Source organism: Streptomyces sp. ASQP_92 (assembly GCF_025399895.1).
GTDB lineage: Bacteria > Actinomycetota > Actinomycetes > Streptomycetales > Streptomycetaceae > Streptomyces.
In genome coordinates this window covers 1-51,886 of sequence record NZ_JAODUA010000030.1, presented here as the reverse complement: position 1 = coordinate 51,886, position 51,886 = coordinate 1, and the positions used below count along the sequence as shown (strand labels likewise).

The 51,886-nt window shown below is 68.1% G+C and carries 46 protein-coding genes and 1 pseudogene; 21 read left to right on the top strand and 26 right to left on the bottom strand.

Annotation, left to right across the window (positions count from 1 at the left end):
- Positions 1–293: 293 nt before the first annotated feature.
- The 5 genes from N4G70_RS34575 to N4G70_RS34555 all read left to right on the top strand — a co-directional run bounded on the left by N4G70_RS34575 (position 294) and on the right by N4G70_RS34555 (position 7,017).
- The gene (locus N4G70_RS34575; protein ID WP_261716744.1) at positions 294–968 is read left to right on the top strand and encodes a hypothetical protein; all 675 of its coding nucleotides are present in this window, start codon (positions 294–296) and stop codon (positions 966–968) included.
- 496 nt (positions 969–1,464) lie between these two features.
- Positions 1,465–4,974, top strand: coding sequence for a DNA polymerase III subunit alpha (locus N4G70_RS34570; RefSeq protein WP_261716743.1), 3,510 nt, complete (start codon positions 1,465–1,467; stop codon positions 4,972–4,974).
- An 8-nt stretch (positions 4,975–4,982) separates the two neighbouring features.
- Positions 4,983–6,038 carry a DNA polymerase thumb domain-containing protein gene (locus tag N4G70_RS34565; protein WP_261716742.1) on the top strand — a complete coding sequence of 352 codons (1,056 nt, stop codon included), beginning with the start codon at positions 4,983–4,985 and terminating at the stop codon, positions 6,036–6,038.
- Positions 6,039–6,048: 10 nt separating this feature from the next.
- Positions 6,049–6,531 carry a hypothetical protein gene (locus tag N4G70_RS34560; protein WP_261716741.1) on the top strand — a complete coding sequence of 161 codons (483 nt, stop codon included), beginning with the start codon at positions 6,049–6,051 and terminating at the stop codon, positions 6,529–6,531.
- A gap of 222 nt (positions 6,532–6,753) precedes the next feature.
- Positions 6,754–7,017: a hypothetical protein gene (locus tag N4G70_RS34555; protein ID WP_261716740.1), complete on the top strand. Its 264-nt coding sequence runs from the start codon at positions 6,754–6,756 to the stop codon at positions 7,015–7,017.
- Between the two features lie 47 nt (positions 7,018–7,064).
- Here the strand turns inward: N4G70_RS34555 and lexA are convergent, their stop codons facing one another.
- Positions 7,065–7,754, bottom strand: coding sequence for a transcriptional repressor LexA (gene lexA, locus N4G70_RS34550; RefSeq protein WP_261716739.1), 690 nt, complete (start codon positions 7,752–7,754; stop codon positions 7,065–7,067).
- Positions 7,755–8,082: 328 nt separating this feature from the next.
- Positions 8,083–8,778, bottom strand: a complete 696-nt coding sequence (locus N4G70_RS34545; RefSeq protein WP_261716738.1) for an HNH endonuclease family protein — start codon at positions 8,776–8,778, stop codon at positions 8,083–8,085.
- Between the two features lie 387 nt (positions 8,779–9,165).
- Here N4G70_RS34545 and N4G70_RS34540 point away from each other — a divergent pair, with 387 nt between their 5' ends.
- Positions 9,166–9,486 (top strand): hypothetical protein, encoded by a 321-nt coding sequence (locus N4G70_RS34540; protein WP_261716737.1) that lies wholly within the window; start codon positions 9,166–9,168, stop codon positions 9,484–9,486.
- Between the two features lie 1,324 nt (positions 9,487–10,810).
- Here N4G70_RS34540 and N4G70_RS34535 read toward each other — a convergent pair.
- From N4G70_RS34535 to N4G70_RS34520, 4 genes are all read right to left on the bottom strand, one after another.
- A complete protein-coding gene (locus N4G70_RS34535; RefSeq protein ID WP_261716736.1) occupies positions 10,811–11,569 on the bottom strand; it encodes an A24 family peptidase in 759 nt (252 codons plus the stop codon).
- A gap of 132 nt (positions 11,570–11,701) precedes the next feature.
- Positions 11,702–12,613, bottom strand: coding sequence for a hypothetical protein (locus N4G70_RS34530; protein ID WP_261716735.1), 912 nt, complete (start codon positions 12,611–12,613; stop codon positions 11,702–11,704).
- The gene (locus N4G70_RS34525; protein ID WP_261716734.1) at positions 12,610–17,172 is read right to left on the bottom strand and encodes an SNF2-related protein; all 4,563 of its coding nucleotides are present in this window, start codon (positions 17,170–17,172) and stop codon (positions 12,610–12,612) included. The genes N4G70_RS34530 and N4G70_RS34525 overlap by 4 nt, the downstream gene beginning before the upstream one ends.
- A 302-nt stretch (positions 17,173–17,474) precedes the next feature.
- Positions 17,475–18,215, bottom strand: coding sequence for a hypothetical protein (locus N4G70_RS34520; RefSeq protein ID WP_261716733.1), 741 nt, complete (start codon positions 18,213–18,215; stop codon positions 17,475–17,477).
- A gap of 204 nt (positions 18,216–18,419) precedes the next feature.
- Here N4G70_RS34520 and N4G70_RS34515 point away from each other — a divergent pair, with 204 nt between their 5' ends.
- Together N4G70_RS34515 and N4G70_RS34510 are read left to right on the top strand one after the other, a co-directional pair.
- A complete protein-coding gene (locus N4G70_RS34515) occupies positions 18,420–18,920 on the top strand; it encodes a hypothetical protein (protein WP_261716732.1) in 501 nt (166 codons plus the stop codon).
- Positions 18,921–19,047: 127 nt separating this feature from the next.
- Positions 19,048–20,214 (top strand): hypothetical protein, encoded by a 1,167-nt coding sequence (locus tag N4G70_RS34510; RefSeq protein ID WP_261716731.1) that lies wholly within the window; start codon positions 19,048–19,050, stop codon positions 20,212–20,214.
- A 1,140-nt stretch (positions 20,215–21,354) separates the two neighbouring features.
- Here the strand turns inward: N4G70_RS34510 and N4G70_RS34505 are convergent.
- The 6 genes from N4G70_RS34505 to N4G70_RS34480 form a co-directional block, all read right to left on the bottom strand.
- A complete protein-coding gene (locus N4G70_RS34505) occupies positions 21,355–21,549 on the bottom strand; it encodes a hypothetical protein (RefSeq protein ID WP_261716730.1) in 195 nt (64 codons plus the stop codon).
- Positions 21,550–21,857: 308 nt separating this feature from the next.
- The gene (locus N4G70_RS34500; RefSeq protein WP_261716729.1) at positions 21,858–22,145 is read right to left on the bottom strand and encodes a hypothetical protein; all 288 of its coding nucleotides are present in this window, start codon (positions 22,143–22,145) and stop codon (positions 21,858–21,860) included.
- Between the two features lie 446 nt (positions 22,146–22,591).
- Positions 22,592–24,490, bottom strand: coding sequence for an Hsp70 family protein (locus N4G70_RS34495; RefSeq protein WP_261716728.1), 1,899 nt, complete (start codon positions 24,488–24,490; stop codon positions 22,592–22,594).
- A 772-nt stretch (positions 24,491–25,262) separates the two neighbouring features.
- Positions 25,263–25,970: a glycoprotein gene (locus N4G70_RS34490; RefSeq protein ID WP_261716727.1), complete on the bottom strand. Its 708-nt coding sequence runs from the start codon at positions 25,968–25,970 to the stop codon at positions 25,263–25,265.
- Positions 25,970–26,479 (bottom strand): RNA polymerase sigma factor, encoded by a 510-nt coding sequence (locus tag N4G70_RS34485; RefSeq protein ID WP_261716726.1) that lies wholly within the window; start codon positions 26,477–26,479, stop codon positions 25,970–25,972. Before N4G70_RS34485 ends, N4G70_RS34490 begins: the two co-directional genes overlap by 1 nt.
- A 47-nt stretch (positions 26,480–26,526) precedes the next feature.
- Positions 26,527–26,712 carry a hypothetical protein gene (locus tag N4G70_RS34480; protein WP_261716725.1) on the bottom strand — a complete coding sequence of 62 codons (186 nt, stop codon included), beginning with the start codon at positions 26,710–26,712 and terminating at the stop codon, positions 26,527–26,529.
- Positions 26,713–27,053: 341 nt separating this feature from the next.
- Between N4G70_RS34480 and N4G70_RS34475 the strand changes: the two genes are divergently transcribed.
- The 4 genes from N4G70_RS34475 to N4G70_RS34460 all read left to right on the top strand — a co-directional run bounded on the left by N4G70_RS34475 (position 27,054) and on the right by N4G70_RS34460 (position 29,673).
- Positions 27,054–27,863 (top strand): SAM-dependent methyltransferase, encoded by an 810-nt coding sequence (locus N4G70_RS34475; protein WP_261716724.1) that lies wholly within the window; start codon positions 27,054–27,056, stop codon positions 27,861–27,863.
- A gap of 647 nt (positions 27,864–28,510) precedes the next feature.
- Positions 28,511–29,068, top strand: a complete 558-nt coding sequence (locus tag N4G70_RS34470; RefSeq protein WP_261716723.1) for a hypothetical protein — start codon at positions 28,511–28,513, stop codon at positions 29,066–29,068.
- A gap of 123 nt (positions 29,069–29,191) precedes the next feature.
- Entirely contained in the window at positions 29,192–29,401 is a 210-nt protein-coding gene (locus N4G70_RS34465; RefSeq protein ID WP_261716722.1) for a DUF6207 family protein, read from the top strand.
- Between the two features lie 125 nt (positions 29,402–29,526).
- Positions 29,527–29,673, top strand: coding sequence for a hypothetical protein (locus N4G70_RS34460; protein ID WP_261716721.1), 147 nt, complete (start codon positions 29,527–29,529; stop codon positions 29,671–29,673).
- A gap of 6 nt (positions 29,674–29,679) precedes the next feature.
- Here the strand turns inward: N4G70_RS34460 and N4G70_RS34455 are convergent, their stop codons facing one another.
- A complete protein-coding gene (locus tag N4G70_RS34455; RefSeq protein WP_261716720.1) occupies positions 29,680–29,892 on the bottom strand; it encodes a hypothetical protein in 213 nt (70 codons plus the stop codon).
- A 228-nt stretch (positions 29,893–30,120) separates the two neighbouring features.
- Here N4G70_RS34455 and N4G70_RS34450 point away from each other — a divergent pair, with 228 nt between their 5' ends.
- The 3 genes and pseudogenes from N4G70_RS34450 (at position 30,121) to N4G70_RS34445 (ending at position 31,116) form a co-directional block, all read left to right on the top strand.
- Positions 30,121–30,489, top strand: a complete 369-nt coding sequence (locus tag N4G70_RS34450; protein ID WP_261716719.1) for a hypothetical protein — start codon at positions 30,121–30,123, stop codon at positions 30,487–30,489.
- Positions 30,486–30,749, top strand: a pseudogene (locus N4G70_RS37265) (hypothetical protein); the annotation flags it as partial. The gene N4G70_RS34450 and the pseudogene N4G70_RS37265, both read left to right, overlap by 4 nt.
- Positions 30,750–30,777: 28 nt before the next feature.
- On the top strand, positions 30,778–31,116 hold the full coding sequence (locus tag N4G70_RS34445; protein ID WP_261716718.1) for a VOC family protein: 339 nt from the start codon (positions 30,778–30,780) through the stop codon (positions 31,114–31,116).
- Positions 31,117–31,184: 68 nt separating this feature from the next.
- Here N4G70_RS34445 and N4G70_RS34440 read toward each other — a convergent pair whose 3' ends face one another.
- The 3 genes from N4G70_RS34440 to N4G70_RS37260 form a co-directional block, all read right to left on the bottom strand.
- Entirely contained in the window at positions 31,185–31,478 is a 294-nt protein-coding gene (locus tag N4G70_RS34440) for a hypothetical protein (RefSeq protein ID WP_261716717.1), read from the bottom strand.
- 40 nt (positions 31,479–31,518) lie between these two features.
- Complete coding sequence (locus N4G70_RS34435) at positions 31,519–32,088, bottom strand: Uma2 family endonuclease (protein ID WP_261716716.1); 570 nt, start codon at positions 32,086–32,088, stop codon at positions 31,519–31,521.
- 384 nt (positions 32,089–32,472) lie between these two features.
- Entirely contained in the window at positions 32,473–33,477 is a 1,005-nt protein-coding gene (locus N4G70_RS37260) for a YaaC family protein (RefSeq protein WP_399037870.1), read from the bottom strand.
- A gap of 615 nt (positions 33,478–34,092) precedes the next feature.
- Between N4G70_RS37260 and N4G70_RS34425 the strand changes: the two genes are divergently transcribed.
- On the top strand, positions 34,093–35,025 hold the full coding sequence (locus tag N4G70_RS34425; RefSeq protein ID WP_261716714.1) for a hypothetical protein: 933 nt from the start codon (positions 34,093–34,095) through the stop codon (positions 35,023–35,025).
- Between the two features lie 449 nt (positions 35,026–35,474).
- Here N4G70_RS34425 and N4G70_RS34420 read toward each other — a convergent pair whose 3' ends face one another.
- The 3 genes from N4G70_RS34420 to N4G70_RS34410 all read right to left on the bottom strand — a co-directional run bounded on the left by N4G70_RS34420 (position 35,475) and on the right by N4G70_RS34410 (position 38,030).
- Positions 35,475–36,905: a hypothetical protein gene (locus tag N4G70_RS34420; RefSeq protein ID WP_261716713.1), complete on the bottom strand. Its 1,431-nt coding sequence runs from the start codon at positions 36,903–36,905 to the stop codon at positions 35,475–35,477.
- Between the two features lie 158 nt (positions 36,906–37,063).
- A complete protein-coding gene (locus tag N4G70_RS34415) occupies positions 37,064–37,501 on the bottom strand; it encodes a hypothetical protein (protein WP_261716712.1) in 438 nt (145 codons plus the stop codon).
- 163 nt (positions 37,502–37,664) lie between these two features.
- Positions 37,665–38,030: a hypothetical protein gene (locus N4G70_RS34410; protein WP_261716711.1), complete on the bottom strand. Its 366-nt coding sequence runs from the start codon at positions 38,028–38,030 to the stop codon at positions 37,665–37,667.
- A 708-nt stretch (positions 38,031–38,738) separates the two neighbouring features.
- Between N4G70_RS34410 and N4G70_RS34405 the strand changes: the two genes are divergently transcribed.
- Positions 38,739–39,656 carry a DnaB helicase C-terminal domain-containing protein gene (locus N4G70_RS34405; RefSeq protein WP_261716710.1) on the top strand — a complete coding sequence of 306 codons (918 nt, stop codon included), beginning with the start codon at positions 38,739–38,741 and terminating at the stop codon, positions 39,654–39,656.
- Between the two features lie 364 nt (positions 39,657–40,020).
- Here N4G70_RS34405 and dnaB read toward each other — a convergent pair whose 3' ends face one another.
- The 7 genes from dnaB to N4G70_RS34375 all read right to left on the bottom strand — a co-directional run bounded on the left by dnaB (position 40,021) and on the right by N4G70_RS34375 (position 49,626).
- The gene (gene dnaB / locus N4G70_RS34400) at positions 40,021–41,346 is read right to left on the bottom strand and encodes a replicative DNA helicase (RefSeq protein ID WP_261716709.1); all 1,326 of its coding nucleotides are present in this window, start codon (positions 41,344–41,346) and stop codon (positions 40,021–40,023) included.
- A complete protein-coding gene (locus tag N4G70_RS37255; RefSeq protein ID WP_399037886.1) occupies positions 41,333–41,863 on the bottom strand; it encodes a DciA family protein in 531 nt (176 codons plus the stop codon). Before N4G70_RS37255 ends, dnaB begins: the two co-directional genes overlap by 14 nt.
- 1,027 nt (positions 41,864–42,890) lie before the next feature.
- Positions 42,891–45,374 (bottom strand): hypothetical protein, encoded by a 2,484-nt coding sequence (locus tag N4G70_RS34395; RefSeq protein ID WP_261716708.1) that lies wholly within the window; start codon positions 45,372–45,374, stop codon positions 42,891–42,893.
- Between the two features lie 1,041 nt (positions 45,375–46,415).
- Positions 46,416–47,327 carry an FAD-dependent oxidoreductase gene (locus N4G70_RS34390; protein ID WP_261716707.1) on the bottom strand — a complete coding sequence of 304 codons (912 nt, stop codon included), beginning with the start codon at positions 47,325–47,327 and terminating at the stop codon, positions 46,416–46,418.
- On the bottom strand, positions 47,324–47,908 hold the full coding sequence (locus N4G70_RS34385; protein WP_399037863.1) for an isochorismatase family cysteine hydrolase: 585 nt from the start codon (positions 47,906–47,908) through the stop codon (positions 47,324–47,326). The genes N4G70_RS34390 and N4G70_RS34385 overlap by 4 nt, the downstream gene beginning before the upstream one ends.
- Positions 47,908–49,077, bottom strand: a complete 1,170-nt coding sequence (locus N4G70_RS34380) for an XRE family transcriptional regulator (RefSeq protein ID WP_399037860.1) — start codon at positions 49,075–49,077, stop codon at positions 47,908–47,910. The genes N4G70_RS34385 and N4G70_RS34380 overlap by 1 nt, the downstream gene beginning before the upstream one ends.
- 201 nt (positions 49,078–49,278) lie before the next feature.
- The gene (locus N4G70_RS34375; RefSeq protein ID WP_261716705.1) at positions 49,279–49,626 is read right to left on the bottom strand and encodes a GntR family transcriptional regulator; all 348 of its coding nucleotides are present in this window, start codon (positions 49,624–49,626) and stop codon (positions 49,279–49,281) included.
- 363 nt (positions 49,627–49,989) lie between these two features.
- Between N4G70_RS34375 and N4G70_RS34370 the strand changes: the two genes are divergently transcribed.
- The 4 genes from N4G70_RS34370 to N4G70_RS37250 form a co-directional block, all read left to right on the top strand.
- Complete coding sequence (locus N4G70_RS34370; protein ID WP_261716704.1) at positions 49,990–50,847, top strand: hypothetical protein; 858 nt, start codon at positions 49,990–49,992, stop codon at positions 50,845–50,847.
- A gap of 108 nt (positions 50,848–50,955) precedes the next feature.
- The gene (locus N4G70_RS34365) at positions 50,956–51,081 is read left to right on the top strand and encodes a hypothetical protein (RefSeq protein WP_261716703.1); all 126 of its coding nucleotides are present in this window, start codon (positions 50,956–50,958) and stop codon (positions 51,079–51,081) included.
- 5 nt (positions 51,082–51,086) lie between these two features.
- A complete protein-coding gene (locus N4G70_RS34360) occupies positions 51,087–51,350 on the top strand; it encodes a WhiB family transcriptional regulator (protein ID WP_261716702.1) in 264 nt (87 codons plus the stop codon).
- Between the two features lie 334 nt (positions 51,351–51,684).
- Positions 51,685–51,886 (top strand): DUF5999 family protein (locus N4G70_RS37250; RefSeq protein ID WP_399037855.1); only part of this gene is annotated, 202 nt, incomplete at its 3' end.

Sequence of the window (51,886 nt, the reverse complement as noted above, 5' to 3'; positions counted from 1 at the left end):
ACCGGGGGAGACGCTCGCCCGGATCGAGGCGCTGAACGCCGTGACGTACGAGGACTACCGGCAGGCCAAGAAGAAGCTCGCCGAAGAGAAGGCCGCCGCCGGCTGACCGGCGACGGCAGATGGCACGGGCCCCGAACCAGAGCGCGTGTGGTCGGGTAGCCGGAGACCAGCAATGGTCTCCGGCTACCCGACCACAACTGATGTGACTGAGCGCCGCACTTGGCGGAACGGAGCGCTGTGGTTGGCGGACTCCAAACCGGGCCATGTTCCGGTGCTGGGATGAGACTGGATGTATGGATCCGAGTGCAACCGCCCCAGATGATCAGCCGCCCGTTCACTACGTCAGCGACGATGACCACGCGGTTGGTTCCGACGAAGAGGTCACCGTTGGCAAAGCTGGTCCTGGCGGGGTCCAAGGCATCCGTCATATTCGGAATGGCCGCTCTACCGGTGCTGATATCGATGCGGACGGAACGATTACATGGGAAATCGACGGTCCGCCCACGCCCAAGGCGGAGCGCGAGCTTCGCACCGCCCAGCGACTTGTGGAGCACCTCAACAGCCAGTGCGGCCACTGGGGACCAGCCGAGCTGACATCGTCCGATGCCAGGACCGAAGGCGGCATCGACGCGACGGCTGTCGACGAAAGAGGTGGTCCGCCGCTCAAGATCCAGACAACCGTAGTCGAAAGGGACGCTTGGCAGATCCTGAGCCGGGGCGGCGCTCATGCCTCGGAACAGCAGCTTGAGGCGGCAACGGAAAGTGTCCGGCAGGCAATCCTGCACAAGCAGCATCGTCCGAAGCACGGCATCGTCCTCGCTCTGGACGCCACGGATGCCGTTGCAACGGCCTTGCCCCGGGTCGCGGAGGAGTTCGGAAATCGACACGGAGCGTGGGCTGCAGGGCTCGGCTACGACGCAATCTGGATCGTCGGGCCTCCGTCGTTCGTGACTCCGCTAGCACCCTGATGGGAGCGAACCGGCTGCTCAGAGCGGGCGCGCCCTCGCGCCGATTGGCATGCCGAGCGGGCTGCCAAGAAACGCGCTGACCGTTCTGGGATCCGCCGATGCACACGAATGCGGGCTCATCCCGGACGTCCGTGCTCCCACCTATGAGGACATCACCGATAGGGAGTGGGGTGACGTGGCCGCCCGCCATCAGGGTTGATCACGGCGGCCTTCGGCACATTCCGGTTAGCCTCCCAGCCGGGCGCCGCAATGACAGTTCCCGCGCCCGGGTGACACCTACCCTCGCCTAGTCGCAACACGTCCGTCATCTCAACCGCTCAGTCCCGCCAACTTCGGCGCTCATCCGCCATCTGAAGCACTCAGTCACAACTGACTCCGTGCCGCGGCGGACAGCCCTTACGTTTTGTTCGAACACAGTTTCGATAGTTTGAGTTATGGTGGATATCTGGCCACTGGGACAGAAGGGGCAAATGGGGCGCGAGAGCTGGAGGAGTGGATGGGCGGATTCGTGCATCTGCATGCAGCGTCGGGCTATTCGGCCAGGTACGGCGCCTCTCACCCGGACGCCCTGGTGTCCCGTGCCGCCGAGCGCGGCATGACCGCGCTGGCGCTCACCGACCGGGACACCGTGGCTGGAATGGTGCGGTTCGTAAAGGCGTGCGCCGCTCATGGTGTCCGGCCGGTCCTGGGCGTCGACGTCGCGGTCGCGCCGCACCGGAGCACCCAGCCCGAGGGCCCTATGGCCCGTCGGCGGGCCCCGGTCCGTGGGGGTGCGCACGTGGTGGAGCCCGGGCTGCGGGTCACGCTGCTGGCGCGGGATGCGGCGGGGTGGGCGGGTCTGTGCCGGCTGGTGTCCGCCGCACACGCCGCTGATGGCGGTCCGCCAGTAGTGACGTGGCCGATGCTTCATGCGCACGCCGGTGCGGGGCTGACGGTGCTGCTCGGTCCGGTGTCCGAGCCGGTCCGGGCGCTGTCGGCGGGCCGCCCGGACCTGGCGGCTCTTCTGCTGGCCCCGTGGCGGGAGGTCTTCGGTCCGTCGCTGCGGCTGGAGGCGCTTTGGTACGGGCAGGGCGGCACCGGTCCCGGATCGCTGCGGCTCGCGGGACGCACGGTGCAGCTCGGTGACGAGCTCGGCGTCCAGACGGTGCTGACCAATGCCGTGCGCTACGCGGATTCCGCCCAGTCGCGGGTGGCCGACGTCCTGGACGCGGCCCGGCTGCTGCGCCCCATCCCCTTCCGCCACGCCGACCAGTTGGACCCCGGCGAGCGTTGGCTCAAGGACCCGTCCGCGATGGCGGCGGCCGCCGACCGCATCGCCCAGGCCGCAGGCGCTGGTCCGGAGCGGGCCCGCGCCCTGCTGGCCTCCACGATCGCAACGGCGGAGGAGTGCCGCGTCGACCCCGTGGCGGACCTTGGCTTGGGGCGGGCGCATTTCCCTGAGGCGGAGGCGGTCGGGGCGCGCGGCGATGGGGACGTCGACCGGTTGCTGCGGGAGCATGCGCTGGCCGGGATGGCCAGGCGCCGCCTGGAGAAGGACAGCGAGGCGATGGCGCGGCTGGAGGAGGAGCTGGCGATCATCGCGAAGCTCGGGTTCGGTACCTACTTCCTCACCGTGGCGCAAGTCGTGGCGGATGTAAGGGAGATGGGGATCCGGGTTGCGGCCCGCGGCTCGGGCGCGGGCAGCATGGTCAACCACGCGCTGGACATCGCGACCGCCAATCCGCTCGATCATTCGTTGTTGTTCGAGCGGTTCATCAGTGTCCGCCGTTCCAGCCTGCCGGACATCGACATCGATGTGGAGTCCGCGCGCCGGCTGGAGGTCTATGACCGGATCTTCGAGCGGTTCGGGCCGGAGCGGGTCGCGGTGACCGGGATGCCGGAGACCTACCGGGCCCGCTTCGCGCTCCGCGACACAGGCCTCGCCCTGGGCATCGCGCCACACGAAGTGGACCGGATCGCGAAATCGTTCCCGCACCTGCGGGCCTGCGACATCACCGGCGCGCTCGCCGAACTGCCCGAGCTGCGGGGCCTGGCGGCCGAAGCCGGCCGGTACGGGCCGCTGTTCGAGCTGGCCGAGCAGCTGGACGCGCTCCCCCGCGGCTACGCCATGCACCCGTGCGGAGTGATCCTCTCCGACCGCACCCTGCTCGGCCGTCTGCCGGTGCAGCCCACCCCGGGCGGCAACTACCCCATGGTGCAGGGCGACAAGGAGGACGTGGAGGACCTGGGCCTGCTCAAGCTCGACGTGCTCGGGGTGCGGATGCAGTCCGCGATGGCCCACGCCGTCGCCGAGATCCACCGCACCAGCGGCCAGAGCATCGACCTCGACGATCCCGGCCAGGTCCCGCTCGACGACTTCTGGGCCTTCAAGATGATCCAGAACTCCGACACCGTCGGCATGTTCCAGCTCGAATCACCCGGCCAGCAGGACCTGCTCGGACGCCTCCAGCCCCGCGGCCCCCAAGACGTGATCGCCGACATCTCCCTGTTCCGGCCGGGCCCCGTGGCCGGCGGGATGCCGGCGATCTACATCGCGGCCCGGCACGGAGCGGCCCCCGTCTACCCGCACCCCGACCTCGAGCCCGTGCTCGCCGACACCTACGGGGTGACGATCTGGCACGAACAGATCATCGACATGGTCGCGATCCTCACCGGCTGCGACCGGGCCCTGGCCGAAGTCTTCCGCCGTGCCCTCGCCGACCCGGCCCGGCTGCCGAAGCTGAAGACGTGGTTCGAGCACGAAGCCGGCGCCCGCGGCTACTCCCCCACCGTCCTGGCCGACGTCTGGTCGGTGGTCGAATCGTTCGGGGCCTACGGGTTCTGCCGGGCGCACGCGGTGGCGTTCGCCGTGCCCGCGCTGCAGTCCGCGTGGCTCAAGGCCCACCACCCGGCGGCCCTGTATGCGGGGCTGCTGGAACACGACCCCGGAATGTGGCCGGCCCGCGTCATCCTCGCCGACGCCCGCCGTCACGACGTGCCGATCCTGCCAGTCGACATCAACCACTCCCACACCAGCTACCGCATCGAACGCGCCGACACCGACGGCCGGTTCGGGGTGCGCCTCGCCCTGTCGGCGGTCAAGGGCATCCGTGACGACGAAGCCGCCCGCATCGCGGAAGGACAGCCGTACGGGTCGGTGGCGGACCTGTGGCAGCGGGGCCGCCCCACGCTGCCCACCGCCCAGCGCCTGGGCCAGATCGGCGCCCTCTCCCCCGTCGCCGGCGACGCCTCCCGGCGCGATCTGCTGCTCCAGCTGACCGAACTGCACCGCCAGACCCGCGCCCGCCCCAGCAGCGGACAACTGCCCCTGGACACCCGGCCGCTGGCCCAGGGCGCGAGCGGCCTGCCCGAGATGACCGGCCGCGAGCAGCTGGGTGCCGAGTTGGAGATCATGTCGATGGATGTGTCGCGGCACCTGATGGACTACCACCACCGGCTGCTGTCTGAGCTCGGTGCCATCCCCTCCCGGCGCCTGGCCCAGCTGCACGCCGGGCAGCGGGTCCTGGTGGCCGGGGTGCGGGCCTCGACGCAGACGCCGCCGATCGCGTCGGGCAAGCGCGTGATCTTCGTGACCCTGGAGGACGGCACGGGCCTGGTCGACATCGCCTTCTTCGAGGATAGCCACGCCGACTGCGCTCACACGATCTTCCACTCCGGGCTCCTCCTCATTCAGGGCACCGTGGAGCGGCGCGGGCCGCGGCGCACTGTCGTCGGCCACCGGGTCTGGGACCTCGACGAGCTCGCCGTCGAGCGCCGCGACAACGGCCTCGACGCCGCCCTGGCCCTCATCGGCGCCACCACACCCCAGCCCACACCCGCCCAGCCCCAGCCCGACGGCCAAGACCGGGAGCGGGAGCGGGAGCGCGCTCAGGCTGGCGGGCAGCGGACCTTGGTCAACGGAACGGCGGGAGCGAAGCTGCACCCCTACGCCGATCTTGAGCCTGCGGGAACCCGGTCGGCTGATCTCAAAGCCCTGGGCCACACCAGCCAAGGCAGTGCGGGGTGACCGGCGCCATGAACAACCACAGCGGGGACGGCCGGTGCATCATGCGGGTCTTCTTCCACCCCGGCCCCGAGCGCCAAGACGACCAGGACGCGCTGTTCGGCCAGCTGGTGACGCTGGTGGAGGACTTCACTCCGCGCTTCCAGTCGCGTCCGCAGGACCTCGCCGTCGATCTCGACCTCACCGGCGCACTGCGATACCTCGACCGCACCCCCTACGAGGCGGCGCAAGTCCTGGCGCTACGGGCCCTGGCCCTGCACGGAGTGGCGACGACGATTGGTGCCGGTCCTTCGGTGATGGTCGCGGCGATGGCGGCCGAGCTCACGCCGCCCGGCCGCATCACCGTCATCGACCCCGATCCAGATGCGGTCGAAGCGTTCCTGCGCCCCCAGCCCACCGCCCTGCTTCCAGGGGTCGGGCCGGCGACCGCCCGCACGCTGAAACGCTTCGGGATCCGGTGCGTCGGGGAGCTCGCCGACACCCCGCCCGCCACCCTGGCCCGCATCCTCGGCGCGACTCCCGCCCGCGAACTCCACACTCTCGCGCACGGTGTCGACGAACGGCCCGTCCAGCGTGAAGTCCTCGTCCGCTCCACCACCTGCAGCCACCGCTTCGACACCGACGAACTCGACCCGGCCCAGCACCACCGCGCGCTGCTCGCCCTGGCCGACGAGCTCGGCCAGCGCCTGCGCGCCTCGAACGAGGTGTGCCGCGGCCTGGCGATCGTGGTCCGGTACGCCGGCCATTCCTCGACCACCCGCAGCAGACGCCTGCCCGAGGCAACCGCCCGCACCACCGCCCTCACCCGCACCAGCCTCGACCTCTACTGGTCCCTGGGGCTGCAACGGGCCCGCGTACGGAGCTTCGCGCTGCGCGCCGAAGGCCTCGCCCCCGCCCACGAGGCTTTCCATCAGGTGCTCCTGGACCCCGCCGATGACAAGCAGCGCCGCATCGAAGCCGTCGCCGACGCGGCCCGCCGGAAATTCGGCCCGCACGCCATCCGACCCGCCACCCTCGCCGACCCGCCCGTCACCGCGCGCGGCGCCGGACGCCACCGCACCGTCTGAGGAGCCCCTCGTGCTGGACCGCTTCACCCAGTTCTGCGTCCAGGCCCTGCCTCCCAGCGGCCCGGACATCTCCGCCGTCGAACCCTGGCAGGGCGACGGCGCCCCGGCGTACGGCATCGCCGTCACCTTCTCGTCCGGCAGCCGTCTCTGGCTCCAGATCACCGGAGGCCTGGCACCCGGAACCCCGGCCAGCGAGCCCAGCACCCCCGCGAGCGCCCCCGTGCCCGTGCCGCTGCCCGCCCTATTCGACGAAACGGGCACGGTCAGCCCGCTGCGAGCCGAGGCCTACCTCACCGCTGCCCTCACCCACACCGACAGCACCGAGATCGCCGAGGTCTACGGCTACAGCAACCGCCCTGGCCAGCCCGCCCAGCACCCAGGCCTCGGCGTCATCTTCCACAACGGAGCACGCCTGTACCTGCCGTTCGTCCACACCGCCAAGGCCGGGCAAGACCGCGGACGCAGCCCCTTCCGCCTCCAAACCAGCTTCTGACCTGCCACGGCGAACCCACCCGGCTCCGGTCACTCACTCGGCACGAACTAACCGGCTGCCCACGGCTCGCTACGAGGTCGGACGCGTCCTCGCCACCGACGAGGCCACCAAGTGCACGACCACGAGTCGACGGTCGGCAACTACCAACCGTCGGGCAGCTGCTCGCACATTCTCAAGTGGTATGCCGCCCTCCGCCTCGGGGTTTAGATCTACTCTGCCCACATGGCAGACACCACGATCAGGATCAGCAACGAGGCCCGGGACCGGCTGAAGGCTGTCGCCGCCGAACGAGGCGTCAGCGCACGCGCTCTGGCCGAGAGCGTCTTCATGGAGCTCACTACCCGCACGGAGCGGGGCCAGCGGGCCGAACAAGGCCTCGCCTACGTCCGCGCCCATCTCTGTCACGACCTGTCGCCTCACGATATCCAGGAGGCGGCCACCTGGTATGCCGACATCAGTGCAGGCCGGGTAGGGGAAGTGCATTGATCGTCCACGCTCGGCGAACGGGTCCGGCGAAGGAGGCACTGGCGACCTCAGAGGGCGCGCAGGACGGTCACCACCTTGCCGATGATGTCCGCCTCATCGGCGGACAGGGGCTCGAACTCCGGATTGTGCGGGACGAGCCAGGCGTGGCCGGCCGCATCGCGCTGGAACCGTTTCACCGTGGCCTCGCCTTCTAGAAGCGCGGCGACTATGTTCCCGGGCTCAGCCGTCCTTTGACGGCGGACGACGACGGTGTCGCCGTCGCAGATTGCCGCATCCACCATGCTCTGGCCGATCACCTTCAAGGCAAACAGCTCGCCCTCTCCCACCAGATGACGTGGCAGGGCGTAGACGTCCTCGACTGATTCCTCGGCGAGGATCGGGGTGCCGGCGGCGATGCGGCCGACGAGCGGGACGTGAACCACGTCTGCTGGGGTGGCGGCAGATTCCGGGGGAAGGCGCTCGCTCCAGCGGTGCCGGACGCGGTAGGCGCGCGGGCGGTGCGGATCACGGTAGAGGACACCCTTGTTTTCCAGGGCCATCATCTGGTGCGCGACCGACGAGGTGCTTTTGAGTTTGACCGCCCGGCCGATCTCGCGCATCGACGGCGGGTATCCCTGCCGGGCGACCTCTGCCTCGATGAAGTCGACGATCGCGGCCTGGCGGCTGGTGAGTCCGTTGGGTCCGGTACGGACACCGGGCGGGCGACCGGGTCGGGTCACAGCATCAACGGCATACATACAGTGTCCCCCTTGCGGTGCGTCCCGGGACAGTAGCCCACCAACCACAACAAAGGGAACACCATTTCGACAACCGTCCCCAGACGGAGCTCGGTGCGTCGGCGCTGCGGCCCGCTCGCCCTCTTCGCATGGTGTGCGGCGGCTGCCCGGGCGTTCAGGCGGCCGGTCGCCAACGTGCGGGAGACGACCGGCCGCTCAAGCGCCCTCGGGAGCACTCCGCTTCACGGTAAGGCCGCTCCCGCTCCCCCGCGCGGCGACGAGCGCGTGGCTCCGCACCCGGCGATTGCCCCCGGCCTCCACGGACGACGGCGCTCAACCCGCGGGGCGGTCATCGTGCGAGCGTGACGCGCAGGGGCGTGTTGGGGCAGTCGGCGGACTTGGCGTCCAGTGCGTCGTGTTCGGCGGGGTCGATGGACAGCTGCCAGCGGACCTTGATGGTGATCCAGTCGGTGACGTATTCGCAGGTGTCGCCGGCGAACGGGGGCATCCAGGTGGCGGGGTCCTGGTCGGCCTTGGACCGGTTGGATTTCGCGGAGACGGCGACCAGGGCGCGGCGGTCGCCGAGGTCGTTGGCGTAGGCCTCGCGCTCGGTGGCGGTCCACTGGCCGGCGCCGGAGTCCCAGGCTTCGGCGAGGGGGACGCGGTGGTCGATGTCGAGGGCTCTGGGATCGTCGAGGTACTGGTCGTCGTAGGCGGAGTACCAGCGGCCGCCGGACAGCGTGCACTTGGCGCCCTGCTGCGGGTCGAGGAGGGCGTCGCGCTTGAGGACTTCGGCACGGGTGTTGCAGCCGTCCTTGTCCGCGTCGATCCAGTGCTTGAAGGCGGTGCGCTGGTAGCCGGTCCGGTCCTCGGCCTGCATGGGCAGTGCGGCCAGGGCGTCGCGGGCCGGCATGGTGATGACGTCGCCGGCCTTGCCGAACGGGCCGCCCTGCGGAGCAGCCGCGGCCGCGGGTGCCAGGAGCGTCGTGAGCGAGCTGAGCGCGGCGGCCGTGGTCAGGCTGAACGTCGTGATGCGTACACGCACGGTGTCCCCCGGGAAGATCGACAGTGTCGGGTGATCTTCCTAGCGGGGTTGCGACGGTCGAGTCGAGCTGTTCTCCGCCGTGTTCATTCCGGAGCGTGAGAAGAGTGGTCATCGCACAGGGCCCCGCGTTCGTCTACCAACTGGCGTGCAGCCGCGCCCGAGCCTGGTCTGCGGACGAGGTCGTCGCCGAAGTCCTCATCCGTCTCCGGCTCACGCAGTCGGAGGTCCGCGGTGCGGTGGCGTACAGCCGCGACGGGGACCAGCGGCGTGGTGTGATGATGGCAGTTTCCACACCCAGGAATGAACAGCGCGCCTTCCAGCTCGACTTCACCGCCGCAGCCTCGCTACGAAGGTCCCTCCAGGTTTGTGATCTTTGGAGGGATGAGGGTGCGCACCAACGCTATGCGGACTGTGGGGATTGCCGGTGTGCTGGGGGCTCTCGCGGTCGGGGCAATGGCGTCGTCGGTGGCGGCGGCTTCGGGTGAGGAGCCGTGCCGGATCGACACCGATGCGGCCGTCATCCGCCAGGCGCCGTCAACGTCGGCGGCAAGGATGGGGATCGGGTACCGCGACCAGAAGTGCCGCTTCCACGGCTATACCCGCGATGTGGTCTGGGCGCACATCACTATGAAGGGGTCGGGCGTGGACGGCTGGGTGGACCGGCACTTGATCTCCACGGCCAAGGAAGAACTCGCCCGCACCTCTTGATGCGCATTGTTCGCCTGCTGCCCACCGTGCTGGTCGTGCTGGCCGTCAGCACCGGGTGCGTGACCGTTGCCCCCAAGGCCGTGCCGCCTGCCCGGGAGTTCCTGCCTCGCGGAGAGCGGCTGTCCACTGTGGCTCCGGGGCCGTGGTGGCCGGACCCGGTCCAGGCGCCGGCACGAGAAACCCTGGCCCCCGCCTACGGCCCAGCCCCCGCCACCGCAGCCTCGGCAGCCAGCCCCGAACCGCTGGTCCGGCCCGGGCCGGACCAGCCCCAGCACGAACGCCCCGTCTCCCGGCCGCGGCATCCGCACCGAGCAACCGGTCACCCCCCGGCTGACATCCGGCACTCCTCCCCCACACGCCGCCACCCGCATCAGCCTCCTCCTCCTGCGTATGACGCCGGAGCAGTCTGCTCCTGGGCACAGGGCACCGGCTTCGATCCGTCCGTCGTCCGCGCCTGCCGTCAACAGCTCGGCCGCTGAAGCACCTTCCCGGAGCTTCCTGTGACAGAGGTGCGTGCCCTTGGTCCTGCCTCGCCGTTGGACAGGACGACACGTGGGACTCCCGCCCTCCCCCTGGGGCGGATCGTGTTTCCGGTCCTGACGCCCCTTCCTCCCGGCGTCAGGGCCGACGCGTCTACGGACGACGGGCTCGGGTATCGACGGTGACTTTCCGGTCCCGCGCACGGTTGGACGCAGCATCATCTGCCATTCAGGAGGTTCACTCATGTCGAAGGCTCCGCAGGTTCGCGCGTTAGGGGCTGGGGTGCTGGCTGCGGTTGCTCTTGCCCTGGCGGTAGTCCCGGCCTCGTCCGACTCCTACGTCGATGAGCGCGCCAACACGTGCCACGCCGAGGCCGGCAACCCCTGCGCCTACGGGATGGTCGTCACCTACTGGCACCGCCCCGGCTCCCGACAGCGCACACTGAGCTGGATCTACGCCACCCGCAGCCCCGCCAGACCCCACAACCTCGCCCGCTGGTGGTACCAAGTACCCCGCGGAGCAGCCCGTGTCGGCGGAAGCTGGCGCGGGGGCAAAGTGGTGCAAGACTGGACCGAAATCACGTGGGGACGTGGCCGCCGCGACCGCGTGGGGCCCGACCTTCCCGCGGGTAGCCGGATCTGCGTGGAGTTCAACTACGGGGCCACCAGCAGGCCCTGCATCACCCTCAAATAGACAGCCCCTGCGTCTTCATGGCCGTCATCACGGGCCACCCGTACCAGCGTGGGGCTGCACTGCTGGGGCCGGGGTGAAGAACCCTCGTGCTGTGCCTCGCGCAGGCCGCCACCACCCTGACCAGCACAGGTAACTCGCCGCCCTCCTCTGGTTAGGCTCGGTTGCTCGCGGTGGCCACCAGCATTCCGACCAGGGTGCCGCCGATCAGAAACGGGCCGTAGGGGATAGAGGACTTCATACGGGCCCTGCGCAGGGCTATCAGTGCCAACCCGTAGAGGGCGGCGAGGAGCTGACCGGCGATGGCTCCGAGGACGAGGGTGCTCCAGCCGTGCCAGCCGAGCACGGCACCGAGGGGGAACGCGAGCTTGACGTCACCGAAACCAAGGCTCCTGGGACTGACCAGAAAGAGTATGAAGTACCCGCCGCCCAGCGCGAACGCTCCGCTCAGCGCCGTCGCCCAGGACCCGCCAGCCGTAGGGACGAGTGCGGCAGCGCCGAGCAGAAGCACCGTCAGCGCGGTGAGGGGGAGAGTCACGACATCGGGGAGACGGTGCACGGTGAAGTCGACCAGCGCGAGGAGCAGCAGGGCGGGTGTGATCATCAGCCAGACGGCCAGTTCGGGTCGGGGTCCGGTCGCATAGGCCAACGCCGCGCACACTGTCACGGTGAGCGAGATGACGATCGCGGTGGACGGGCCGAACGCCTCCCCACCAGTAGACCGTGTGGATCCGTCACCGGGGCATGCCCGGCAGTGCGGGATACCGACCCAGGCGGGCACCGGATGGCCCGCCGGGCACAGGTCTCGCCAAGCTTGGTCCGGCGGGACGGCCATCTTGTACACGACTCGCGGCAGGAGCAGACCGGCAAAGACGCCATACACGGCAGCGGCGAGGATCACGAGTATCTGCACGGGCTGAGCCTACGAGCACTGATGACAGACCGGTGGGGCGGCCCGCAGCGGGTGGTGACCTGGCAGTTTCGGATCTGTCAGTAGGCCAGGGCGACTCGTATTTCCCCGCCTACGCCGTCGTGAAGTGTCTGTTCAGCGTCGCAGTGCGGTCGGCATAAATGCGGAGATCTGTTCTCGTAGATCGGCGATGTCGATGCCTAGGTGCTCGGCCACCTCGGGAAGCCGGGCTCCGGGGACCCTGGTGGTCAGGCGGAGTACGTCGTCGTGCCGTGCGCAGTCCAGCCGAGTGGCGTCGCGTAGATATGAGCGTGCCTGGGCTGCGGCGTCATGGACGAGTGCCTGGATCTGCTCCGGCTCTGGTGCTGGTGCGGGAGGGGGCGCTTGCATTGGAAGATCAGGTGGGGGACCGTCGGCCAAGTCGACTGTGAAGGTGGGCAGCAGAGGCGGTTCAACGCCTTCGCGATACCACGCCCATGCGTGGTGGGCGGGGATGTGGACCTTTCCGCCCGGCGTGGTGCGGGTGGTGGTGACCGGCTGGTCCGTGCTGGCGTCGGAGCGCTGCTGCGGCGGGTGTTCGGGGAGCCCGCGCAATAGGGAGAAGTCAGCGGGCCATGTAGCCAGGCGTGCGGTGACGGCGTGGGCGAGGGTGGCGATGTGGCGGCACGGTGAAGTTCCACAATCGCAGCTGAAGGTGATCTCCTCGGGGGCGGGCTGGGTGGGTACGCCACCGGTATGAGCCGGGTTGCTCAGGCATTCGGGAAATTTTCCGGTACGGATGGCCTGACGGTGGCCGCAGCTGGGGGCGGCGGACTGCCAGGTTGCTCTCTGGGTGTCGGTGAGTACCGGCATGGTGATCGTCGGGTGTGCTGGTGTGGTGTGGTGCCGGTCGGTGGCGGTGGCGCATGCACGGCCGCATTCGAGGCTGAGGTGGGTGAGGCCGCCGGCGGACAGGTCGTTGTGACCGGCGAGCCAGAGGGCCTCGTTGTTGACGGCGGCCCGCAGGAGTGTTTCCCAGGTGTGGGTGGCCCATGCGTTCGAGGTCATCGCTGTGCTCCCAGGGCGATCAGGTCGATGATTTGGGCGTCGGTCAGTTCGGTGAGGGCGGAGTAGCCGTCGGCGAGGACCGCCTCGGCGAGGGCCCGCTTGTGGTGGAGGAGTTCGTCGACGCGGTCCTCCAGGGTGTTCTCCGTGATGAGCGGGTGCACAGTGACGGTGCGCTGCTGGCCCAGGCGGTGGGCGCGGTCGATGGCCTGGTTCTCCTTGGCCGGGTTCCAGGGGCGGTCGAAGAGCACGACGTGGCTGGCCTGGGTGAGGGTGAGGCCGGTGCCTCCGGCTTTGACGGTCATCACCATGAGCTGACCGGAGCGGGCCTGGAAGGTATCGATGATGCGTTGGCGTTCACGGACGGAGGGAATGTCGCCGCTGTAGTACAGCGGGTCGTGGCCGTGGCCGCGCAGGTGCCGTACGAGGAGCTTGGCCATGGACCGGTACCGGGTGAAGATCAGCGTGGACTCGTCGGGGGCGGTCAGGGCGGGCAGCAGGTCGTCGAGCGCGCCGATCTTGCCGGACCGGGACGCTGCCTGCTCGGGGTCGTAGCCGTCGTCCTCCAGCGAGTCGCCCAGGTACTGGGCCGGCGAGTTGCAGATCTGCTGCAGCTTGTTGAACAACTCCAGCAACAGCCCCTTGCGGTGCACGCCTTGGGCGTCACGGATCGCCTGGAGGGTTTCGTCGGCGGTCTGTTGGTAGAGCTGGATCTGCTCGTCGCTGAGGCCGACGATGCGCGGCCGGATGTCTTTGGGCGGCAGCTCGGTGAGGATGCCCGCATCGCTCTTGCGCCGACGCAGCATGAACGCACGCATGAGGCCGGACAGTCGTGCGGTGCGCTCGGTGTCGGCGAGGTTGTCCTCGATGGGGCGGGCGAACTGGTCGCGGAAGACGCGCTCGGTGCCGAACAGGCCCGGGTTGAGCCAGTCCATGAGCGCCCATGCCTCGGTGAGGTTGTTCTCCACCGGGGTGCCGGTCAGTGCCACCCGGGCGGCGGCCTTGAGGCGCCGCAGGGCGCGGGCAGTGGCGGTGCGGTGGTTCTTGACCATTTGGGCTTCGTCAGCGATGACCAGGTCGAAGTGCAGCAGGGCCAGCAGGTCGACGTCGCGGCGGAGCGTCTCGTAGCTCGTGATGACAACGGTGCGGGAGGTGGCGTCTTCGAGGGTGCGGTCGGCTCCCAGGTAGCGCAGGGTCGGTACGGTCGGGGCGAACCGGTGAACTTCGCGCTCCCAGTTGATGACGACGGAGGCAGGGCAGACGACCAGCGTCGGCCCGATGGCAGGGGCGTCGGATTCCCGGCGGTGCAGGTGCAGGGCCAGCGCCATCAGCGTTTTGCCCAGGCCCATGTCGTCGGCGAGCAGCGCGCCGAAACCCGCGCCGGTGGTGTTCGCCAGCCAGGCCAGGCCCAGATGCTGGTAGTCGCGCATCGTGGCATGCAAGGCGTCCGGCGCAGGAACGGGGGTGGTACGGGAGCCGGTGCGCAGGAATCCCACGAGATCGGCGAGCGCGGCCGTCGGCTCGCAGGGCACAAGCTGTCCGTCGACATCGAGGTGCCCGGTCAAGGACGCGCGCAGGGCCTGATCCGAGGAGATCGGTCCGATGCGGCGGTCGGCGGCACGGCGGGCGGTGTCTTCATCGACCATCACCCACTGGTCCCTCACCTTGGCCAACGGCCGGGACGCTTCGGCGAGGCCGTCCATCTCCTGATCCGACAGGTCGTCGTCGCCGAGCGACATCTGCCACCGGCCGTCCAGGACATCGTCGAGGGAGAACCGCGGCCGGGGAACGGCCGCAGGCGCGTCGGGCCGCGGGCCGACCACGGCGCGGGTGCGCAGCCGGTCGTGCCACTGCTGCTGCCAAGACACGCTCAGCCCCGCCCGTTCCAGTCGGTCCCGGGCGGCGCCCAGCAGCAGGACGGCCTCGCCGGCGAGCAGCGTGAACCGGTCGGGCACCGGGCACTCGAGGAGCCTCTCGGCGGGCGCCCACGCTTCGGCGATACGCCGCAGCCGCCGGCGGACGATCGCCACCAGAGCCTCGTCCCCGGCCACCTGCGTGAGAGGGCGGAACGATTGCTGCTTATGGCTCTCCGCGGTGGGCTGGGCGACCAGGAGTTCGGCCCACAGCAGTTCCGTGTCGTGGGGGCTGCCCTTCTTCGGGGCCTGTACGGACAGCTTCAGGTCCACGGCCGGCGCCTCGGCGCGTTCGTCCTCGGCGCGATCGGCCCACTGGTGCAGAGCGGAGCTGTTCTGCTGCTGCGGGACGGGGGCGGTGAACGGGGCGTGTCCCAGGACCGCCGAGGTGCCAGGGCCGCGAAGCATGGCCTCGGCGATGGCGTCGAGTCCGGCGCGGATCGCGACGCGCGGCGCCCACATGAGGTAGGGCCGGGTGTCGGTTGCGGCCCCGCAGTGGGCGGGAGGCAGCAGGGCCTGCCGCAGTTGTCCGGCGCGCTGCCGCTCGTGTTCGTCGAGCGGGCCCAGGCGCCACACGTCGACGCCGTTTCTGTCCAGCGTCGGGTACACCCGGCCGTCGGCTACCACGGCGAGTCCCAGCTGGATCGCCTGATGCCACAGCTGGACGGATGAGGCGATCTTGGCGCCGTCGGAGATCCGGGCCAGGGCGTTGGCCAGCAGTCGCACGGGCACCTGCCAGCATGGCACCGTGCGGGGCCCGACCGCGAGACCCTGGCCGGGCAGGACGAGGTCGGCAGTGCAGCGTCTGATCGGTTTGTGGCAGACGGCCTCCAACGGGAGCCCGTCCGCCCGGTAGAGCAGGAAGCGGCCTGCGCCGTCCTGCAGATCGATGGTGAGTTCCGTGTCCTGCTGCAGCAGTTCGACGAGCCTGTCCTCGGCGGCCGCCGCCTCCTCGCGGTCCGCGAGGGGCCCGGCCGGATTGCGGTGCCCACCGACGGATCCCGCGCCGGCCACCACCGCGGCCGCCGGATCGGGAGTGGTGGGCGCGCGCTGGGCATGGTCCTGTCCCGCTTGGGGGGTGGCCAGCTCCTCGACCATGGCCTCAGCGGCGTGACGTTGTGCTTCGCGCTTGTTGGGCCCGTGACCGAGGGTCTCCAGCCATTCTGCGTGCACCTTGCAAGAGATCCGGGCAACGAATCCGGCAGAGTCCTGATCGGGATCCTCGACCGTCAACTTGCTGATTTTGCCGGTCTGTTTGAGCTCGTTCAGGATCATCAGCGGGTTCTTGCCGCCGAGTTCCGGCACCGGGACGCGGCCCATGCGCAGACCCCGGCCTGCCTTCATAGCGCGTTGGACAGCGACCAGCAGTTCACGCGCGGCCGACACGCGCGTACTGGAGCGGCCCAGCCCCCGCTCGGTGACGGAGAGCAGCTCACCACGGTGTTCGCAGGCGGCGACGGACACGAACAGCGGCTCCAGGCCCGTGATGCCGGGGGCGCCCTTGAAGACGAGTCCGCTGATCGCACCCGATGCGGCCAGGACCGTCAGCTGCTCCTGCGGATCCGTCTCCTGCGCGGGGCCGCTGTCCGCCGCCGGGTGTGTCCCCGCACCGTGCATCGGAGACGGTGCCTGCACCGGCAGACCGGCCAGGCGAGCCAGCAGCCGGTGCGCGGCCGCGCCGCGTGCCTGTCGCTTGTTGTTGCGCCATGGACCGAGCTCACTGATCTCCTCTCCGTCGATCACGCAGGTAGCCCGCGAACGGAAGAGCGGCGGACCGGGCTCACTCTTTCGCACCTCTTCCGTATAGGAAGGTGTCGCCGCGTGGCGCAGGGACTGGTGCAGAGTCAGTACGGCCACCGCGATGCCGGGATCGCACGCCACAGCCAGGGCCGCCTCGCGAGCCGGCAGCCACGCCGTCGCCCGGGCGGTGAACAGGACAGCGTGCAGGTCGCGCGGAATCAGTTCCCCTGAATTGATCCGCAATACGATCTCCGCCACTTCGGCCGGCGCGATCTGGGGGCGTTCCAGGGCTTGTTGAAGGCGGGCCGGGAAGGAGGCGTCCCGGGACTGGGCGGGCGGCGACGCCGAGGAGAAGCGGCCGGCGGCCGCCCATCCGGTCAGGGTGCTGTCCTGCTCGACCGGCTCGGCTCCACAGAGGTGACCGAGCAGGCTCACGGCCGCGCACTGGTGGGCGCTTTTGCGGCTGGGACGCGTCACCACGGCACCGTGCACGCTCACACCCGGCTCTCGCCAGCCGGCCTGAGCGCTGAACAGCAGGGGGTCCGCACTGGGCACCTCGCGGATCACGAAGGCCGACGCGGCGCCGATGTCCTGGCAGTGCGTATGGAGCACGGACGTGGCCAGCTCGGGGCGCGCCGAGACGATCGCCATCGCGCCGCAGACGGCCGTTTGGGCCGAGGAGAGCGATGCGGCCCGCATCAACAGCAGTCGCAGATCCTTGATGCCCAGGCGTCCGGACCCCCCGCGTGCGGCGGCCTCCGCTGCGAGCTCGGGCGGCAGGTGGCGATTCGCCCACGCTGCCTCCAGCAGCCGGGAGAAGACATGCTGATCGACCGACTCCAGAGCAACACGGGAACCGGACGCGGGTCGTGGTACATGGGCAGTGGTCTGCGGCGTGACAGGGGGCATCTCAACCCTTGCGAGAAACATGAAGAATTCGGGCAAGCGGTAGCAAACCAGTGTCAGTGTGCTTGGCTTCCGGCATCCACGACCTGACTCATCCAAGGGCGGGACACCGCTGACCAGCACGTTCGTGTGTACGGCGGGCGGTCATGAGAACCAGAACGCGGCCCTGGCGAGCACCCCCTTCGAGGGACAGGAGGTCAAGGAAGTGCTATTCACCTGACAGGGGGACGGACGCCGGGTACTTTCGCGTACCCGGTCGCCTTTCGTGGTCAGCGTGGCGGAAGACGTGGGTGTCTCAGGACCATTCAGAGGCTCAACCACTCGATCTCGTCCGACAGTTCCTGGCGTCTCTCAAGGTCCTGGCTGGCACTGATACGCCTCTTGTGGAACGTGACCGGCCGGCCGCTGTCCGTGGTGCAGTTCTCGCCCGCGGCGGCGTCGCAGTGACCGCATTCCAGCGTCAGCGGCACACGTTCGAGCTCCCGCTTGTAGGCCGTGAGTCTGTCGTACCGATGGTTGCGGCAAGCGAAGACTCCCTGCGGCGTCGTACAGGTACCGCCGTCGTCCACAGGGTGCCCGCACAGTTCCGGCTCGCGCGGATCGTGATGTTCACACCGGTCGCTTCCCGTACGCCGGCCGAAAGGGCAGCGCAGCCCGTAGGAGTAACGCACCCAGCGGCGGTCCGCCAGTTCCTCGTCCAGCGTCACGATGCACCGGTCCGGGAAGGGGTCCGGGACGTCGGCGGGTAGCGGCCACTGGTGCTCGACGCAGCGTTGGTTGGTTGCGCTGACGAACGCCGCGCAGTGGCCCCAAGCCGGGTAGTTGGAGGAGCAGTCCGTGCGCGATGACGCCCAGTAACACACCGGCCGGAGAAGGGCGGCGAACTTGCTCTGCAGCTGGCGGGCTTCAGGAGTGGACACGAATTGCAGGAGCCGGAGGGCTTCCTCCACCTCTTGGGCGGGGATCTCGACGCGCCGGACGGCTCCATTACGTCTGCGTGCGGTCACGCGTGCCGGCTTCGGCGGAGTGGGGGTGGTCTTTGCCATGGAGGCGATTTCTACCGCAGCGCGGCAATGCCGACCCGGTATACGCGCCGACACCGCCCACGCTGCAAAGAATCAGCGCCGAAGCGCTGCACGCACATCGTAGCCACAAGCTGACCCAAAACCGGGCAGGCCGGGCGCACCGAACCGGCGGACGGGCTGCCGTAGCATGTCCGGCTCTGCTGGCGTCGCGTGGTGAAAGGCTTTGTGTTGATCCCGGAGTACTGCCCGTTCCACAAGGTCAAGGACGCCTGCGGGCCCATGGCCCGGCTGCTGGAGCAGGCCGGGCTGCTCGCCCTCACGCCGAACGCCCCCGCCTATCCCGGTCAGCAGCCCCCCTCCGGCGACGACTCCGCCTTCGGCATTCCGATGGCGGAGGCCTCGCTGCGGCGGATCGTCGTCCGGATCAACACCTGGGGTCGGAGCGCCCTCGACCCCACCATCCCCCGTCTCGATGTGGCCCCGGGCGACGTCCGCTCCGTCCGCTACGCACTCCAGGCCCTGCACGAGACCATCCAGGAAAAGGCCGGCGTCGACCAGCAGTGGTGGCGGGTGAAGGACCGGCTGGCTCAGGCACGCACCGCCCTCACTCGCGACGCACTGGCCGATGATGACGACGACCGGCTGGCCGCCTACCTTGCTGCCCTGTACGTCGACCGTGCCTGCTCCGTCTGGCAGACCGAGATCAAGACGCCGCTCGGCTCCTGACCACGGCCGGCGTTTCTGCCGGATTCCTACAGGTACGCCCCCGCACTGGTCCGGGCGGAGAGGGGCGACGGACAGCCGGATGGCGCAGGGAGCGTGACCTGGGTCCACGGCGAGCGTTGAAGGCGCCGTGCCGCAGACTGCATCCAGCCCCAGCAAGATCAGCACTTCCCCCGACAATGAGCCGACGGCTCTGCCATTCCTCCTGACGTCCGTCCAGGGGGAAGCAGCACGCGCGTTGTTGCGCTACGTGGCCTCGTTGCCGCTGCCCGGTCCTGATGCGCAGTTGATCGCTACAGTGGTGGCCATCCGGGCCGCACGGAGTGGTACCGCCAACCTCACCGGGCAGGATCTGTCCGGCCTGAAGCTCAGTGATCCACGGGGAGCGGTCGACGCCCTACGCGGCCTGGGCTGGCAGGTGGACGACGCGCTCTTCGACGGTGATCCGCCGACGCCGGTCCCAGTCACCGTTCCCGCCCTGGTCCGCGAAGACGACCACCCTCTTCCCTTCGGGAAACAAACGCGCTCACGGGTGTCCGGATGGACCACACGGGCCTTGTCCGCCAAGCCAGTCAAGAAGCTGCCGCCAGCCGCACGGCTGGCCAGCCTGTTCCTCGCCGCCCACAGCACCTCCAAGCTCCTCGGACAGATCCCGCCGGACCTTCCCGCAGCCTGCCGCGCCTCCCTCCCGGAGCTTCTGCAGAAGGGCTTCTTGACCGAATTCTCCGAGGACCGCTACCGCCTGGCCCCCGCGGTGCAGCACCTGTCGGGACAGCGCCGCCCCACTGCGGAGGAACAGTCCATCAAGACCGCATTTGCCGAGCCCCAGTTCGACGTTGCCGCGTGGGAGCAGTGGAAGAACACAGCCACCCCCGCCCTGCGACGCCACGTCGAAGCCGTCGAGCTGTGCGCGGTGTGCGCCCTCCCGGTCGAACGCGTCGCGGAGGCGTTCACCGGCGTCGTCCGCTCCCCTTTCTTCTCCCAGGCCGTCAAGAATGCCTACGGCGACTGGAAAGACGCCCACCCGGATCGCGGTCCGCAGGCCGCCGCGTTCACCATCGCCTTTCGGACCGAGCACGGCCACGGCCCCTCGTACGCCCAGTTGTGCGCGGGCCTGGGCTGGGAAATGAAGCGGTCGCTGCGCGGCTTCGTCGTGAAACGCCTGTTGTCGAATGAGTGGCTGACAGACACCGGAACGGTGCCATGGACCCTGCGCCCGGGAGCGGCAGCCCAGGCCCAGGGAATCGCGCTGCCCAAGGCACGCAGTGCGGCCGGCGCCGTACCTGCCAGGGCGTAGCCCGGCAGTCGATGTCGACGTCGGGCGCCTCGGAGCTGCCAGAGTGCCCGACTCAACTCGGGGTCTGGCGAAGGAGCTGGAAGATGGGACGTCGAAAGATCGGGAAGCCCCGTAGGGAACGGGATGATGCGGTGAACTACTCCCTCGATCAACTGGAGCCGCCCGGCGCTTTGAACGAGGAGTGGTTCCACGTCGAAGAGGGGACGGACACCTCGTACGCCGCCAGTGCCCCCCGGATCGACGCCGATGCGCTCGACCTCATGGAGCGGCCCACCCGCTCGCGAAGCCGTACGTCGGCCGGGTGCCGAAGGCCGCAGTGCTGCTGGACATGGCCCTCGACTCCGGCTTCCTGCCGCTGCGCCCCTCCCGAACCGGAGCCCGCTCCATGAGCAGTGACGACCTCAACATCCGAAATCTCTCGGCTTTCGTCTCGGCCGACGGCACGGGCTGGTCCTCTGTCCAGGCACCTCCGGAATGGTGGCGTGCGCTAGCCGTTGCCCCGAACCTCCGGGAGCTTCTCGAGCGGGTCGCTGCGATCGGCGAGGCCGAGCAGGACCTGTCGCGTTGTCTCGCCATCGGCGCCACCACCAAACGCCCCTGCCAGTTTCCTCGCGAGGAATGTCCTCACCACGGTGAGGACAGCGGAAAGCACCGTTGCGGCGTCATCGGCCTGAACATGCGCCCGTGCCGGTGGAACACCACCACAGGTGGCCCGTGCCCCAACCACGGTGCCGTCACGATCATGTACCGCCCGGGTGGCTCCCCCACCGACAGGACGTCCCCTGCTCCGCAGCCCGGGCAGACTTCGGGGAAGAGGGCAGCCGCGGTTCCGCGTGGAAAGCGGCCGCCGGACAGGAAGCCGATCGAAGTCGCCTGCCCACACTGTGGCTCTGCTCCTGGAGCAAAGTGCCGCTATCCCAACGGCAGTGAGACAGGCATCCATCTTCGGCGCCGCAAGGCCGCCAAGGAGAAGGCTCGTTGACACTCACTCACTTCCCGGCGAGGACGCCTTCGCCCGGCAAGAAGAGATCAGTGTCCCTCCCAGCGAAGCCTGCGGCCGGCCGAGTAGCGTCGCACCGCCGCTGAAGCACTGCGCGAGATGCTGAACATCCGCTGAAGCTTTGAGCGAGATGGAAGGACTCAGCGACGCCCGACATCCGTGTTGTGCGCGATCGTCAGCAGTTCGATGACGTCGGCAAACCGTACGTCATCGAGCCGGTAGAGGCGGACGGGCCGGCCCGAGGCGGGAAGCAGCACGACGTCGTCTTCCAGGGCCGAGCAGTTCAGGGTCCACGATCCGCTCGGCATGGCCACGGTCTCGGGAGCCAGTGCCACAGCGGCCGTTGTCGACTGCGGCCAGGCGCCCCGTGTCCACCAGGCACGGTACGTCGCTGAGGGCAGCGTCGCGCATGTCGTGGCAGAGCACCGGCTCGTGGAGCCGGGGTGCGCGCGGGGTGTCCTTGCCCAGGGCCTGCAGCCGGGCGCGCTGGCCGGCGGCGTGGCGCTCCCCCCTGGTTCAGTCGCTTCGGTCGCCGAGGTGGCCAGTGCCCAGCTGTAATTCCAGAGCATTGATCGCAAATCGACGCCCCTTCCTGGCGACGGGCAGTAGGGAGGTAGAGCGGTGAGGGCTGCCGCGTTGCGAGTCAGACCGTGACGGCGATTCCGGTCTGTACGCGCTGTTTCGTGTAGACCTGCTCGGCGACGAGGTACGCGGGAGCTACCACCGATAGGGCCGGCAGAGCCGGGTCGCACGGCGGCCAGGCTTCCTGCCATTCAGGATCGAGAAGATCGCCGGGAACGACCTCAAAATCCCAGCTGAATGGGATTCCTGTTCCCTGGGCACGGTGTCGCAGGTCGTTGGCGCGATCGCACAGTTGAGCAGCGGAGCTGGCCAAGGGATCGAGACGTGGCCGGCCGACTGCTGCGAGCACGGCACGGACGGTAGGTGGCTCAACGCCGAAGAGCACTGAGCACACCCTTCCGATGCTGCGCAGACGGGCTTCACAGCGCTGACCGCGTGGCTCTGCTGTGCGGACGAACGACTGGATCCGTTGCTCAACGCAGACGGAGTACTGCCGTGCGATGTCGAGGTGCTCGTTCCGATGAGCGCCCTGGGGGGCGCTCCGCGCGGCGAGGAGCGCGTCCAGCCGGGCCTCCATTTGACCGAGACGCAGCTGCTGTTCGGCGTACCTCTGGCGGAGGTCGTTGTGGTCCCGTTCCAAGATGGTCAGACGCCGCGCTGTCTCCTGGTTGAGGGAAGGCCGTGGGTCTGGCCAGAGCTCAGATGCACAGGGATGGCTGATTGTGCTCTCCGAGTGGCTGAAGGAGGTTGCTGGAGGCGGGGAGACCTCATAGTGATTGTTCAAGGAGCCCTGGCCTAGTAGTCGGAGGTGAAGCTGATGGTGGTGGAGACTTCCTCGCCGCTCTTTTCCACGACAGCACGGGCTTTGACCTGCGTCTCGCCGAAACTCAGGTATAGGTCGACCCCACGGTCCTCCAGGGCGAACGCCATGGCCTTGGAGAGGTCCACCCTGATAAAGCCGACATGCTTGCAGCCGGGGTCCGTGAAGTAGCGGGGATCCGGCTCGGTGGACGAGTAAAGGTCGATATCCATGCGCCTGCTGGTGGGTTCAACGGGCACGTAGGACTCGCGTGCTTCGATGCCTGTGTCGATGAGATCGCCTCGGGTGACAAGCTTCGAGAACCTGGTGCGGCACCGGTCGATTCCGTCGCTGGCAGTCCAGCGTGTCTCGGCCGGATCAACTCCCTCTTCAAAACGTCTGCAAACACTCGCGCCATAGGTCAGCCTGCTGCGTCGCGCCCTGGTCTGTGGGTCGTAGGCGTAGTAAGCGGCGCCGAAGAGCACGGCCGCACCCGGCTCCGGTGGTACCAGCACGCGCGCCCGCCCCTCCACCCGTTGCTTGACCCCGTGCTGCAGATAGCGTGAGGCGGCGAACCCTCCGACGAGGAGCACCAGCGGCTCCGAGCTCCCGGGCTGGCTGGCGTTCTCGCACTCCTTGAGCTGGCCGTCGATCAGGTCGAGGATGTCTGGGACCACGGTGTCGAACAGCTCTGCCGTCTCGGCTGGCGTGATGATCAGGGCGTAGCTCTCACCCGCCTGTTTGCGGGCGAGGCGCTTGCGTACCTGAGCGCCAAGGCCGCGATAGATCGCTGCGGGGAGGTTGATGCAGATCGGGTCTTTTTCGTCAGGGCCGAAGTCGAGTTTGGCCCTCTCCCAGGCTTCGCTCAATTCGAGCATGGCCTCGGGATGCTGAGCGGCGAGGCTCTGGACGATCTCAGGATCTCCGAAGCGGTCAACCAGCAGTCTGGTCCTGAAGGCGTGGTTGATGAGGTCTGAGCCGTGGGGTCCACCGCTCGGCAAGCCGGACTCCACCATGCGGCCATCCTCGTCGTTCTCGTAGGCGGTGAGGTCCGCGGTGCCACCGCCGCAGTCGACCACGATGAACCTGCACCCCGGAGCTGTGAGGTCGGTGTCCTCCTTGCTCTCCGTGCCTGCGACGTTGACCCCGCTGGCCCGCGCGTAGTGCGCTGCCGCCTCCGGCTCCAGAGCGAGGATGAGTCGGCCGTCTTCAGCCGGCATCCCCGCCCGGATCGCCAGGTCGCGTGTCGTCTGCTTCTGCTCGTCCGTCCAGATCGCCGGCACAGTGACACACCACCGGATGTCGTGCTCGCTGTACCCCGCAGCCCGAATTTCCTCCAGTGCTGCGCTGTAGAGGCAACGGAGGTAGGCCTCGATCAGTGCCTCGGACCGCTTGCGTACGGACAACTCCCGCAGGTCCGGCGGGAGGAGCCTCGGCTCAAGCCCCGGTGCGGGGGCATCGATGGGCGACTTCCACTCCTCGGCGTCGTCTTCGTCATGATCGTCCACGTCCTCGGAGCCGGGCGCCAACTCCTCCTCGTCCTGGTTGTCAGCGCTCTCGCCTTCCTGGTCGTGGCCTTCGCCGTCCACGACGCAGACCAGTTCCTCCATGAGGCCCATCTTGAAGCTGGAGTAGTACCTCGGGGCGTTCTCGCCGGGGACTTGAGTGAGGGCTCGCCTCCGGGCGTCATACCCCCAGGCAGCTACCTTCGTCTCGCTGTCGATAAGGAGAGCGGACAGGTTTTTCGGCGAGGCCACGGGTTGGCCCGGCCAAGAGCTCAGAAGGGTTGGAATTTTTTGCGTCGAGCCACCTTCATTATTCCCCTTGAAGAAGTAGGAGACTCCGGACCCGAACGTCCCGAAATCTAGCCCTACGAAAACCCTCGGATTGAACACAGGAACTCCTCGGACGGGACCCGGAAACATCGGACAGTTCGACGCAGCCCCAACTGGGGCCGCCGGGCAGTAAGATCTCGCCGCGTGCCCGTTTCAGGCAAGCGGCAGCAACTCGTCTCGCGACATTTCATCCGTTCGGCGGAACAATGCCGGCCCTTATTGGCATCATATGAATGCAGGCTGTGCAGAATTGCGCTGCTCAATCCTGCGCAGCGGTCATCAATGCTCCACGATTCGCGGAAAGAAGCGATGATCAAAAACGAATCCGTCACCGAAATCGCGGCAATCATGCCCCACTCCCGGCGGAAGCCAAACGCCTCAGCTCCACGGCATTCGCCGAAGGAGGCGCCGCCAGATCACGACCTCGAAGACATCGAGAAGCGGCTTATTTCCTACGGCGACGCCCTGAAGTCGCGCGACTCCCTCATGAGGGAAGCTAAGTCTGCTGGAATTAGCGAAGCCCGAATTGCAAGGCTTACAGGGCACTCCCGAAATACGGTCCGCAGCGCACTCGCTATTGACGCGGTCTCAGCTAGACCCTGACCGGCTCGTTCGTGCCCGCCCTCGCCACGACCGGCCCCGAGCACGCGCCGCACGTCCCGGCCGGCATCCCTTACCGTCAGGGCGGTCACTCAGCGGACTCCCGCGCCGTTCAAAACAGAGGTAGCACGGACGTGTTCACCCCGCGGGGCCGCCAGGCCGAGAGCGAGCCGCGGCGCGAGCCAGTTGATGACGGCCGCCAGGGCAGCCGTCGGCGAGCGGACCGTGCTGGTCAGCTGCCGGCGTACTGGGGGAGCCGGGTCAGGGTGTGATCCGGGCGGGGGATCTCCCCGAAGTCCTCGTCGAAGGGCTCGGTGGGGAGACCGTGGATGACTGCCTTCAGGCGGGGCGGCAGGCAGGGTCGGCGGCCTTGCCAGCACCGTGTGATCAGGTCGCGGCGCACCCGGTCGGGCAGCAGGGCAGGGGGCGGGGAGGCGTCGGCGGCCGGCTGGGGTGTGGCCTGCTCGGGGGTGGGGATCAGGGTGCGCCAGTGGTCGGCGGTGCGGTGTTCGGAGCGCTGCTGGTGCAGGAGGGTGAGGCAGAACGCCGCGGTGCGGTTTCCGGCGCCGGCGGCGAACTCGAACCAGAACTGGGCGGGGTCGCGGTGACCGGACAGGTGGAGCAGGGCGGCGAAGACGAGGGCTCCTTCCGGTTCGATCGGGTCGGACTCCACCAGGAGGCTGATGCTTCGCTGGGCTTGTGGGGCGTCCACGATCAGGCTGGAGGCCAGGTCGAGGTCGTGGGCGGCTTGTTCGTGCACGGTGGGGTACCGGGAGGCGACCGGGGCGGCCGGGCCGGGCCCGGTGCCCGAATCGGCAAGGACTCTCACGCGGTTGAGAGCTGCGTCGGTGTCGTAGCCCTGGTAGGCGCCGGTCAGGGCCTTGGCCTGGATGAGTGTGGTGTCGATGCCGGTGTCCGGTTCGTGATCGGTGCGGGCCACTAGTTGGTCTCCTTGTGATGCATGTTCAGCTGCTTGGCCAGGGAGCGGCGGGCGTGCCGGATGTGGGAGCGGACGGTGGCGACGTCGATCCCCAGGTATTCAGCCACCTCAGGCTCTTCCATGCCGAGGACGAAGCGCAGCATCACGACGTCGTACTGGCGCTCGGGCAGGGTGGAGATGGCGTTGTAGAGGCCGATCTCCTGCGAGATGACGCGCAGTTCGTCGCGCATCTCGTGCAGCAGGAGTTTCTGGACGGCGGTCAGAAAGGCCGCGTCGCCGACCTGCGGCTCCAGGGAGCGCGCGGTGAGCCAGCGATGGACTTCCTCCTTCAGGACCTGCCAGGCGTACTGCGGAACGGACTCCTGGATGAGGACATGGGGCCAGGTCCTTTTCAGCCGGGCGCAGGTGGCATCCACGACGGTCTCCGCGCTGGCGCGGCTGCCGACCTGGGTGTGCGCGTAGCGCATCCACAGCTTGCGGTGGTAGGCGTGAAACGCGTCGAAGGTCAACGCCAGCCGCCCGCTGCGTAAAGCCGCAGCCCGCCCGGACGGGTCCATCACACCTCACTTTCCGGGTCGACGGCCTCCAGGACAGAAACGGCAGAAGCGCTCTGCCGTCGAAGATGCTGCGCCCCGGCGTGCACGGCGGCGGCGAGTACCCCCTGGCCGGCCCGGCGCAGGTCGGGTACGAAGATCCGGGCTGCGGTCCCCCAGACCGCCACAGTGTCCAGATCGATGTCCACGGGCTTCCTTGATGGCTGAGCACCGCGCCACTCCACGCTGAGGCGGCGTCGGTGTGGGAAATCTGCTTTCCCATTCATCAGCCAACATGAGGACAGGCCCTCTCGTGCAAGGCCCCGGGCAGCCTGACCCGGATGACCACAACACGACCAATCACCGGCACAGTCAGACCACTTCTGACCGAATCGGCCGCCCCGTGGCCCCTGCCGGACGAGGCCTGCACGAGGTGGCCGGTCCTGCGTGGTTGCCCCTCAGGACAGGCCAAGGGGAGGCTGGGGTGGCGCACGGTGGCGTACGTACGGTGTACAGCCGCCGACCAAGGACATTCAGACCAGGGGGCGATATGGACGGCACCGACGTGGTGGACCTGCAACTGGACCGGCCGCACTCGGCACGCATGTACGACTACTTCCTCGGCGGCATCACCAACTTCCCCGCCGACCGCGACGCCGCCGCCAAGACCATCGCCGCTTTCCCCGCCACCTTGATCGCCGCCCGGAGCAACCGCGCCTTCATGCGCCGCTCCACCCGCTACCTCGCACAGGCAGGCCTCGATCAGTTCCTCGACATCGGGACCGGCATCCCCACCAGCCCCAATCTTCACGAGGTCGCCCAGAGCGTGAACCCCCGCGCCCGCGTCGTCTACACCGACAACGACCCCATCGTCCTGACCCACGCCCGCGCCCTGCTCCACAGCCACCCCGAAGGCGCCACCGCCTACCTGCCCGCCGACATCACCGACCCCGCCGCCCTGCTGGACCATCCCGTCCTGCGCTCCGCCTTCGACTTCGACCGGCCCATCGCCCTCAGCCTCAACGCCCTGCTGCACTTCGTCACCGACCAGCACGACGCATACGGCATCGTCCAGAAACTCAAAGATGCCCTGCCGGCCGGCAGCTACCTGATCATCAGCCACGCCACCCCCGACTTCGATCCCGCCGCCATCGCCCGCGTGACCGGCATCTACAAAGAAGCCGGAACACCCGTACAGGCCCGCACCCAAGACCAGATCGCCCGCTTCTTCACCGACTGGCAGCTCATCGACCCCGGGCTCCAGCCCATCCTGCGCTGGCGCCCCAACCCCGACGAAGCCCACAGCACCTTCACTGACGCCGACGCCGCTTGCTACGCCGGCGTCGCACGGAAACTCTGACGCAGTGCAGCGCTGACGATGTTCCTGTACGGGCTTCCCGCGGCGCCGTCACGCTGCATCCCACATTCGTGGCAGGGCAATCAGTCCGCAGCCCGGCTGTCGTCGTCCAGGTGCCCCATGGCGTAGACGTACTGGTCCGGGTGGCATGCAAGGCGAGCCATCACCCACGCGGTCCGAGTATCTATCCCCTCCCCGAAGTCGGTAGCCAGGCATCGCGCCCCCACGTCGTGCGCGGAGCGAGCACCCACCGAACGAGCGGAAACCAGACCCGGACCGGCGTCAGTCGCCTGGTCTGCCCTGTCGGGAGGGCGTTGAGATGAGGAATCGGGATTGACCGAGTTGGGCACCGGACGGCCTTCGTTGTGTTGACGTACGTGCGTGTTTCTGAACTTCGGCTCGGGGCGACTGTGCGGTGGCGGTGATGCCACCAGGAAGATCAGTTCGCGGTGCGGTGGCCCGGCGGGAGGCTCCAGCCGTACCGCCCGCTGCAGTCCGTCGCGCACCCTCCCGCACGATGGATGTCGTGTGTGATCCTGACTGCCTCGTGCTCGAACGGGCATCGCCCGCGCAACACTTCCTCAGGCCCCCAACGCGCTGGCTGAAGCACTGCGGCGGCGTTGCCTGCTCCGTCGACCGATTGGCTGACCTTGACCGCTATCAACTCACACCCCGATACGGGCCGGATGCCGGGGCGGACCTGGACCATCCGCCTGGCGGGCCACGCCGACCACACCGCGACGCTCACCTGCAGTTCCGCCGCCTGCCGGATGCCGCCCCGCTCGCCGGACCTCGCCCGGCTCCGCGCGTACGCCGCGGCCCACGCCGCAGCTCATGCCCGCGCCGCCGGTGCCCGGCCGCATGCCGCCTGCGCGTGCCGCGCCCAGGACTGCGCTGCCCACGAGGCCCACCCGGTGTCCTGTGCGGGCCAGACCGTGCTGATCTTGCGTCATGACCCGTCCATCGGTCAGGTCTGGAGCCTGTCCGAGGTGTGCGCGGCGTGCGCCGCACGGACCCCCCACACCCAGATCCTCGCCCGCACCGCCCCCATCGGGACAGACCCGGCCGCCCCGGCGCAGCGTCCGGTCCGGCCTCCTGTCGCCGGAGGCTTCTCCGCCCCGGCTGGCCCGGGCGGCCCGGCGCCGGAAGCCGGCATACGGCGCGCGCCCAAGGCCCGCCAGTACCGTAAGGCGAGGCGTCAGACCTGAGCCGCCGCTCCCGGGCCCGGCCGGCCTTCTGCTCCGAGCGAGCGGCCGCAGTGCGGCTTCCCCGAAGGGGTGATGCGGGTGCAGAACCCGAACCGGCGGCCTGTCCCGCCCGTCCCAAGGATCATGGACTCCATTGATCCCGTGCACCTGTCCGAGCCCGGCCTGCTTGTCGTCGATATCGCCGCGGCCGACGACGCCACCGCTCAGGCCGCCATGACTGCCCTGGACCGGCTGTGGGCCACCTCCGGCCCCTGCCGCACGCACCGCGTCCCAGGAGAACCAGGCGCCCGGGCCCGGCTGTTCGCCGACCTGCGCTCCCGCGAAGCTGGGTGATCCTGCTTCCGTACTGGCCTGTCGCCCCCATGGCAGGCTCAACGCATGAGCCCCGGCAGATACCGCGTAACCACCCAATTCCGTCCGCACGGTCCCGGGACCGAGGGCTACTGGGACGACTCGAGGTGGCCGAGAGCAAGTTCCTCGGGCAGGTGGGCATCTACGGCTCCGGGGACGTGGTCATCCGCCTGGCCGAGGAGAGCGATGGCCAGTACGCCGTCGTCAAGTCCTGGTCGCAGAAGACGGGCATCGTCCTGGGGGACGTGGCGTAGCCAAGGTCAGGAAACAGCCGGGGTGTTCCCCGTCCTCATGCCCTCCAGCACGTCCTCGGGGACGGCCCCGCCGACGGGGACTTCCACGATACGTACGTCCGCTTCGGCGGCCTGGAGCTCGCGCTGCCGGTATTCGGCCGCGGAAAGCCCATACGACACCGCGGAGATCCGCACGAGGTCACTCCCCCGCTCGCGCCACACCAGCCTGTAGTTCGTCACCGACGATCCCTTTCACCAGTTCCGGTCCGCTCCACAGGCGAACCACATGAGCATGCTGGCATCCGGCACTGACACCGCTCGCCCCAGCACCGAACGGCGCCCCTGGTGCAGCAGCCTCCGCTCCGCCCGGCCCGGGCACGCCGCACCCCCGTCCCGGGGCCCGCCGCTTCGGGCGTCCGGTGCGGTGTCCGTGGTGGCCGGCAGGGCCCGGCAGGCGATAGTCGGGGCATGGCTGCCACCTCATCCCGTTTCCCGGTGCCGAACGCCGGCGAGATCCTGCGCGCCCGCTACACCCGGCGGCTGCCTGACCGGCTGGAGGACCTGCACGGCCCCGCGCACGGCACGGTCGACCTGCCGCTGCACGTGGTCTGGTCGGGACGACGCTCCTTCGACGTGGACGCCGTGCGCCCGCGGATGGGCCTGTACCGGACCATCCTTGCCGAAGGGCAGCAGCAGGACGTGGTGGACTTCCTCAACCAGGACCTGCTCATCGCCCAGTGGCCGGTGCTGCGGACCCTGATCAGCCGCCTGGTCCGGGACGTGTGGGAAGAACGCTTCCCCGAGCTGACGACCGCCCGGACCGCGACCGCCGCGTGAAACTGAACGACCTGCACCGCCGCCTGCTGTCCGACGTCCTCGCCATCGGCACCCCCTACCCCCTGGTGATCACCGGCGGCTATGCCGTCCAGGCCCACGGGCTCGTCGAGCGCCTCAGCCAAGACCTCGACGTCGCCACCGAGAACCCCGCCCCCATGGACGAGATCATTCTGCTCCTGCATGCCCGCGGGCGCCCGCTGTGCTTCTACCGGGTGGAGGGATATTCGGGGAGCCGTAGGATGACGTCCCCCGCTGGAGGTAGCTGTGTTCAAAGACGTACGGCTGGTGATGGCATTCGCGGACAACCCGGAGGCGTCGGCGCGCTGGTGGGGCGAGGTTCTCGACTCCCCGGTGAAAACGGATGTGAACGACGACACCAGCGCCGTCTACGCCTGGGTGCAGGCCGGTGGCATCGAGCTGGGATTCCACCCCGCCGACGATGAGCGCAATCCGCGTGGCGGGAGCCCTGTCGTGTACTGGGGTGTCGATGACCTGGATCAGGCCCGGGATCATCTTCTGGCCGCAGGGTGCAAGCATCACCGGGGCCCTCTGCTCATCGAGCCCGGCCGCCGCATCGCGCAGCTCCGCGACCCGTTCGGAGCGATCGTCGGTATCGAAGGCCCGTAGCACCCGCGCCGGCCGGTGCCCTCGCTGACCAACGTCAGCGAGGGCACCGGCCGTTCGCCCTCAGCCGGTCAGGCCGTGCAGGCTGGCCAGCCCGGTCCCTGCGGCATACGCGCGCAGAGTGCCGCGCAGCGACTGCACGGGCCACCGCCCGCCGTGGGCCTCGTGGCATCGACGTATAGCTCCAGCACCTGGTCGGGCTCCGGCTCGTGCCCGGCTTGTCGCAGGACTGCCGGGATCGTGACGAGGTCGATCAGCCCGGTCACGTCCGGGCGTACGGTCTCGATGTCGAGAATCACCACCTCGCCCCCGGCCCGCGACCGCAGGTGATCCGGCTTGAGGTCGAGGTGCCCCAGAGGCACCATTCCGGGCCCGTAGGCGTCGCGGGGTCAGGCCGGGCCGGTGCTACTGCCGGGAGAGGCCTGCGGGGCTGACCTCGAACGGGAAGGGACGTTCAATCTGGCCTGTCTCGCCAGCCTGCACCTCGGCCTGGTTGACGTACAGGCCGCCCGGGCGCAGTTCACCGAAGTAGATGCGGGGGGCGGGCTCGAGTTCGACGCGCCAGTAGTGCGCGATGCCGGCGGCCGCATACAGGTGGGGTTTCATCTTCCGGTCGGCTACTCGGGTTGAGGGGCTGGCGATCTCGACCACCACGAGCACGTCGTGTGCGTCCGTCGTCGCCTCGGCTGCCGCGGCTGCGGCAGCGTCCACGATCGCGATGTCGGGAATCAGGAGACCGTCCGGGACGACGACATTGACAGCTTCGAAGACCTCGACCGGTGCGCCGGCGGCCTCGGCCGCTGCATCCAGGAGATTCGCGAGGCGGCGGCTGACCCGCTGGTGCGGATAACCAGGGGCCGGGCTCATCATGAGCGAACCGCCCACAAGCTCGATGCGGTTGCGTGTGTCCTCGGGAAGCTGGAGGACGTCCTCCACTGTCCAGGGCCCGATGTGCTGGTCGTACGCAACGCTCATTTCCCTTCACCTCCTCCTTCACGCGGCACTGCCAGTGTGCCCCGCTCGGGCACTCGATGTCTCGCAGCCCGGGGCGACCGTGCCCTCGTGAACAAAGCCACCCGGGCGTTCCGGCGGGGCGCGCACCGGTCTTCCCAGCCCGGGTCGGTGCGGCGTGGCGGCCCCGATGTCCCCAGCCTCGGAGCGACGCCAGCAGCAAGTCTGCTTGGTCGGTTCCGCCGCACCCACCGGGTTCTTCTGCATGGGGTTCGCGAACCGCGCATCCGCGGCGGCGATGGTCTCACGGTGCTGCCGTGGCCATGTGGGCAGGAACCCAAGTGGTGGGTGGAGGGCTGACGCCGGACCAGCGATGCCCGGCGTGGTGGGGAGCGGAGACCAGTAGCTTCAGTTCAGTCGATGAAGTTCGCGCGTGACGAGTTCCGGGATTGCAGATGTTGCCATCTCCAACAGGTGCTCGATGGCGTTAGCGGTGCGGTCATTCGCTTTGTCGATGTTGATCGCTTTGACCCAGCTCTGGGGCTCATAGCGGGCAACACTGGCGAGGCCGTACAGCACACCCCACCAGGCGAGCAGAGGATGTAGTGGCCGCTGATTTCCTTCTATAGCTGGCAATACGTAGTGCACGTCTCCTCGATATGGAGTACCGAGGAGCGTCTCCACAGAAACATGCGGGTTGGGGTGATGGGGTACGTAGATTGTTCTGGGAAGGGAACTTGAATCCCGACGCCCTGTCTCCTGCCGGCCAACGCCATCGGGCGGCAGGAAGCGCCATTCCCCCAGGGTTGGGTAGTGGGCTAGGAATTCGGTGATGCGCTCTTCTTGGCTGAGACCGCCACTCTCCTCCCACACCCTTGCAGGGCAGAAGGTCAGGTTTATTGTGGACCATCCAGAAGGGAGTGGCGGTTCGTAGGCGGACTGCGCCTGTAGGTAGAGCGCAGGAAACCGGGGAGCCTCTTCAAGCGGCACATATCGGGTTTCTGGCAGAGAAGCCCACAGGTCACCCAGTCGCGCTCCGGAAATAGGGAGGCCCTCACACCCCAACGCTTGGGCTACCCCGGCAAAGGATGTCAGGCCGTGAGGATTTGGCTTCTTGGGTGGCATCAGCGAAATATTTCGCAACGGGCCTTGAGGGTTGGCTTCAATCCCGTGCCCCTTCAGATGCCAAGGCTGCCTACCCTGCTCGGCGGCGGGGAGACTCGGCGATACTGCCGCCAGTGCGCGTCCAGCCTGCGAGAGCCCATAAAAGAGGAGCAGGGGCTGAGTCTCAGGCCCAATGGTCTCAGCTGCCCGGAAAAGTTGCTCTGACTGCTCAAGGGCTGAGCGAAAAACTTCAGCTCGTTGGTCACAGCGGATCCCCTCCCGAGCTGCCCCTGGCGGAAGGGCGCGCATGCCTCGCAAGTTGCGCCAGGACTTGTCCCGCGGCATCCACGTCTGTTCCTCGAACGTGGGCTGGTACAACACGATGCTCCCCCCGCCAGCTGCCTCAAGCGCTCTATCGGCGTGGCCGCCTGACAGAGCGATCGGGCCATGCTGCCGCCTGCACACGAATGCTGTCGAGAGGTATACGGAGGCCGGGCCGGATGGCCAAGCCCGACTCTGCACCACCGGAGCCCGTATCAGCGAGCCCTGACTACGCGTGCGGTCCCCGGCAAAACATCCTCACCGAAACGGACGGCATTGTGCCGCCCTACGTTGACGCGGCCGTTTGCCGCGCGGATCAGTCGACGCGATGACCTCCGACAGCGTCAACTGCCCTCCCAACACGGTCCGGACTGCGGCTCCCTCACTCGATGGAGGCACAGCCGCGGGCGGCGCCTTGCTGGATCGTCGCGCCGAGTGCTTTGCTGTACGCGGGCTTGTGAACGCCCGGCCGCGTGAAGCAGAGGCCCCCGCAGCTCTTCACCGAGGACCGGCCAGAAGTATCACCACGCAGACAACTAGCTAGCTCAGCTCGCACAGCGCCACGCCGCCGGGGGCCGGCTCGGCGCGGAACAGCGACCCACGATGTCCCAGGCCCTGGCTCTCACCGAAGACCGTCGGCGCAGTACCGGCGAGTCCCACCAGGCGCTCTTCCCTCTCCTCACCGAGCCTGGCTTCCCTCTGACCATTCCTGCGGCCCGCCATCCCGAGCAGGCACAACTCGAGGCCGACCTGTTCCTCGCCTGCTGCAAGATCGGTGGCCTGTCGAAACACCCGCTCGGGATTGTCCAGGTACACCCCACGGACGACCAGCTCACCCTCCGGCTTCTGGCCGAGCCGTACGTCCTGCACTACTGGGCTGAGTTCCTCATGCCGCGCCCGAACCCTGACAGCGACGCCAGCCACCCGTGCGACAAGATCATTGGAGTACCTGGACTGCGATACCGCTGCGGGAACAGCAGCATCTGCCTGTACCGGCCCGGCATGCCGGCCAACATCGTGCTGACCGGATTCAACCCTCGCTGGTGGGAACGCATCATCGGCCGACTCGCCCCCGATTACGGCTTGTTCAACGACGAGCCGGGTTGGACGTCCCTCGAAAGCGCTGCATACTCCGCGGCCCTTACCCTGCCCTTCGAACCTCCGTCCCTGTTCTCCCCCCTGCTGCGCCGCATCTGTGCCACCGCCGGACCGGGGCCGATCAACGCCACCGATGCATGGAGCTCCATGGGCGGTATCCGGCTGGAGACGACGGACGGCCCGCCCTGCCCCGATCTCATCCGGCTTGTTGGGCACGGCCCCACCGGACTGGGCTGGCAGGTCGAGCGGAAAAGGTGCACCTGCCTGTGTGACCACCCCCATGGCGATGTCGGATGCAACATCACCTTCCGGGAGCCCAGCACGGGGAAACTCGTGTACTACTCCAACGGCAAATGGGGACGCACCCTCGACGACCCTCGCCGGCGCGAGGACATCGCCGAAATGAACCAGGCTGCTTTCAGCAGAATCCGGTATTAGGTGACAACGCAAGGACGGAACCGCGCAGCTGACGCTTCGCCAGTTAGCTCCATAGTTTGCGGGTGAACTCCTTTGCCCACTCCACGCGCTCCTGGTGCGGACCGTGGGCACGCACGGGGAGTTCGGGCCGACCTTGCACTTCGGGCAGGTGACCTCCTTCGCGTGCCAGGTCCGCGCCGCCGAGCCTGCGGTCTCCTGCCGTTTTTGCTCTCTCCTGCGCGGCCGAGAAGGCCGGGGTTCGGCCCGGGGAGGCAGCGGGGACGCGACGTCGACGGCCTGCTGCTGGCGTTCGTTGCGGGCGGCTTTCTGCTGCTCACCGGTTCCAAGGCGATCGTCGCCCTGGACGCGGCGCAGGCGTTCGTCGTGGGGAAGCTGTCGTTTCTCGCTGGGGCCGACGCGGTCGTCGTTGTCGCACAGCTTGCCCGGTCCGGCATGGCATCGCGGGCACGTCATTCGATACCAGTCGTCGCGTGGCACCTGGTGGTGCCACCGGACTGCCGTCTTCTCGGCTGCCTCCTTCGCATGGCTCGCCCGGGTGTCGTTCGGCTTCCGCTCCTGGGTGGGACGAGTGAAGCGGGCTTTACGCTCGTGCCCCTTCGGGGCACGCTGTATCGGCTCGGCAGGAGCCTCCACGTCTTGCCAGCCTTCTTCTGTTGCCGGGCCCTTTTCCGATCGTCCAGTTCCAGCTGCAGCCGCTCGTTGTGGCCGTCCTTGCGCGGTTTCCCGCTGCTGGGCCCCTCGACCAGAACGCAGTCCTTGCCTTGCTGCGCATCGCAGCGCGGACAGCTCCGGCGGATCCAGTACCGCCGTGCTACGCGCAGCTGCTCCCGCGGTCCTCGTGCCGCTCGTGTCTTCCAGACTTCCACACGCCGGGCTTCACCAGGGGGCAGAAGTTCCCCAGCCGAGGCCGCCGACCGCAGAAGCTCCTCGACTTGAGGGCGCACGTCGGGCGTGTACGTGTCGTACTCGCGAAGGCGTTGGAGTGCGCTGCGGACTCGGGCCGCAGCCCTTTGTGCTTCCCTCTCCGTGTCGGCTTCTGCTTCGACCGCGTCGCGCGTGCGGTCGTCCAGGCTCTCGAAGTACGTGGTCGCCCGCCGGTAGACGGCGGACTCGGTGTCCGTGCGATCCGCAGATGCCGTCGCATTGACGCGCGTCAGGAGCCTGCGTACTCGTCCAGGCTCCTGCTGGGTGACCGCCCTGGTCAGGTTGTCAAACAGCTTGCGGCGTTCCTTATTCTGTTCGGCCAGCCAGATCCCCGCGTGGCGGACGGCGGCCCTGAGTTGCTCCTGAAGCTCCTCGTCCACACCGGTCAGATTCTCGAGGTCCGCGCACACCTGCTTTACCACGGGCACGGACTCGATCCGACGTGCGTACACCAGCCGGCGCATGAGGGCCTGGGCGCGTGCCTCCGGCTCAGGCACCTTCCTCGCTTTGCCGGGCGACCACAGCGATGGACGCGGCGCTGTGCGGGCCTGAACGATTTCCTCAACCGCCGGCGTCGATAAACCGCGCTCCATCATCTCGCACTGGTCCAGAGCGAACCATTCGATCGGCCGGGCGAACGCCTCGGTTCCGATCTGTACGTGGCGCGCGGTGCCCACGCTGTTCAGGCGGATCCGGTGCACGTACCAGTGGCGGATCAGTGTGTCGCGGTCGACCGGCACCCTCGTCCCGAGGACCGGCTCGACACCGTTGTCCCACACCGGCATTACCGCCCTGTCCAGATGCACCCGTAGAGCGCCATGCCGCCAGCGCACATCCACGAGGGACCCGATCGGTGCCCCTTCGGTGCGGGTGTACTCGAAGGTCGCCTGCTCGCCGCGGTCGGCGAGCCAGGCCGCTGCCGCCGACCGCACATAGAGGTGGTCCGCGCTGTCCACTCCGCGGGAGTGCCGCCCGAACACCACCGTCGCCTGCGCCGGCCGGCATCCCTAGGTGTCGCCGACCGGGCCGCCGCTCAAATCCCTGGGAATGCGAGGCAGTGATGTCCTGTGCCGCCGAATTTTGGCCGTTTGCCATCGGACTTTGACCGACGCCGTCAGCCAGTTCGGAGGGCCTCGTTGCGTAGGGCGCGCAGCAGGGTCAACGCGTCCTGGTTGTCCGTGTCGGTGAAGGCGTGGATCGCGAGCAGGATGGATTCGCCGATCCGTTTGGCGGTGACGAGGTCGTCGCCGGCGAGGACGGCCTGGTGGTGCAGGGAGCCAGTCAGGAGGAAGACGATGCGCGCCATGGGATCGCCGTTGAGCTCCGCGACGCGCTGGCCGGTCTCGTCGTGGGTCATGGTGGCCTCGATGCCGAACGCGGCGAGCAGAACGCGGTGAAGCGTGTGCTGTCCGTACGCGGCGAGCAGGGCCGCCAGCGGGCGCTCGTGCGCGCCACCCGCCAGGACCTCTAGGGCGCCGTCGTTGTTCTGGACGACGGCCTCCAGCGCGGCCAGGGCCCGGAGATGGTCGTCGTTGGTCAGCTCGTCATCCATGGCATCGCAGAGTAGGTCGATACCCGGAGTGCGCAGTGATGTTTGGCGTGAAACCACCCGCCAGTGTCTTGGTGGTGGGCTGCCACCGGTCAAAGGCCGATGGCAGACGATGCTTGACATCCGGCGTGACAGGGGTGCGTGACAAAGGCCGTGACCCCCCGGCTCAGTAGTCGGTGGGGAGCATCAGGAGCAGTGCGGGCCACCCGTCGTCGCCCGGATGTACTTCGGCGTGCAGTTGCTCGCGGGCGACGGCTGCACGCCCGGACGCGGTGGTAGCGCCCGTGATCACATGGCTTTCCGCGTGGGGAGCTCGGGTCAGGGCGCGTTGAAGAGCGGTCAGGATCGGCGGCAGCCGGCCCTCCGGGTCATCGCCGATGTAGAGCTTCCAGGCGTGAGTGCTGAACGCCACAGGGACTGTGATCCCCGCAGCGTGGGTGGGCTGCGCCGGGACATCGACCAGCACACCCTGCGCGATGAGATCGGCCCTCGTGGGTATCGACGCCACGGGACCGGCCATGCTTTCGTTCACGCCCTCCAGCATCCCGTGGCCGCACGGCGGTCGCCGTCCCTCGAACGGGTGACAGTTCGCCCCGGAATCCAACCGCACTCCAGGGCTTCCTCGACGGGCAGCGCATCCCCCGGCCCCGGTCCTGGCGCATCGCCGCCCATCCCGCAGGCTGACGTGATCGCGCTCTGCCAGAAGGATCAAGATCAGAGAGGCGGCCGCCTAAGCTCAGGGTCCGGGACCAGGGGGGGGGCCTGGCCAACTGAGGGGTGGCGGCAGCCAGCTGAGTGCAACCTAGCCCAAGCCGATCCTCATTCGCCCGGCTTTGCCCGATTCAGAACCGCGCAAGCTCCAACTCCACGCCCTCTGAATAAAATCCCCGACAGCGTCAGGCACTAAAGCCGACGGCCGGCCGTTACAGGTTTCCTCGATGCCGTTCCCTCCGGCCTTCTACGCTCTGTCATATGAGCGTGGACACAGAGTGGTTGACTCGCGAACTGGTCGCGCGGACGGAGCGGGTGTTCCGCGTCCGCATACCTCGCGGCGGACGATCGATATCGCGGTGGATGCGGTCGAGCGTGACCTGCCCGCCGGATATCCTGCCCCGTCATTCGGCGAGACGGCCCGCCGCGGCGTTGTCGCGCTGATGGCGCGGGCCGGCTTGGAGAGATGTACGCCGAGAGCTGACCGGTACGTCAGGCGTGCCCGGTGCCCTGACCAACTTCCCCGCAGGTGAAGCAGCTTCCGAAGGGGCCATCTGCGCGTGAAGCAGCTTCCCCAAGCTCGGGGATCGCCCGGGAACGGGACGTACAAACGACCTCCCCTACCGCTGTCCACCAAGCGGGCCTCGCCCGTGATCAGATGAGAGAGACCATGACGAAAAGCCCGGAGCCCGGCGGCATCCTGACAGGCCTCTCCGACTTCGACGCCCTGGCCGGCGCTATGCCCCGCGGGCTCGTTACGGTCGTGGCGGCACGCTCGTCCTCCGGCACGACCGCATTCGCCCTGGGGGTGGCGCGCCACAACGCCGAAGCCGGTCACCAGGTGATCTTCGCCAGCTTCGAAGGCGGCACCGACACGATCATGAGCAACCTGGTCGCCGCCACCACATCGGTCAACGTGGACCGCCCCCTGTCGATCAACAGGGGCCGGCGCGCCCGTATCGACGACGCCCGCGCAGCGATGGAGCGATCCCGGCTGCGGATGTGGAGCAACCAGCTCAAAGGTGGCCGATGGCCCTTCAGTAATCTGTCCAAGGATCTGACGAGTCTGCCGGACCTTGATCTTCTCGTCATGGACGGGTACGGCATCGCCTCCTTCCAGGAGCCCTCCGACGGCGCCACCCTCACTGCGTTGCACCACCTCGCCCAGGAACGAAACTGTGCCGTTCTCGTGACCGCCCACCTTGTTCAGAATGTGGGCGCCCCCGACACCGAAACGCCTTCGCTGGCGGAGCTGGGTGTGCTGGACGGGGCCGTGGCGGGGGTCGAGACGATCCTTCTGTTGCACCGCCCCGACCGAGACGGGAACGCCCCAGAGCGGCGGGGCGAGGTCGACCTCATCGCCCTCCGAGGCTGGGAAACCACCGGCACGGCCACCGTCCGCTTCGAACCCGAATACCACCGCCTCGCCGACCTGCCCAACACCTGACCCTCAAGCTTGGGTGGCCCTACCCGGCGGTCCCCCCCGACTCCCACGCAGGCCCGCGCTCCAGGCGGGGTGATAGGTACCTCGGAACCAGCGCGCCAGATCGCCCGACCGGCAGAAGGGCCTGTAGGATCTCGCGCTTCGCTGCATACGCCGAGGCCGTGACCTGCGGCTTCTCGCGGTGTCTCACGACGCTTCATCTGAGGCTGTCTCAGCGGCTGGTGCATTTCCTCCGGGGGCACGATGCCTCGCCGTACCGGGCAGGCCACTGACCTGCGGTGTCTCACGGCCCGCTTCATAAGTGCAGTCGATATGAAGCGGGCGGTGAGATTATGACACTGGATTTGAGACGCTACAACAGTACAGCTCAGGCCGTCGCCATATCGACGAACCGGGAGTAGTGACCTTGATATGCGACGGTAATTGTGGCAGTCGGCCCGTCGCGATGTTTCGCCACGATGAGATCAGCTTCGCCAGCACGGGGCGAATCTCTCTCGTAGGCGTCTTCCCGGTGAATCAGGATGACGATGTCTGCATTGTCTTCAAGAGCTCCGGAGTCTCGCAGGTCGTTCATCATCGGCTTCTTGTCCACCCGTTGCTCTGCGGCACGGTTAAGTGTGGAAACAGCGATGATGGGGATCTGTAGTTCCTTAGCAAGTAGTTTGAGGCATCGTGAAATTTCCGAGATTTCCTCGTAGCGTGAGCCCAGTTGGCGTGTGCCGTAGTTGAGCAGATGGAGTGCGTCGACAGCGATCAGTCGGAGTCGTTGTTGCGCGTGCAGGCGTCGGCAATGGGCGCGCAGGTCAGTGAACGTCCTGTATGCGGTGTCCTGGATGAACAAGGGGGCGGTGCTGACGTCCGGCATGCGCCGGGCGAGCCGTGTCCAGTCGTCGTCGGTGAGGATGCCAGCACGCATGTGGTGGAGTGCAACGCGGGCCTCCGCGGACATGATGCGTCGGCTGATGTCGAGGCGTTCGAGTTCCAGCGTGAACAGAGCGGCAGCAAGGTTGTTTTTGATTGCGGCGTTCCGCAGGAGGTTGAGGACGAAAGTTGACTTGCCCATGGCGGGGCGGGCGGCGATGACGATGAGCTGGCCGGGGTGGAGACCGCCGGTGAGCAAATCGAGATCTGTGAATCCGGTGGGTACTCCCGTTTGGCCGCCTGCATCGAACTCGTCCAGCAGGCCTTCCAGGATGTCGCCGAGCGCGTAGGAGGGCGGCAGCCCGGTGCGGCATCGCACGGTTGCGGCGAAGATCTCTGCCTGGGCAGCGTCTGCGAGCTGGTCGATGTTCTCCGCGTCCCCGCCGACGGCCATGTCCTCGATGTGGACCGCGGCTTCTCTTGTCCGTCGCAGGACCGCGAAGGCCTGGACTCGCTCAGCCTGTCTCATCCAGGTGTCACTGCGTTTTGAAGATCCTCCTGCCACAGCCCTGAGGTACTCGTCTCCCCCAGCCCGCTCCAGCTGCTCGTGCTTCACCAGTTCGGCAGCAACCGCAATATGGTCATGGGGCTCGTTGCGGGAGTAGAGGTCCAGGATCGTGGTGTAGATCAGTCCGTGTGCGGGCCGGTAGAAGTCGTCGGGATGCAGAATCTCGACGATGTCTGCCACCGCGTCAGAGGATCCGAGAACGGCTCTCAGGACTGCCTTCTCGGCGTCCATCGAATACTGCGTTACACCGTCAGGCTTCTCCACCTGTGCTCCTTTGCTGATGGTTGCTGTGCGGCAGCTCTCCTGGCCTTGGCCGCGGGGACGGCGGCGTGATCCTGACGGCCGAGCCCAACTGACGTGCTCTGATCAGCGCCTGGTAGTAGACGGTGGCTGCGGATCTTTGCCCCGCTTGTTGCCGGCTTCTGTGCTGCTGCGGCTCCCGGTCTTCCCCCAATCGACCTTCAGGCTCGCGGGCCGTGTCTTGGCGCTGTCGGCTCAAGGCAGCCATGAGTTTTGGCGGTGTCCCAGCGTCGGCACCGCAGACGACTGGGGGCGGGATATCCGGAACATGCACACGTATGCGGCGGACCTGGACCCTGCTCAACTGATCGTTGAGCCGAGTAATGAGTAGCGGGGCGAGCAGTTGTAGCTGTGCGGCCCATGCCGCTGAGACCGTGTGCACGTGCAGGGCACCACTGTCAGGGTCAAAGGAGATGGGGCGAACGTTGTCGGCGAGCGCTGCAGATACCCTCTCCCATTCGGCGTATACGCTACGGATCATCTGTGCCTGTGGAGTATTGATCTGCACGTCCGCGAACAGCTCGTAGAGCGCCGTCCGCAGAGGTACGGCGCTGGTGCCGCGCCGGTCCTTCCTTCTGCGCGGGATGGCCCCTACGCCGTCTTGGGCCATGCGGCGCCGCGCCCCCTCTCTCGCGGCACGCAGGGCCATCCGGGCGAGATCGTTCTCGACGCTTCCGGGTTCAGCCGGCCGCCCTTGATGCGTCATTGGCTGCCCCAGCAGACGGGAGAAGGACGTGGTACCCGCACCGCGATCGAACTACGCCCCACGCAGAGTCGTTCCTTTCACACCGGACAGTGCTCTCAAGCCCTTGGAGTTGTCGTTCCAGCGGCAGCAGCCGTTCCTCGCTCATCAACTGCCGAATCAGCGTCGGCGTTTGACGTCCCGGCGAGCGTCCAGATAGCCGTCGGCGCGCCCTTCACGGTCAGGCGCCACCGCGGGGACGGTTTCGGCGGACCGTTCAGCCACGCCGCCGCCAGCTCTGTCGCTGGCAACCTAGATCGTTCGCAGTCAAAGCATGCGGCCCAGCTGGAGGATCACTACTTTCAGACCCCCCAGATCTGGAGCAGTCGGAGATGGCGGGCCAGGTGAAAGAGAACCGCAGCCATGCGGCCCGTTGGCGTTGCCCTCCAGGCGGGGCTCGACCGTCTGCTCGGTGAGGCGCCGACAAGCGCCACAGGTCTTGCAGCCTTCGTGAGGACGAGAGCGGGGTGTGCCTGGGGGAGCCAGCCTTCGACGGGGCCTGCTAGTAGCAGCGGCTCGTGCGCCGTCGTGGTCAGAACGAGCGGCACCCCGATGCGGATGTCCGAAGAACTCGATGGGGGTGCCGCAGAACTGCACCGTGTTGCGCCGCCTCTCCGCAAACAACTTGCTGACGTTCGAGCGGTGCACACGGAGGTTGTGCGTCATGAGACCTCTCTGAAGCAGGGGCCGAGCCTCGACAACGGGTGCCGGAACACGGATCGTAGTGCCACGATCACCCGACCACGATCGGTTTAGTGAAGCGCGATCAGCCAGCGGCGCAGCCCTCGTCGGACAGAACACGGCCAGCCATCTGGCCCAGCCGGACCGACCAGCTCACAGGCTCCGCCGCCGTACACGACGCCGGATCGCTCAGGCGCCGCAGGCGCTCGTCGAGAAGGTAGTGAGCAGTGCGCTGACGTGCCAACAACGCCGCTTCACGCGCCGGAGCGTCAGCGTCAGGCCCTTGGCGGTAGAAGTCGTGCGGGCGACGTGCCTGCTCCGCCGACCAGGCACGTTGGGCCTCAGCGTCCGCCTCTGGGCAGTGTGCCAGGGCGGCGAGCGCCAGGCGTCGTGCCTCCTCGCGTAGCTCTTCGGCGCGGTGCTGCACCGCGTAGGCGGTGCTGGCCGCCACCGCCTCCGGCTCTTCGACATGGCAGCTCCCGCTCAGGGCGTCGCGCAGCAACTGCCCGGCACGTTCCGCCTCCTGACGCAGCACGACCAGGGCCCGATCCGCCGCGGCCTGCAACTGGCCGTTGGAGAAGTCGACGGCCGTCCACGCCGCCTCCGCCCACGCGGCCTCCTGCAACACCTCCCGCGTGCGGCGCCGGTAGCCGCACGCCTCACACAGTCCGCCGGCCTGCGGCTGCCCGCAGTCCTCACACGCCAGCGCCTGCTGGACCGCATCGGCCGCAGCCGCAGCCGCCCGTTCGGCAGCGGCCCGCTCCTGGTCAGCCACGCGAGCTGCGTCGCGCCGGGCCTTGTTCGCGCGGGCCTGCTCCTGACGACACACGAGATCCTCCGCCTCGATGGCGACCCGCTCGCGCAGCCGCTCTTCAAGGATGTGACGGCGCTTGCCGTCTGCCAGCCCGGGCAGCTCCCGGTCAATGTCCGCGCCGATCCGGGCACGCCAGGCACGGCGGAGGTGGATGACGTTGCCGCAACTCTCGCACTCGCCGCCGGTGTCCAGCCGGATTCCGTCGTCGCAGCGCCGGTCGGTGCACGACGGCCGCCGCACCAGACCCCGGCCGATCAGCCACCCGTACGGCTTGTCGACCAGGACCTCACCGCCGGTCTCCTGAAGGCGGTCAGCAAGCCGGTCTGCCAGGAGTCGTGGCGCATGCTCCGGCACTACACCTAGGCCCGCCAGCTGCTTCAGCTCCGCCTTCGCGGCCTGCTCCACCTGGTCCTGCTGCCAGCCTGACAGCTGCTTCCACAGCCACGAGACCGGCCCCAGAGCCACCCGCAGACCAAGATCAGCGGGAAGGGCCATCCTCCGCGGCTGTTGCGTTTTGCCACCGCGCACGGCTTTCGGCCGGAAGCGCTCACCGGCCGCGGCAGTGCGCTGCCCCACCTGCTCGTCGATCGGGGACTTCTTCGGCTGTTCCCCGCGTAGCGGGCTGTCCTCAGCCACCGGCGACCCGGTCTTGGCAACGCCGGTTGCGGCGGCGACGGGCTGGTCCTCGCGCATGCACACGCGCTCCGGCAGACGGCCTTCACCCCCACGGCTTTCGCCGGAAAAACGACGATCAAGCTGTGGAGGAACCACAGGAGGCACCACAGAAGCGTGGTCTGCGTGGAGCTCTGCACTATCGGGACGCTCCTCATCCGCCGCATCCCCGGCGCCCTCAGCGCCGCAGATCTCAGTCCTACCAAGGGCCACAGCAGCACCGGTCGGAGCATGATCTTCGACTGCACCATCGGGACGCTGCGAAAATACGGCGCCAGGCCCCAAAACCGCCTCCACAGGGGCCAGAGTGCGGCCGTACGCGCGGGCGACGGGGAGCAGCATGACCTTGCCCCGGCCGTTCATCCGCGTCGACGTCGGCTTCCGTTGCCGCGCGACGACACCAGCCTCCGCCAGCCGGGCCAGGACCTTGCGGGCCCCCGCCGGCGAGCAGCCCAGCAGCCGGGCCAGCGTTGCAGCCCCCCGCCCCTCCTTCGCCTTCACCGAGCCACCGCACAGCCGCAGCCAGCCCGACGCCCTCGTGTTCAGCACCATCAGCAGCAGCCCGAGCCGGTCGGTCGCAGCCCCCTTACCTCGACGGCCGGCCAACAGCCCCGGCGGCGTCGGCTTCTTGCCCTCCGGCGCCCAGCCGTGCCCGAACAGGGACTCCAGGAGGCGCAGCAGCGTCGCCAACTCCGCCTTCGACAGCGCCAGCGGGTGCCCCGCTCCCCCGCTCTTACGGGCGTTCCACAGCGGCATGACCAGGCAGTCGAGCCCGGTCGGATGCCCCTTCTCGTCCGTCACCACCTTGGTGTGCACGGCGTCCGACGCACGCAGCGGCGCCAGCACCCGCCGGCTGACCGTGGACTCGCCCACGCCCATCCAACGACCCAGCTCCGCAACCCAGATCGACGTCACGTTGTCGGTCTTCGCACCCTTCGGTGCCCGCGACTTCGCGTACAGCACGACGGCCGCGAGCTTCGCCACGTCCGACTGCCCGGCGATTGACGGGTGGGCCAGCAGCGCCTGGACCGCAGCGAGAAGCCGCAGTCGCATCGCGCGGCCCAGACGCAGCGGGTCGTCCAAGCAGCCGTCGCCTGGCGTCCCGGAGGCCGGTACCGACCGCAGCACGGCCCGCTGCCGAGGAATGCCCGCAGAGCTTTCCGTGGCATCGCCAGCCGGGTACGGGTGCACCGCGGCGAGCGCCGCTTTCGACATCACAGGAACGCACCCCCGCCCACACAGCACATGGGGGTGAACGGGAACCTGCCGCTGACCCGATCGTTGCGCGGATCATTGCAGCCAAGAAGAACTCTGCCGCCCGCCGGAGCAGTCTGCCTCCCGATCCGAATGTTCAAAGCTGCATTTGTGTGCAGCACATCACCCGCCGACTCCGCTCGAAACCGGATCAATCGGGCGTAGCGAGGCTGGAAAAGGGCATGGCGATGCTGCACACTTACTCCTGTCGCGGAGGCATCGCCAAAACGGCACGACGAAGCCCCCTAGAGGTGCTTCGGGTTCGGTGAGAACCAGTACGAGCGTCCGGTCGGTTGCTAGCCGTGAGGACGACCCCTTCGGGCGGAGCTGCTAACTCTGTCCGGTGTCAGGGGGCTGCTCAGCTGAGGTGCTGCTAACACCTCGAGGACTGAGCGCCCCAGCGGCTGAGAGCATTTGGGCCCGCCGCTTCAGGTAGCTACAACGTCATGACCTCCACGGGAGAGGCCGAGCTGTGCCGCTTTCCAGCACAGAAGCCGCAACGGCCCCAGCGGAACAACGCCGCGGGAGCGAGGGGATCAGGGTCCGCATACACGGGTGTCCCGCCGGAGCGACGCGCTGGCGTCGCTTCAACGGCGGGGTGGTGTGTGTCCACGCGCGGGTACGGGTACCCTGCATCACGTGACCGCCTTTCTCTCGAAAAGGTGGGTCGCCGGGCCGAGAGTCTTCTCCCGGCCGAGAGCCCCCACGGACTTGCCTAAGGTCCCGGGGGCTTTTTCTTGTCCTACTACGGATCAAGACCGGGGCTAGCCTACTCCCCTGACGCCCCATGGAGTGACTCCAGGTGACACCGTGTCGGGCACCTTCTTGACGCGCTGTCACCTTTTGCGTAGCCCTTGTCAGTCAGATCTGTCAGGCCCGTTGAAGTGCAGTGGAGTAGTAGTACGACAGAGCTGCTTCAGCTCCTGAGCCCTGCGCTGTGGGGATGCGCTGGTACCGGCCTGACCGAAGATCTCCGGCGATGAAGATCCGACGGTGTTGTATGTCCGGCGGGCAGTATCCACCCTCGTCAACCGCCAGGCCCTTAAGAGCCGCTGGCCGATTGCCGAGATTGCTCAGCACCGCCGTTGCGGCATAGCTGCTGCGTTCTCCGTGCCGATCTTCGACCGTCACGATGAAGTCGGCCCCGGGGCCCACTTGTGAAACGACGACGCGAGAAACCGGAACTACCCGAACTCGGTGGTCCCCTGACACTTCCGCAAGTTTGTAGTCGTCCGACGGCGGAGCGAGGACATTAAGCGTGGCGGAAGACTGAGGATGAGCCCGCAGCCAGGTGCCGAGCGGCCTGTCCCCCCCAAGCACGTAGGTCTGCGGACCGACCTGCTCAGGCTTTGCACGCCACAGCGGAGGCGCGGCCAATGAAGGCGCTGCGCTGATCCAGTCGGTGTCGGCGGGCGTCATCGCGGTCACGCCCGTGCCGACCACGGCCACCTGAGCGGTGAGCACTTGGGCGTCCGCGAGGAAGACCTCCGCTCGGTCGGAGTGTCCCTTGACCCCTACGGCTCGGGATCGGACCAGCGAACACCGACCAGCCTGCTCGAGGCGGGACAGATCCGCGGCCAGTGCCTCGGCCAGCTGGGGGCCGGTCGTCCAGTTGCCGGAGACGTTCTCCAGAGCCCCAATTGTCTGAAGCTTGCCGCCGACGCTGTCGGCCTCCACGACGAGGACCTTCATGTTGAGGCTGGTGGCCATCAATGCAGCCGCCACACCAGCGGGGCCGGCCCCGACGACCAGGACGTCGGCGTCGAACGTAGGTGTACTCACTGGATCTCCCCAGTTTCGCTGATGCGAGACAGAGCGACTTCGCTGGTGATGAGTTGATCGGTGCCCAGGTTGCGGGTTGCGAGCAACAGGGCGGCCTCGTGGTACTGGGAGCCGCCGCTGGAGGCACACGCATCGGTGACGATCCATGGCCGGTAGCCCCGTTGGTAGGCGGCCGTAGCCGAGTCGTACACGCAGGCATCGGTGTCGATTCCGCACATCACCAGGTCACTCCAGCCAGCGTCCCGGATGAGCCGTGACCCCTCGGGTGTGAACGCGGACGCCTGTGACTTGTCGATGACCAGAGCCGCATCGTCGATGAGGGGAGTCAGCTCCGCCACGAACGCCTGCTCTTCGGCGGTGCGCAGCCGCTTCCAACCGGAGATCGTTTCGTACGGTGAGCCCGGTGCGTTGTGAAATCGGGTGAAGACCACCGGACCGCCGGCTGCTCGCCAGCCGTCCACCAGCCGTACGACCGTCGGGACAACGCTGCGGCTGTGCTGGTTGACGAAGCCCTGCTGTACGTCGATAACCAGTAGCGCTGTCGATCGCGGGTTCAACCCGTCCACCTTTCCCATGGCCATCAGGGGTTGCTGTCTCGGAGGGCGTCCTGAGCGGCACGCAGCCGATCGGGGAGCTCGCTCGTGGTCAAGATCGCTTCGCGCATCACGCGGTGCTGAGCCGTCTCGGTGGGACGCGCGGTTGTGAGCCGGTAGTACGCACTCCGCAGAAATCGCCAGCCGTACTTGGGCGGCATCACAGGGTCGTGGCCGTCCTCGACTGTGTGCAGGACGTGGCAGGAGAGAGCCCACAACGCCTGGACATCCAGTTCCAAAGTGATGATCTGACTCGTCGTCAGGGCACGCTCATCCGGCTGAGGATGGTAGGAGACCCCGGACCAGCCAGCCACACCCTGCGAGACGCCGCCTCCGAAGGGGAGAGCCTCAGGGTGAGACCATCCCTCGCGGAATTTGGCGGCCTCGACGTCCGGTCCGAGCGAGACGACGTTCTCCGGGTCCTGGCGGTTGACCAGGACAGAGGGCGTGGCCAAGAGTTGCAGCGCCGTGTCCAGACCTGCGCCCGCCCAGGAGTTCTCGCGGAGTTCGTAGACCGACAGCACGTACTGCGGCGCGGGCACTTCGTGCGCGGGAGCTCCTTCGGCAGCGTGAAGCTTCATGAGCTGAGTGATCTGCTTGCCCGCCCAGTCGGGTTCCTTCAGGTAGGTGCGATATCGCCACACGGCCAGATCAGTCAGCGATTCGACGCGGTGATGCTCTTCCAGGTGCACGACGGCAACGCCACACCCGTAGACGTGGACCACCGACGACTGGGCCGAGCGGTGTCCTATCGGAAGCGTCCGCCGCTCTAAGCCTCCTGGGCCGCAGGGCGCTGGAGCGCCGACGGAGTAAAGGGGGGCGATCCGCTCGCCCACGTAGGCTGGCAGGAACCTATGGGAGACGACGGTACAAGGCGTCGGCATCGGAGCGTCGACCCCCACGGCCGCGACGGCGGTGCCGTGAAGAGCGGCCAGGCGTAAGCGGAACGCCTCCTGCTCCTCGGGGGTGCACTGGTGCAGCGCCGTATCGAGGATCTGCGCCATCTGCGGACGACACACGCTGGCCCTGTTCCTCTGCCAGTGTGAAACCGTCCGCGGACTGATGCCGAGATGATCAGCGAATCCCCGCACCGACGCGCGCATTACCGATCGCAACAGCAGTGCCTCCTCGCCTGTCCACTGCTCAACTGCGATCACTACACACCCCTATGACGCTCCGTTGCCAGGCAGGAAGAGTCCTGTTGCGACGCTATTGCTACACCCCTTCTACGCGGGGACATCTCGCGAAGGTGCCTGCGACCCCGAAGCTGATCTCCGTCGAAGTGATGCCTATGACGAACGGGGGACGCCGTGGTTGCCACTCCAGGAGAACGAGGCAGTACAGCGTCATGGTTGGGCTCAGGACTGTGCCGACCCGCTGTTCTGGTTCTTCTCGACACGTTCGAGTCGCGCAGTCAGATCGGCGATCTGCTCTTCGAGGCGCCTGATGGTCTGCGCAGTCGGGTCGGCAAGCGCATCGAGGGCGTTCTCGCGAATAAAGCTCCCGCGGCCCGTGTGGGAGTAGATGACTCCGTCCCGGCGGAGCTCGGCGAAGGCGCGCTGCACCGTTCCGGGCGCGACGGCGTACTTGTTCGCCAACTCCCTGGTGCTCTGCAGTTTGTCGCCTGGCTTGAGTTGCCTGAGCCGGACCTGTTCGCGTACGTCCTGCGCGATGCGCTCGAAGGGTTGCATGGCCTCGTCCGTCATGAGCCACATCGTAGAGCCACCTCGCTCGGATAGATAGCCTGCCCAACCTGGTTGACACGGCGCCTACCGTACTGGTTAGGTTATCCATGTCGACACGGTTGGTCGCCTCGGCGCCAACGGCGAAGACGTAAGACAGCACCACTGCACCATCGCGGTTCCTGCGCCCCGTCTTTTCGGAGATGGGCAGGTGGTCGGAGGCGGTAGCACGATCAAACCCCCCGGCCGGCAGGACTGCTGCACGACCTCAGCGCTGATGCGCTGTCTATCCGCCGGGATTCGGGCTGTTGGCTCGTGGGCCTGGTGGGTGGAAAGAGCATCCGCCCCGCGAGTACCCCTCTTCTCTCTTGCTCCCGAGGAGTCGCCATGCCTGAGCTCGCCATGCCCAAGGCCGCTAAGCGCAAGGGCCGCACCCATACCTCCCGCATCAGTCCCCTCGACGCGCTCGCCCTCTCCACCCTGTCGCCCGGACACATCGACATGCGGACCGTGGAAACCACACAGACCCGCCGTATCTCGCTGGTGTGCCCGGACTGCGGCACCTGGGTGGCCGTGACCCACCACCGTGGCACCTACCTGCTCAAGCTCGTCCCGCACCACACCGGCAAGGCCGACGTCGACGCCGCGATCCGCTGCCGATCCAGTAACCGCCTCGTCGATGTCGACGTCACCGACGACGCCTGGCGCCGCCAATACAGGGACTGGGCACGCGAAGAGCGCCTCGCCGTCGACCTCACCCGCCACCGCCGCGCCACCGTACAGACCCTCAAGGTCGCCCGGCCCCAGGAGCGCCCCGCCGATCGGCGAGCCCAGTGGGAGCGCGCGGTGCCCGTCACCCGCCGGGCCGACGCCGCCCGTACGGTTCCCGCCGAAGCGATCCCCACCAGTCGCGGCCGGGCCGTCGACGGACCCGCCGGCGCTCCGCTGGCCATGATCCCCCAGACCCCTGGAGACCCCCGCTCCGTCCGCGCTCTGGCCACCGGCATCCTCCGCGCCATGGCCGACGCCGGCCAAGACCAGTGCGCGAGCGACGCCCTCGCAGAGCACCTCACCCGCGCCGCCTACACCCACCTGGCCACGATCGCGGGCCGCCCCCTGACCCCGGCAGACCAGCCCACGCACACCGCCCTGGTGACTTCGGTCAGGGCCGCGCTACCCGCCCCGGCCCCGGGCGAGACCGCCACCGCGTACACCACCCGCTGCCGGTCCACACTCGCCGCCTGACCCACCGGCCCAGACGAACGACCAAGGCCCCGTCCTCCCCGTAAGAAAGGGGAGGACGGGGCCTTGGCTGCTCGTACGACCAGCCAAACATGCGACAGCCCTGGCGACTTGAGACCCCCGGGGCTGTCCAGGACCTACGTGGAGGACCTGATGCAGCCCAGCATCGCACAGCACCCCACCGACTCCGACCCGGACATGGACGAGGCTCTGCGCCGCGTCCGGCAGGGACGGTGAGCGGCATGGACTGGCGTCACAACGCGGTGTGCCGCGAAGAGGACCCGGAGCTGTTCTTCCCGATCGGTAACACCGGCCCGGCGCTCATGCAGATCGAGGAAGCGAAGGCCGTGTGCCGCCGCTGCCCGGTCATGGAGCGCTGCCTGCAGTGGGCGCTGGAGACCGGCCAGGACGACGGCGTCTGGGGCGGTCTGTCCGAGGACGAGCGGCGCTCGATCAAGCGCCGGGCCGCTCGCCGTCGGCTCAAGGCAAACAAGGCGGCGGCATGACAGACGCCGACCAGAAGCGACTGGAGGACGCGGTCCGTAAGGCCAACAAGCAGTCTGAGGACGCGCGGCGGGCTCGTGGCTGAATCCCTGTATGACCGGTATATGAAGTCAACAGCCGCCTACCGCGCCCACGTTGTGGAGTGCGGGAAGTGTTCGCCGACCGTGGCCGGCTGCACTGCGGGCCGCGGGCTGTACGAGTTGTTCGGTCGGCTTCAGGACGCCTACCTCGCCCGCCTCCGGCACAGCTGAACAGCCCGACGGCACGCAACTCGCCGCCCGCGTACTGCTGTTCCGCCTACCGGCCGCCCACCCCGCGGGCGGCCGGCCTCTTCCCATGCCTCGGCCCGGGCAAGCCTTGGGCCCATCCGCTCGCAGGAGATCACACATGCGCCCTACTAGCTCTCCCAACAGTGCCCCGGCCGATAGCACCGCCCCGCAGCCGGAGCCGATGTGCCGCCATCAGCCCGCGTGCCCGACGGCATTCAGCTCGGACTGCGAGGCCGCGAAGACCGTGGCCACCCACCCCGAACAGGGAT

Excerpts from the sequence above, each read along its gene's own strand:
- N4G70_RS34575 (WP_261716744.1), top strand. The coding sequence starts at position 294 with ATGGATCCGAGTGCAACCGCCCCAGATGATCAGCCGCCCGTTCACTAC.
- N4G70_RS34570 (WP_261716743.1), top strand. The coding sequence starts at position 1,465 with ATGGGCGGATTCGTGCATCTGCATGCAGCGTCGGGCTATTCGGCCAGG.
- N4G70_RS34565 (WP_261716742.1), top strand. The coding sequence starts at position 4,983 with ATGAACAACCACAGCGGGGACGGCCGGTGCATCATGCGGGTCTTCTTC.
- N4G70_RS34555 (WP_261716740.1), top strand. The coding sequence starts at position 6,754 with ATGGCAGACACCACGATCAGGATCAGCAACGAGGCCCGGGACCGGCTG.
- lexA (WP_261716739.1), bottom strand. The coding sequence starts at position 7,754 with ATGTATGCCGTTGATGCTGTGACCCGACCCGGTCGCCCGCCCGGTGTC.
- N4G70_RS34530 (WP_261716735.1), bottom strand. The coding sequence starts at position 12,613 with ATGACCTCGAACGCATGGGCCACCCACACCTGGGAAACACTCCTGCGG.
- N4G70_RS34525 (WP_261716734.1), bottom strand. The coding sequence starts at position 17,172 with ATGCCCCCTGTCACGCCGCAGACCACTGCCCATGTACCACGACCCGCG.
- N4G70_RS34520 (WP_261716733.1), bottom strand. The coding sequence starts at position 18,215 with ATGGCAAAGACCACCCCCACTCCGCCGAAGCCGGCACGCGTGACCGCA.
- N4G70_RS34475 (WP_261716724.1), top strand. The coding sequence starts at position 27,054 with ATGGACGGCACCGACGTGGTGGACCTGCAACTGGACCGGCCGCACTCG.
- N4G70_RS34465 (WP_261716722.1), top strand. The coding sequence starts at position 29,192 with ATGGACTCCATTGATCCCGTGCACCTGTCCGAGCCCGGCCTGCTTGTC.
- N4G70_RS34450 (WP_261716719.1), top strand. The coding sequence starts at position 30,121 with ATGGCTGCCACCTCATCCCGTTTCCCGGTGCCGAACGCCGGCGAGATC.
- N4G70_RS34445 (WP_261716718.1), top strand. The coding sequence starts at position 30,778 with ATGGCATTCGCGGACAACCCGGAGGCGTCGGCGCGCTGGTGGGGCGAG.
- N4G70_RS34440 (WP_261716717.1), bottom strand. The coding sequence starts at position 31,478 with ATGGTGCCTCTGGGGCACCTCGACCTCAAGCCGGATCACCTGCGGTCG.
- N4G70_RS34435 (WP_261716716.1), bottom strand. The coding sequence starts at position 32,088 with ATGAGCGTTGCGTACGACCAGCACATCGGGCCCTGGACAGTGGAGGAC.
- N4G70_RS37260 (WP_399037870.1), bottom strand. The coding sequence starts at position 33,477 with ATGCGCGCCCTTCCGCCAGGGGCAGCTCGGGAGGGGATCCGCTGTGAC.
- N4G70_RS34425 (WP_261716714.1), top strand. The coding sequence starts at position 34,093 with ATGTCCCAGGCCCTGGCTCTCACCGAAGACCGTCGGCGCAGTACCGGC.
- N4G70_RS34415 (WP_261716712.1), bottom strand. The coding sequence starts at position 37,501 with ATGGATGACGAGCTGACCAACGACGACCATCTCCGGGCCCTGGCCGCG.
- N4G70_RS37255 (WP_399037886.1), bottom strand. The coding sequence starts at position 41,863 with ATGATCCGTAGCGTATACGCCGAATGGGAGAGGGTATCTGCAGCGCTC.
- N4G70_RS34385 (WP_399037863.1), bottom strand. The coding sequence starts at position 47,908 with ATGGCCATGGGAAAGGTGGACGGGTTGAACCCGCGATCGACAGCGCTA.
- N4G70_RS34375 (WP_261716705.1), bottom strand. The coding sequence starts at position 49,626 with ATGACGGACGAGGCCATGCAACCCTTCGAGCGCATCGCGCAGGACGTA.
- N4G70_RS34370 (WP_261716704.1), top strand. The coding sequence starts at position 49,990 with ATGCCTGAGCTCGCCATGCCCAAGGCCGCTAAGCGCAAGGGCCGCACC.
- N4G70_RS34360 (WP_261716702.1), top strand. The coding sequence starts at position 51,087 with ATGGACTGGCGTCACAACGCGGTGTGCCGCGAAGAGGACCCGGAGCTG.